This is a genomic window from Nocardioides bruguierae, assembly GCF_023554635.1.
Taxonomy (GTDB): Bacteria; Actinomycetota; Actinomycetes; order Propionibacteriales; family Nocardioidaceae; genus Nocardioides; species Nocardioides bruguierae.
On the sequence record NZ_JAMJPH010000038.1, the window covers coordinates 1 to 57,671 of the forward strand.

Genomic DNA, 57,671 nt, shown 5'->3' on the forward strand with positions numbered 1-57,671 from the left:
CGACTCCGCAACCGCGGCATCGACTCACTTCCCAGCGTTCGCACGCAGAAGACGGCAGACTGACACCACGCACCGGTGGCCCCATTTTCGACCGCCGGAACGGCTCCACTTTCGAGCGTCGTCGACAAGAGGGTTGGGCTCTGATCCGGGGGTTTATCGCGGACGGTGTCCCACAGCGGCAGGTCGCTCGGCAGTTGTCGATCCGACGCGGGAACGCGGCCCGATCTGCTCCGCGATCTCACCGACTCCGACCGCGCCTTCGGGTTCAGCGACGTTCTCGTCGAGGTCTGCGGTGACGGCTAGAAGGCGGCGTGACGACGAGGGCGAACATCGACGCAACCCTTCGCTCGTCCGGTGCTTGAGGAGGGACCTGTAGCCGAACCCCTGATCTGGCTCGGCGTCGTCAACGTGAGCGTTGATCCGCTGGTTGGCCTTGCGCAGCTCGGCGGCCTGGTCCGAGTGATGCCGGGCTTGATGCCGTCCTCGACACCGGCCTGGCGTAGCCACTTCGACAACGTCACTGGATGCACGCCGAAGTCGTGCGCGATCTGCTCGAGAGTCTCACCGAACCGCGACCCCCGGGCGACCCGGGTCACGCCCTTCTTGAACTCCTTGCGATACTTGCCAGCCACGGGAAAATGCTTTCGGCCGGGATCCTCGTCCTAGGCGATCCGGAAGTCCCCTCTTCGTTCAGCAGATCCGACCTATCATGGCGCCTACTCTCGCGTCAGTATGCGCCGCGGCTCGCTAAGACGGCTCCAAGCGTGCGGCAGAGGATGGCGATATCTTGGATCATCGACCAGTTGTCTACGTAGTAGAGGTCGAGGCGCATGGCCTCCTCTGCGGTTAGATCGTTGCGGCCAGACACCTGCCAGAGCCCGGTCATCCCTGGCCGCACGTGCAGCCGGCGGCTCATGGCACTGTCGTACAGGTCCACTTCTTTGCGGACCTGAGGTCGTGGCCCCACGAGGCTCATGTCCCCGAGGATGACGTTGAAAAGTTGAGGAAGCTCGTCAACTGAAAAGCGGCGCATCCAACTGCCTGGCTTGGTGATGCGGGGGTCGTCCTTCATCTTGAACAACAGGGCCGACTGGCCCATCTGCTTCTGCAGGTCAGCGACCAAAGCTTCCGCATTCACCACCATCGTGCGGAACTTGAAGCATTTGAACTCTTCGCCGTCCTTGCCGATGCGTGTTTGGCGGAACAGGACGGGCCCTCGGTCGAACAGCCAGATCTGCAGAGATGCGAATGCGATCAGTGGAAGGAACGCCAGGATGAGGGCGGCGGAGCCGACGATGTCGAAGGTGCGCTTGCCCCAACGAGAAGCATCCGACCACGTGGGAGGGTCGATGTGCATGAGCGGCAGGCCGCCCACGGGGCGGATGCGAACCCGTTCGTTGGAGATGTCGGAGACGCTCGGCGCGACCACCACATCGATGTGATGCTTCTCCAACTCCCAGACGGTGCGTCGTAGCTGGGACGACGACCCCACCGACCCACCGGCGAAGAAAAGGGCGTCTGCCTGCGCGTCCATCGCCATGGCGGCGGCTTCGTTGGCGTTCCCGACGATCGGAAGCCCCATCGGCGTCTCCTCCGACAGGTCCCATTCCGGGGTGAGGGCGCCGACCACTTGGTAGCCGAGCCACTTCTCTCGTCGGAGAACCGAGAAGGTCTCATCGACGTGGGCTCGCGTGCCTACGAGGAGGACACGTTGTCTTAGCGCTCCTCGGACGCGTGCGGCGTGGAGGGCGCGGCGCAGTGACCATCGCCCCATGAGAAGCAGTGGCACACCGAGGGCGAAAGCCAGGACAAAGAAGCCCCGCGAGAGATCGAACTTCGCGAGGTAGGACACCACACCGGTGAGGCCAGCGGCGATGAGGCTGCCGTTGAGCACGCGCTTGAACTCGTCCAGGCCAGCGCCGAAAACATCCTTGCGGTAGCCGCCGTTCAATGCCACCGCGAGGAGCCAACCGAACAAGATCAGAGGGCCGGCGATCACCAGCGACATCTCGACCGATGCGGGCTCGCCGAAGAGCGGAAGCTCGCGGCGCCCGGTTACGGCCAACGCCCCGATCAGCACGATGATCGTTGCGTCGATGATCAACGCCGAGGTCGGCAGGTAGCGGAGCATCCGGCTCGGAGCAGAGACGGAACTCAGACGTCGGTTGTCCGACAGGATGGTCATGCAGTCGATCCCCATGTGTGGCAGGTGGCTGCTCGGCTGAGTGATGCGACGGTGCAGACCTGTCCCGAGCCCACGGTTCCTTCGTGTCCGAGGACATCAGGCTCCGCTAAGGCGGACTTTACGTCCGTGGCGGCGTCCTGCGCATCCTGGGACGTGACAGTCAGGTTAAGAGGCTGTGTGCGGTGGTGGGGGGTATTCAGCGGAATCGGTGCCAAGAGGTGGTCGCGCACCCCGACGCGGTGGTCTCGACGTGCGTTCCTTGCTGGCGCTCGTCGCTGCTCGACCATCGGTTGCCGACTCGCGACTGAATGAGTTCTGGCTCGAAGCCCTTAGACCGGTGCGGGGGTCTCGAGGCTCGGCCGGGGACGGCCTCGCACCTCGACCACCGACGGGCCTGGATCTCGCGACGGCCGTAACCGGCCTCCTCGATCAACGGCCACCGCGGGACAGGCCCGCTCCCACCGGATTGGGTGGGGTGGGGAGCGGTGCCCCCACGGCAGGCTGGCCGCGTGCAGCACTACGAGTACCTGATCCTCATGGGGCTGTGTCTGGCGATTACGCTGCCGCTCGAGTTCGTGCTCAGCGCCCGCGTCTGGCGCCGGCCGAAGCTGTTGCTTATGGCCCTGATTCCGCTGGTCATCGCGTACTCCGTGTGGGACGTCGTCATGATCGCGCTCGGGTCGTGGGGGTACTCGGAGCAGCACACCACCGGCGTCCTGCTGCCCTTCGAGATGCCCCTGGAGGAGCTCGCTTTCTTCGTCGTCGTACCGATCTGCGGGCTGCTGACCTACGAGGCCGTCGGCAACGTGTTGCGGATGCTGCCGCGGCGGGCCGACCGCTGATGGGGGTCTACACAGCCACCGCGCTGGCATCGCTGGCGATCGTCGTCGGCCTGGAGCTGCTGGTGCTGCGGACCGGGATCTTCCGAACTACTCAGTACTGGGTGGCGATGGCGATCGTGATGGCGTTCCAGGTGCCCGTGGACGGGTGGCTGACGAAGCTCTCCGACCCGATCGTGCTCTACAACCCCGACCACATGACCGGGTGGCGGGTGCCGTGGGACATCCCCGTCGAGGACTTCGTCTTCGGGTTCGCGATGGTCACCCTCGCGCTGATGCTGTGGGTTCGTTTCGGCCGCGACCAGACCAGAAACAAGGAGCACGCATGAGCACCGACACGCGGCCGACGATCAACGCAGGCACCGTGCCCGATGCCTTCGACGACGTCGCGGAGACCTACGACCTGATGGTTGGGCTCAGCCCCGGCTACCACGCGCAGGTGCGGGCGTCGGCTCGCGCCGTGGTCGAGGCGCTGCCGACCACGCCCGGTCGCCGGTCGCGAGTGCTCGACCTCGGCTGCGGGTCCGGCGCCTCGACACTGGCCCTGGTGTCCGCCCTCGACGAGGCGGGCATCGACGCCGAGGTCGTCGGCGTGGATGGCTCTGCCGGGATGCTCCGCTCCGCCTCGTCCAAGCCTGCCCTGCGCCGCGTCGCCTTCGCACAGGCGGACGCCGAGCTCCTGACCTCCTCTGAGCTCGGGTCCTTCGACGGAGTGCTGACCGCCTACCTGTTCCGCAACGTGGCCGCGCGCGACCGCCTGATCGGGGAGATCCGCGAGGTGCTCGCGCCGGGTGGCGTGCTCGTCGTGCACGACTACTCCGTGCGCGACAGCCTGGCTTCCCGATGGGCCTGGCACGCGACGTGCTGGGGCGTGATCATCCCGCTGGGGATGGCGACGGCGCCGCGGTCGCCGATCTACCGCTACCTGTGGCGCAGCGTGCTGGCGTTCGACGGGGTCCGCGGGTTCGCCGACCGGCTGTGGCGTGGCGGCCTGACCGAGGTCGAGATCCGGACCGTCAGCGGCTGGCAGGCCGGGCAGGTGCACGCGTGGCGTGCGCGGAGGGCGTCGGCGTGAGGTCGCCGTTCTCGTCTTCGTCGTCGTGGCTTCCGGGGCGGGACTCGCGGGCTGAGTTCATCCCGGGGCATCCGGGGGCGCCGTCAGACGAGGGGCGGCACCACGTGGCCGTGGTGGGCGGTGGGATCGCGGGGCTGTCGGCTGCGTGCGTCCTGGCGGAGAAGGGTGTGCGGGTCACGCTGCTCGAGGCGACCGACCGGCTCGGTGGCCGCGTGGCGTCGTGGCCGGTGACCGTGGACGGGCAGGAGACCGCGATGAGCCGCGGGTTCCACGCGTTCTTCCGGCAGTACTACAACCTGCGGGCGCTGTTGCGGCGGACTGACCCGGACCTGTCGCGACTGAAGCCGGTCGAGGACTACCCCCTGCTGGCGGCGTCGGGGGCACGGGACTCGTTCACGCACGTGCCGCGGACTCCGCCGTGGAGCATCCTCGGGTTCGTGGCGCAGTCGCCGTCGTTCACGCTGCGAGATCTCGCGAAGGTGAACGTGCGCGAGGCGATGGGGCTGCTGCGGGTGTCGTTCCCGCAAACCTTCTCCGACCTCGATGGAGTATCGGCCTCGTCGTTCCTGGATTCCCTGAACTTCCCAGAGTCTGCGCGGCACCTGGCGCTGGAGGTGTTCGCGCGGTCGTTCTTCGCCGACCCCGACGACTTCTCGGCCGGCGAGCTGGTCGCGATGTTCCACACCTACTTCCTCGGGTCGGCCGAGGGGCTGTTGTTCGACGTGGCAGTCGATGACTTCGATACGGCGTTGTGGCAGCCGCTGGGTGCCTACCTTTCTTCGCTCGGGGTGGATATCCAGGTGTCGTCACCGGTGGATGCTTTGTCCGAGCTACCTTCTGGCGGCTTGCGTGTCGAGGGCGTTGCTTCTGTTGACGTGGATGCTGTCGTGCTCGCGACGGATCGGGCTCCGCTGCAGCGCTTGGTGACTGCGTCGCCGTGGTTGGGGGATGCCGCCTGGCGTTCGCGGCTGCTCGGGCTCGAGACCGCGCCGCCATTCGTCGTGTGGCGGCGGTGGTTGTCGTGCCCGGCGCCGGCTGATGCTGCGGCGTTCCTCGGCACGTCCGGGTTCGGGCCGCTCGACAACGTGTCGTTCTTGGAGCAGCTGGAGTCCGGGGCGGCTGAGTGGGCCTCGTCGACCGGTGGGTGCGTCGTGGAGATGCACGCGTACGCAGTGCCGGCTGCGGATGTCGCTGATTCTGGGCAGCTGCAGAAGGTCCTCTGGGAGGAGCTGCTGCGGATTCATCCCTCCCTCGGTGCCGGTGAGGTGCTGGGGGAGGAGTGGCTCGTTCAAGACGACTGCCCGCTCGTGGGGCTGGATGAGTGGGCTTCGCGGCCTGGGGTGGTGACACCGGATGAGCGGGTGGTGCTTGCCGGCGATGGGGTGCGGTGTGAGCTGCCGGTTGCGCTGATGGAGCGCGCGGCGACTACTGGCGGGCAAGCGGCCAATGCCCTGCTTAAGGTCTTCTTCGTTGCAGGGAATCTGATTCAATCCGTGCCAGTCAGAAATTCTGCACTTTAAGCGACGAGCAGTATTTTATGGCAATGAAATGCGTTAGGAGAAGGATGTTTAACTGTATCCCCATATTAGTCGAAAGTTGTGGGGCTTTGAGTGGCGGTTCGGCCTTCCTCGTGAAGGACGGCGAGACGGTCGCTTTGGTGACGGCTGCCCACGTTGCTCCGCGCGCTCAGCCGACGGATGCATGGGCGAGCTGGCCCAAGTCCGTTACTGCCCGTCTGCCGAGTGGCGGTCAGGTAGAACTAATTCTTTTTGAAGATCGGAATCTTTCCTCGGGTGGGACCGCTTGGTCTCCGGCATTTCTTTGGCGGCCGACTGGCCGGGGGGATGGGTCTATAGAAGATATTTTAATCCTCAATGGAGGGGTGAATTTTGAGGCAATAGAATCACTGGCATCCGAATATCCAGTATTTGAGCTGCCCGAGAATCTAGTCCTGAACAGCTCCTCCCCGTTGAGAATTTTTGGCTATCCGGTGGACGTGGATATGTGGCCGGAGGAGGTCGAGGTTGAAGGACGTTTTATTCGGGTCAACGGTCGGATGATTGAGGCTGACCTGATCTCACGCGAGGGGCATTCGGGTGGCCCTTGCCTCGATGATCGAGGGAACTTGGTGGGAATGATCATCGGGTCGAATCAGGATCATGAGGCGGCCGCTCGGATCGTTCCCGCTACCGAGATCACGTCGTTGCTTAAGCCTTGAGTCTCAGGAGAAGCCGGAGCTGACCGTTTCCTGGCCTCGCGATCGGAGGAGGTAGGAACGCTCGGCGTAGGTCATGTCGTCGACCCAGAGCTTGCGGGCGGTGTGGCGCATGCCGGGCTGGACGAAGCGGCTGAGTCTGGTGGCGAGGCGGAAGCCGTTGCGGTCGGAGTGGGCGATGGTGGCCTCGACCATCATGGTGCGGGGGTGGCCGTCGGGGCCGGGTCCGAGCGGGGTCGCGTGGGTCTCCACCACGCTGCCGGCGCCCTCGCCCTCGATGATCGTCATGACGATCGTGCGGGCGTCCGGGCAGGTGAACTCCGCGCGGACCGGGACGCCCCAGCGGCGGGACAGCCGGAAGGTGACGTCGACGGTGAGGGTCTCGTCGTCGCTGGCGGCGTCGTCGACCTCGAGGTGGCTGAAGGCGTAGGGGTGGAACCAGCTGCCGTGCCAGGGGTCCAGTCGGTTGGCGATGATGTCGCGGGGTTCGCAGGTGCCCGGGACCTCGATGACTGCGCTGATGGAGCCGGTGAGTGCTGGGCGCGGGGTGATGGTGGGGGCGCTCGCGGTCTGCTCGCCGGCGGTCGGGATCTGGACCCACAGGAGCACGCCGTCGTCCAGGGCCTTGAAGGGTGTCCAGCCGGGCTGGCCCTCGGGCTGGAGGCTGAGTCCGTGCCACTTGCAGTAGAGCTTCTCGCCCATGACCTCGCAGTCGGTGAGCAAGGCCCCGAGGTGGGGGCAGGCGCCGGGGCCGGCGACCACGCCGTCCTGGGTGCGCCACAGCACGACCTCCGTGCCGCCGATCGTGCGCGTGATGCTCTTCTGCTTGAGGTCCGTCGAGGCGCCTGCGACGTACCAGCCGCCGGGGTCCTTCGCGAGCGCTGCATCGAGGGCGGCCTTGATGCGGCTTGGCTTGGCCTCGCGCCAGCTGGGCTGGAGGTCGCGGCGTGCCGGCATGGGCTTCAGCGCGAGCGGGATCTTTCTCGCTAGGAGTGGGGGGAGGGCGTTGTCCCTCGATGTTGCGTGGGTGCGGGGGTCTCGTGGCTCGTCGCTGGCGCTCCTCGCACCTCGACCACCGGTGGGGTCGCTGGCGCTCCTCGTACCTCGACCGCCGGTGGGGTCGGGGGCTCTCCTCGCACCTCGACCACCGTCTTCGGCCTTGGTCTCGCGACGGCCGTGGACGGCCTCCTCGACCAGCGGCGTCCGGCCGTCGGTGGGTGCCTGGGTGCGGGGGTCTCGTGGCTCGTCGCTGGCGCTCCTCGCACCTCGACCACCGGTGGGGTCGCTGGCGCTCCTCGCACCTCGACCACCGGTGGGGGCGGCCTCCTCGACCAGCGGTCGGCGGCGGCGTCCTGCGGGGGTCATGGTGGCGGCGGAGGCGGCGATGGCCACGCCGCCCAGGGCGGCTCCCGCGACTGCGGCCTTGCGCCAGGTGGGGACGCGGGCGCGGCGGGCGAAGACGTCGTAGTCGGCCATCTCGATCCGCTCGAGGATGCCGGCGTAGAGGGTCTTGGCGGTGGCGACGCAGCGGCGGGAGGCGTCGGGGAGGAAGGCCAGGCCCGGCTCCGCCTGCGCGTACAGCTCGCGGTTGCGGGCGATCTCGAAGCGCATCAGCGCCCGCCAGGCGGGGTCGGCGGTGCGGTTGAACGGGTCCGCGCCGAAGCGGTCGATGTCTTCCTGGGGCAGGTAGACGCGGCCGCGGTCGAGGTCCTCGTCCACGTCACGCAGGAAGTTCGTGAGCTGGAACGCGTGCCCCAGCGCCCGGGCCGGCGCCAGCGCGCGCTCGGAGGTGGGCCGCAGCACCGGGAGCATCATCTCGCCGATCACCGCGGCCGAGCCCTCCATGTAGCCCATGAGGTCGTCCCAGGTGCGGTACCGGGTGGTGGTGAGGTCCTGCGCCATCGCGCGGAAGAAGCGGTCGAAGCACTCCAGGTCGATGCCGGTGGCGCGGACGCTGTCTCCTACTGCGAGGAGCACCGGGTCGTCGGACTCGCCAGTGGCCACCGACGCGGCGAAGCGGTCGCGGAAGTCGGCCAGGCGTGCCTCGATCTCGGCGGCCTGCTCGGGCGTGGTGGCCTGGGCGGCGGGGGAGGAGTCCTCCGCCACGTCCACGATGTCGTCCGCCAGCCGGCACAGGGCGTAGACCGCGTGCACGTGGCGGCGCTGGGGTCGCGGGAGGATCGCCGCGCCCCAGAAGTACGTCGTGCCGTACTCCCTCGTGAGCTCGGCGCAGCGGCGGTAGCCGTCGGTGAGGCGGAGCTCGCGGGTGCGGGGGTCTCGACCAGCGGTGGGGCCTTGGTCTCGCGACAGGACTTCGTCCTTCCTCGACCAGCGGCCCGGCAGGACTTCGTCCTTCCTCGACCAGCGGCCCGGCAGGACTTCGTCCTTCCTCGACCAGCGGCCCGGCAGGACTTCGTCCTTCCTCGACCTGCGGTGGGGGAGGGCGGGGACGGTGCGGGGGTCTCGTGGCTCGTCGCTGGCGCTCCTCGCACCTCGACCACCGGTGGGGTCCAGCGGGAACAGGCTCATCAGGCCGCGCCTTCCGTGGTGGTGATGCGGGGTTGGCGGCGGGGGACCGTCGGGAGGTAGGAGGTGACCCGCTCCGCGGCCAGGCGGCCGGAGACGAGGACCATGGGGACGCCGACACCGGGCACGGTGCCGGAGCCGGCGAAGAAGAAGCCGGGCAGTCGCTTCTCCACGTTGGAGGGGCGGAAGGGGCCGGTCTGGGCGAAGGTGTGGGCCAGCGCGAACGGGGTGCCGCGCTCCATGCCCTGCGCCTGCCAGTCGAGCGGGTCGACGAGCTCCTCGGTGACGATGTCGGTCGGGTAGCCCTCCCGCTCGAGGAAGGCCAGCAGCTCCTCGCGGGTGCGGCCGCGCTGGGAGCGCCAGTCGACCACCCCGTCCAGGTTCGGCGCCGGCTCCAGCACGTAGAGGGTGTGCGCGCCGTCGGGGGCGGCCGTGGGGTCGGTGAGGCTCGGGATCGTCACCAGGCGCGAGGGGTCCGGCATCATCCGGCCCTGCTTGATGAGGGCGTCGAAGGAGGAGTCCCAGGCGTCGGCGAAGTGGATGTTGTGGTGCCGCGCCCCGGCGGGCAGGTCACCGCGGGCGCCGACGTGCCACACCACGGCCGAGGGGGAGTAGTCGCCCGTGCGGACGACGCGGGGCGGCGCGAGGTCGGGCAGCAGGTGCCGGTAGGCGACCGGGAGGTCGAGGGTGCAGACGACCGCGTCGGCCATGAGCTTCTCGCTGCCCTTGATCGGCCCGGCGTCGATCTCCACACCGGCCACGGGGCCGTCGGGGCGGCGCAGGACCCGGGTGACCTTCTGGCCCAGGCGCAGGTCGACGCCGTTGTCGGTGGCCGCCTTCGCGAGCGCGTGGGGGACGGCCGCCATGCCGCCGTCCGGGAAGTAGACCCCCTCGATGCAGTCCATGTACGTGATCACCGCGTAGATGGCGAGCGCGGAGGACGGCGGGAGGCCGGCGTACATGGCCTGGAAGGTGAAGAGGCGACGCAGCCGGTCGTCGGTGAACCGGCGCTTCACGGCCGGCCCGAGGCGGCCGAAGCCACCCATCGTCACCAGGCTGGCGGCGGCGCGGGGGTTGCGGACGAGGTCGAGCGGGGTGTCGAAGTTGGCGTCGATGAAGTGCGGCATCTCGACCTCGTAGAGCCGCTTGAGCCACGGCACGAACCGGTCGAAGGCGGCGGCGTCGGCGGCGCCGGACTTCTCCGCGATCTCGGCGCGCATCGCCTCGTGGCCGTGCCGCACGAGGATCTCCGAGCCGTCGGAGTAGGTGGCTCGGTAGGCGGGGTCCAGCCGCTGCATCGGCAGCAGCGCGTCGAGGTCGCCGCCGGCGGCGCCCACGACGTCCTCGAGGAGGCTGCGCATGGTGAGCACGGTGGGTCCGGTGTCGAAGCGGAACCCGTCGCGCACGATCTGGCCGGCGCGGCCGCCGGGGGCGTCCTCGGCCTCGACGAGGGTCACGTCGTGGCCCGAGCCCGAGAGGTGGCAGGCGGTGGCGAGACCGGCGAGCCCGGCTCCGATGACGACGACGCGGCTCACGGGTGCTCCTCGATGACTGTCTTGTTCATGGTTCTCACTGCGCTGGTCACTTCTGTCGCCAGGCCACCGCGTCGGCGGCCCACCGCAGCCCCTGGACGCCGGCGGCGTCGAGGTGCTCGCAGCCCTCCACGGCCGCCAGGGCAGCGGCGTGGCTGGCGCGGACCTGCTCCTCGGCGCCCGCCCGCACCCCGAGCCGGTCCATCGCGGCCGCGGCGGCTTCGACGTCGCCGGGCTCGTGCTGCTGGGCGCGCACCCGCGTGAGCACGCGCTGCGCCGCCTCGTCCTGCTGGGCGCGGGCGTGTGCCTCCGCGCGGGCGAGCAGCACCGTGGCCTTGCCGGAGCGCAGGTCGTCGTGGGCGGGCTTGCCGGTGACGGCCGGGTCGCCCCACACCCCGAGCAGGTCGTCGCGCAGCGCGAACGCCTCGCCGAGGTGGCGGCCGTAGGTGCCCAGGGCACGCAGGACGCCGGCGTCGGCCCCGGCCGCGGTGGCGCCCAGCTCGAGGGGGCGCTGCACCGTGTACCCGCCGGACTTGGCGCGGGCGACCTCCCAGGCGCGGGCCTCCGCGTCGGGCCCGCCACCGGCGGCGGCCTCGGAGAGGTCGTGGGCCTGGCCGCGGACCAGCTCCAGGCTGGTGCGCCACCACAGGTGCCGCACCGCCTGCGGTAGCTCGGCGACGATCGCGTCGGCCTCCGCGTGGGCGAGGTCGCCGACGAGGGTGGCCACGGACTCGCCGTAGCGCTGGGAGTCGTCCCGGCCGCCGGCGTCCGCGTGGTGGGTGCGGGCCGTGACGTGCACGGCGGGGGCGCCGCGGCGGGTCTCGGAGCCGTCCATCACGTCGTCCTGCGCGAGGCCGAAGGCGTGCAGCAGCTCCAGGGCGGCGCCGAGGCGGACGGGGACGCTGGGGTCCTCGCCGCGCTGCGGCCCGCCGGCGGCCACCCAGCCCCAGTGGCACAGCAGCGGCCGGAACCGCTTGCCGCCGCCCAGCACCAGCGACTCCAGGAGGCCGGGCAGGTCGGCGTCGCCGAGCACGGGATCGGTGGTGCCGTCGGCCTCGCCGTGGTGCCACTCCGCCTGGAGGCGCTCGAGCCGCAGGCGGAGGAGGTCCTCCACGTCGGCGAGCACCGCGGCGGCGGGGCGCACGGGGCGCAGGGAGGGGGCTCGGCTGGGTGCCCCTGGATTGGACCGGGCTGGTGTGCCGGACTGCGGCTCGGGGCTCTGTGGCTCGGGGAGGGGCTGGGCGCTCATGCGGACTCCGGGAGGCTCGTACCTGCGCTGTCTGCGGTGGGTGCGACGCCGGTACCCGCGGGGGCGTCACCCGCGCGGGTGAGGGCGCCCAGCGTGGTGGCGCCGCGCGCCTCGAGCGCGGCGACCAGGCCCGGCACCTGGAGCGCCATCCACGGGCTCACGAGCGGGCGCGCGTGCGCGACGAGGTGCTGGGCTGTGGCCCACGGCACCCAGGCCAGCTCGGCGACCTCGGCGGGGTCGGGGGAGAGGGTGGCGCCGGCGGGCAGCCGCACCACGTGCACGGGGCAGACCTCGTTCTCCACCACGCCGCTCACGTCGACGGCGCGGTAGCGGAAGTCGGGCAGGACGGTGGTGAGCGGCTGCGCGCCGAGGTCGAGGCCGAGCTCCTCGTGGACGCGGCGGCGCGCCGCGTCCTGGGAGGACTCGCCGGGGCGCGGGTGGCCGCAGCAGGAGTTGGTCCAGACGCCCGGCCAGGCCGTCTTGCCCAGCGCGCGGCGGGTGAGCAGCAGCCGGTCCTCGGCGTCGACCACGTAGAGGGAGAACGCCAGGTGCAGGGGGGTGCCCGTCGTGTGGACCGTGGTGCGGTCGGTGGTGCCGATCGGCTGCCCCGCCTCGTCCAGGAGCACGACGGCGTCGCGCGGCTCGGGCATGGGTCACCTCGTGGCTGCTCTGGCTCTGGCCTGCTCGGAGAGTGGTGGGCCCGGACGACGCTGGCCGGACCCGAGGTGCTGCGCGTCGAACCTAGGCAGCGTGGCCGGGGCGGCTGCACACCCCGAGGGCTGTGCCGGAAAGGGTGGGCGCCAGGGCCGGACGACCCTGCTCCTCGTGATCCGGGCCACGCCTGTTCCTGGCTCGACTGGACGGGCGTTCCCCCGTCTGGGGTAAGTGCCCCGCGTGCGGCTCCGCGTGGGCGCCGTCGTCAATACGTTCCGACGTGCGCGAGCGGGCCGGCTGGCCGTGAGACTCCGGGCGGCCCGCTGCGCGATTTCTGTCCATGCACTTGAGGGGGAGGCCTCGTCGTGTTCAAGTACCTGTACCGCTCCGCCCGCTGCCGCTGGCGTCACGACGACCGGTGCCCGCACGACCCGCGCTACCACGGTCAGCCCGCGCACCGCAGCGACGGCGCCCGTCGGGCCGTGCCGGCTGGTCGACCCACGCCGCGTGCGGCCGAGCCGGCGCTGAGCCGGCAGTCGTCGGCGGCCTGAGGCCGGTTCATCCCGCCCTCCCCTCGCGGAGGGCTCCCTGGGGTCTGGACCGAGGTGGTCCGGACACCTTGGTAGTGCTGGCACTACCTCTGTTGGCGCCGTTGGTCCGCTTACCTCAGGTTCGCCTTGTCGTGGCCACCCTTGCGCGTACGTTCGTACAGGGCGCGAGCGGCGGTGTGGTCGAGACTCCGGCCGCCGCTCCGCCGTCAGCCACGACCCGGGCCCCAACCCGGAGCTGCATGGGGGGACACGATGCTCAAGCACGTCTACAGGAAGATCCGCTGCCTGCGGAAGTACGGGCGTGCCTGCCCGCACGACCCGAAGTACCACGGTCGGGAGCGGAGCTACCAGGTCGCTGGGCGGGACTGACCTTTCCTGCCCTGTCTGGCTCACCTCGGCCCGTCGATCGACCGTGATCGGCGGGCCGTGGTGCGTCTGGAGGCTCCTCCCCGTCAGGGGGAGGTGGCGCTGGCGCGAGTCTTTGCGTTCAGGTCTCGTGAAGACGCCCACTGTGTGACGACGTTCTCCTAGTCTGAGGAACGAGCGGAGGACGCGGCCCCGGGCACGGGGCCATGCCGCTCACGGGGGGAACGCGAGCCGAGGACGGGCCGAGGCGCCGGAGCTGTGCCACTGCGCGGGATCGTCAGCTCCTCCCGGTCGTCCGCGAACCGGTCGTCGCTCTGCAGCACGTATCCACGCCGGGGTCGACGGCGGCAGCCCGCTCACCGTCGAGCGCCAGGTCTGGACCTGCCCGACGACCTCGTCGGCACGCCTGCCAGGCCCCTCATGACTGACCTACGGTCGGGCCCTGCGGTGGGGCAGCCGCACTTCGACCTTGGAGGACCCGTGCACGTCTTCTCTCTTCGTCACTCGCTCGTCCTTGGACTGCTGGCCGTCGGGCTGCTGGTGGGTGGGCTGCTGGCTGCGCCCGCGCAGGCGGCCGACCCCACCACCGACGCGACCCAGAGCATCGACGTCGGGGACGTGCCCGACCCCGGGCTCGTCGGGCGGACGTGGGTGCCGAACCCGACGGCGACGTCGGGGTTGCCGGTCGTCGTCGGCCTGTTGAGCGACCCTGCCGGCCCGTGCGTCTCTCAGGACGGCGTCTACCGATTCGTCGGTACCGGGGAGTGCGCGTTCATCTTCCAGCAGAGCGGCAACGTCGATTGGGCATCCGCGCCCTTGGTGATCGCGACGTTCGACGTCGTGGCGGCGCCCACCAGGACCGTCGTGCAGATCCTCCCCGAGGAGATCCGCGTCAGTGTCCTGGACACCGGTGCCGGCAGCCCGCTCACCCCGGAGGGAACGGTCGACCTGGTCGTGAACGGGATCGACTCGGGCGCGCAGATCCTGACCGACGGAAGCGTGCACTTGGAGACCGCGCTGGATGCCGGGATGGAGCACACCGTCAGCGCCACCTACGTGCCGGCCGGGACCGACGATGACGAGGTCGACGTGACCCACCTCGCCTCGACCGGCAGCGACCACCGCAGCGACCCGGGCCTGCGGCTGCGCGTGCGCAGCACCCGCAAGCCCACCGCGTCGGGCTGGTACCGGTCCGTGGTGAAGGTCGTGCCGGTCTGCTGGCCGACCACCGCCGCGATTATCGGCGGCTGCCCCGCCGCCGTCCGCCTGGACGAGGACACCCGCGGCACCAAGGTCACCCAACGCATCGTCGCCAAGGACGGCGGCAAGGCTGTCGCGACCACGAAGGTGATCCGCATCGACACCACCGCGCCGAGCGTGCGGTTCAAGGGCCGTCGCTGCCGCGCCGGCGACGCGACGTCCGGCCTGCGCCGCTGCGTGGTGAAGAAGGTGCGCCGCGGCGGCAGCACCGTGCTCGTCGCCACGGCCGTGGACGAGGCGGGCAACAAGGCGGTCGCGCGCAAGCGCCTGGGCTGATCGAGGGTGGCCTGACCTCCCACCATCGAGGTGTCTCCCGCCGCTCGACGGTGACTGTCGGTGGTCTCTGGTGTCATGTCTTCTATGACGACGAGCAGGGCCGAGACGTGGACGACACCGGGTGACGCGCACCCGGTGTCGGCCGTGCTCGCCCAGCTGGACACGCTGGTGGCCGAGGGCCTCGCCACGTCGCTGCTGGGGCTCGACGAGGCGGCCGCGGCGGAGGCGCTGCAGGCCGTGACCGCCGTCGAGGCGCGTCTGGTGGCGCTGCGCTCGCGCATCACTGCCCAGGCCGAGGCGGTCGGCGTCGGCACCGAGAGCGGCACGCGGGACGCCGGCGCCTGGCTGGCCCACACGTCGCGACTGTCCGTGCGTGAGGCCCGGCGCCGGTCGCGGTTCGCGGCCTCGCTGGGGCGCTGGCACGGCGTGGCCGGGGCGCTGGCCGACGGCCACGTCAACGCCGAGCAGGCCGAGGTCGTCATGCGCGCCCTCGACCGCCTGCCGGGCGACCTCGACGAGGGCCTCGTGCGCCGGGCCGAGCGCCACCTCCTGGACGAGGCGCAGGACTTCGGCCCCCGCGAGCTGCGGGTCCTCGGCGACCGGCTGCTGCACGTGGTCGCACCCGAGATCGCCGAGGCCCACGACGCCAAGCTGCTCTCCGACCAGGAGCGCGCCGCGTGGGAGCGGGCCGACCTCTGGCTGGCCGACGACGGGCAGGGCTCCACCTACGGACGCTTCCGCATACCCTCCGCGCAGGGAGCCGCGCTGCGCAAGGCCCTGCACGCGCTCGCCGCGCCCGGGCAGAAGCTGCACGGCGACGAGCCCGCTGTTCGGGAGCCGGGCGCGTCCCAGCCGTACCGCTTCCGCATGGGGCAGGCGTTCTGCGAGCTGCTCGACCGTATCCCGGCCGACGCCCTGCCCGACGCCGGCGGCGCCAGCGCGACCGTGGTCGTCACCATGACTCTCGAGCAGCTGCTCGACCGCGACGGTGGCGCCGCCGCCACGCTCGACACCGGCGAGCGGCTCTCCGCCTCCGACGCCCGCCGCACCGCCTGCGAGGCCGGACTCGTGCCCGCCGTGCTCGGCGGCCACGGCCAGGTGCTCGACCTCGGACGCCAGCGGCGGCTCTTCTCCAAGGCCCAGCGGCTCGTCCTCCAGCGGCGCGACCGCGGCTGCACCGCCGACGGGTGCGACGCCCCGGCCGGGTTCTGCCACGCCCACCACGACCGACCGTGGTCACGCGGTGGACCCACCGACCTCGGCAACGGTCGGTTGCTGTGCGGGCACCACCACCGGCGCATCCACGACCCGGCCTACGACTCCGAGGTGGTCGCCGGGAACCAGGTGCGGTTCCACCGGAGGACGTAGGGGTGCCGTGCGTCCTCGACCTGCGGCGGCGGCTCCGGTGCGTGCTGGACCAGGGTGGGGAAAGGGTGCCCTGCCGAGCGCGGGTGAAGACAGACCTGCTTTCCTAGTCACGTACGACCGATGAGGCGGCAGGCCTCGTCCGACCTCCTGGGAACGGAGACCACGATGCGAGTCCTCACCGGAGCAGAGCCGAACGAGAACGTCACCGACGAGGACCTGCGCGGTCTGTACGCGGTGCCCACCGGGTCCCCGTTCCTGCGGGTCAACATGGTCAGCACCGTGGACGGGTCCGCCACCGGCGACGACGCCCTCTCCGGCTCGATCAACACCGCCCCCGACCAGCGGGTCTTCGCCACCCTGCGCGACCTGGCCGACGTGGTCGTGGTCGGCGCCGGCACCGCCAAGGTCGAGGGCTACGAGCCGCTGGACAAGCCGACCGTCCTGGTCAGCCGCAAGGCCCAGGTGCCGGAGAAGCTGCGCGACGCCCCGCAGGGCTCGGTCTACCTGGCCACCTGCTCGCGCTCCGACGGCCTGGCCGAGGCCACCGAGATCCTCGGTGAGGACCACATCATCATCCTGGGCTCGCACCGCGTGGACCTGCCGATGCTCAAGTCCGAGCTCGCCGGTCGCGGCTGGTTCTCCCAGCTCTGCGAGGGCGGCCCTCACCTGCTGCGCGACATGGTCTTCCAGGGCTGCGTCGACGAGCTGACGATGACCACCGTGCCCCGCCTGGTCGCCGGCGCCTACCCGCGCATCACCGAGGGCGCCCCCGTCGACATGACTCTCGACCTGCGCCTGCTGCTGGAGGACTCCGGCACGCTGCTCGGCCGCTGGGCCTTCCAGCAGGGCTGAGCTCCCCCCCTGCGCGTGCGGTGAGGTCGGACGGTGCGGAGGTCACGACCTCCTCACGGTCCGCGACCAGGACTCTCCCGCTGTCGGTATAGACCGCTACCGTGAGCGAGCCGCCGGTACCCGGTGGCCCTCCAGCAGTCGACGAAGCAGGGGAGACGCGTGCATCTGCACCGCGGCCGGTTCCGCCGGCCACTGACGTGGTTCGTGCCGATGGTGACGGCGGCCCTCGTGCTGGCCGGCGCCCCGCTGGCCACCGCCACCGACGACACCAGCGGCAGCCCGGAGACCGAGGGCCGCAGCGCGAGCAGCGACCTCTTCACCCCCCTCGAGGGCTACACCCCGGGCGCGCGCACCGCGAAGACCCTCGGCCTCGACCTCGAGCAGGACGCGGCCGAGGTGACCGGCGTGCAGGTCGACCTCGACGCCGTGGACGCCGCGCTGGCGCCCGCGACCACGCCCGACCCCGCCGACGTCCGCACGAGCGTGCGCGGGCAGGCCGCCGCACCCACCGCCACCGTCGACCTGCCCACTCCCGACGGCGGCAGCCAGACGTTCGTGGTCACCGAGACCAGCGTCATGCAGAAGAAGCTGGCCGCCCGGCACCCCGAGCTGCGCACCTACGCCGGCCACGCGCTGGGGGACGTCTCCACCACCGTCGCCCTCGACGTCACGCCCCTCGGCCTGCACGCCTCGGTGCGCGGCACCCCCGAGGACGACAGCGACACCGGCCAGACCACGTGGCTGGTGGACCCGGTGACCGTCAGCCGCGGCGAGACCCGGCACGTCGCCTACTCCGCGGCCGCCCTGGCCGAGAGCACCCCGCTGGAGGAGTCGGTCGACGAGCCCGTGCTCGCCCGCACGGCCACCACCTCCGCGGACACCGAGGACGGCACGGAGAGCACGGGCCAGAGCGGCACCCGGGGCAGGTCCGCCGGCGGCGGGGGCAGCAGCACCGACACCCGCACGCAGGACAAGCTGGCCGGCACCCGCGTCGTCCGCCGCACCTACCGGCTCGCGCTGCTCAACGACCCCTCCTACCGCAAGGCCGTCGGCGGTCGGGCCAACGTGCTGCCCGCCAAGGTCACGATGATCAACCGGGTCAACCAGGTCTACAACGACGACTTCGCGATCCGCCTCGTCCTCGTCAACGGCACCGGCAAGCTGAACCTCGGCACGGCCGCCCAGGCCACCGGCGCGGACGGTCCCTGCGGCGCCCACGCCTGCTTCGACAAGGCCAGCGACACCAACGGCTACACGCCCGCCCAGCTCGGCACCTGCGGCCTCGGCACCATCGGCCGCTCCCGCACCGTGCTGGGCCAGCTCATCGGGGCGGGCTCCTACGACGTCGGGCACGTCGTGCTCGGCAAGAACGGCGGCGGGCTGGCCTACCTCGGCGTCGTGGGCCGCGACTACGCCGCCGGCGGTTGCACCGGCCTGCCCGACCCCACCGGCGACGTCTTCTACATCGACTACGTCGCCCACGAGCTGGGCCACCAGTTCGCCGCCACGCACACCTTCAACGGCGTGGGCGGCGCCTGCTACGGCGGCAACCGCACGGCGGCCGCCTCGGTCGAGCCCGGGTCGGGCTCCTCGGTGATGGCCTACGCCGGCATCTGCGGCGCCGACGACCTCCAGAACCACACCGACCCCTACTTCTCCCAGCGCTCCCAGACCCAGGTGCGCCGCTACATCGGCTCCGACCAGCGCCGCGCCGTCGAGGTGCAGACCGTCAGCCTGCGCGACTTCGACCCCTCCTCCGACACGCTCTCGATCCTCGCGGGCAACGCCGCCGAGGGGGACGAGGCCGTGCCGGTGAGCGAGTACAGCCGGGCGGGCCTGAAGGCCGCCGTCGAGGAGGCCACCGGCCGCACCGTCACGATCACGCCGTGGGGCTACGACCCCTACGGCACCGGCTCCTCGCGGCTGACCACCGTCACCGCACCCGACGAGACCGGCTTCCAGGTGGTCTTCGCCGACTCCGTCGACCCCGACGCCCGCGGCCGCCACGTCGGCGCACCGGCCCTCGTCGTGGACGTCGACAGCACCGCGTCCGGCTCCGGGGCCACCGCCGAGGTCGGCGAGACGACCCAGGGGGGACCCGTCGACAACCAGGGCACCCGCCGCCGCACCGGCAACCGCCGCCCGGTGGTCACGGTGCCGGCGAGCCGCACCATCCCGACCCGCACCCCGTTCGTGGTCCGTGGTGACGCCACCGACGCCGACGGCGACCCGCTGAGCCTGCTGTGGGAGCAGAACGACCGCGGTGCCTCGTCCGGGTACGAGCTGGTCGACAACCACCGCCGCGAGAACGCCTGGTGGGGCCCGCTGTTCCGGGTCTTCGGCACGGCAGCGGAGGTCGACGGTGCGGCGGCGCACGAGTCCCCGTCCCCGGGGCAGAACGTGGCCACGCGCAGGTCGGCACGCTGGTTCCCCGACCTCGACCAGGTGCTCGCCGGAAACACCAACGCCGACTCCGGCGGCTGCCGCCGCTCGGGGGAGTACTACCCGACGGCCCGCGAGGCGGCCTGCTTCTCCGAGTTCCTGCCCACCGCCTCGTGGCGCGGCTCGCAGGGCACCGGCGGGCGCCAGATGCACCTGCGGCTGACCGCCCGCGACGCGGTCGCCGACGGTGGCGGCACCTCGTGGGCGCAGACCGTCCTGACGGTCGACCCCGACGCCGGGCCGTTCCGCGTCTACTCCCAGGCCAACGGCGCCGCCAAGCAGGCCGGCCAGCGGCTCGTGGTGAAGTGGCGGGTCAACGGCACCCGCAAGCTGGCCCGGTACGTGCGGATCAAGCTCTCCCTCGACGGCGGGGACTCGTGGCGGATGATGCGCCGCAAGACCCTCAACGACGGGCGCGCCGCCATCCGCCTGCCGAACCGACGCTCCTCGGCGGCGCGCGTGATCGTGCTGGCCAACAAGAACTACTTCTACGACGTCAACGACGAGCCGTTCCGCATCCGCCGGTGAGCCTGTCCGGCGTGACCTGGCACCCAGCTGCCCGGCCCTCGCCGAGTCGGCAGAAAGTTGCTGCCGACTCGGGGAGGATGGGCGCGTGAGCACGGACGCCGGGACGACGACGGGCGCGGCGCACCCCCGCGAGGTGCTGAGCCGCGCGGAGGTGGAGCGCGCGGTCGCGCTGGCCGGTGCGGTCGACGCCCGGGTCGGGGCGAGCGTCGTGGGGCAGGAGTCGCTGCGCCGCAGCCTGCTCGTGGCGCTCACGACCGGCGGCCACCTGCTGGTGGAGTCGGTGCCCGGCCTGGCCAAGACGCTGGCCGCCAGCACGCTGGCCCACGCGGTGGGGGCGCGGTTCAGCCGCATCCAGTGCACCCCGGACCTGCTGCCCTCCGACATCATCGGCACCCAGGTCTACGACCCGCGCGACCACACGTTCTCCACCCAGCTCGGCCCGGTGCACGCCAACGTGGTGCTGCTCGACGAGGTCAACCGCGCCTCGGCCAAGACCCAGTCGGCGCTGCTGGAGGCGATGGGCGAGGGGCACACCTCGATCGCCGGGCAGACGCACGCCCTGCCGCGTCCGTTCCTCGTGCTCGCCACCCAGAACCCCCTCGACGAGGAGGGCACCTACCTGCTGCCGCAGGCCCAGCTCGACCGGTTCATGCTCAAGGAGGTGCTCGACTACCCCTCGCACGCCGAGGAGGTGGCCGTGCTCGACCGGGTCGAGTCCGGGGCGCTCTCCGGGGGCGCGCACGGTGAGGCCGGTGACCCGGCCCATCGGGCGCCGGCCATCGACCTGGCCGCCGTCACCGAGCTCCAGCGGCTGGTCACCCGCGTGCACGTGGAGCCGTCCGTCAAGGACTACGTCGTGCGCCTGGTGACCGCCACCCGCAGCACCGGCACCCTGCTCGACGGCGCGCTCGCCGAGGCCGTCGAGACCGGCGCCAGCCCCCGCGCCAGCATCGCCTTCTTCTCCGTGGCCCGCGCCGTCGCGCTGCTGGCCGGCCGCGACCACGTGCGACCCGACGACGTCGTCGCGCTCGCCCACCAGGTGCTCCGCCACCGGCTCGTGCTCACCTTCGACGCCCAGGCCGACCGCGTGCGCCCCGAGGACGTCGTGGACGCGGTGCTCGCCGCCGTCCCGTCGCCCTGACCCGCGCCGGCGACGGGCAGCCGACACGCATGGGTCACGTCCAGCGGGTGCGCAGCCACCTCGCGCTGCCGGCGCACCGCCGGGTGCGCGGGCTGCTGGACGGCGAGTACGCCTCGGTGGCCACCGGCCGCGGGCCCGAGCTGGCCGACCTGCGCGAGTACGTGCCGGGTGACGACGTCGCCGACCTCGACTGGCGCGCGTCTGCCCGCTCGGGCCAGCTGCTGGTCAAGCGGTACGTCGCCCAGCGGCGCCACACCGTGCTGCTCGCCGTCGCCACCGGCAGCGACCTCGACGCGCACGCGGGCCTCGGCCCCACCGGCCCGGTCACCCGCCGCGAGGTCGCCGTGCTCGCCGCGGGCACCGTGGGCTGGCTCGCCGTGCGGCACGGGGACGCGGTGGGGCTGGTGCACGGCGACGCCGCCGGGATCTCCGGGCTGCCGGCCCGCCCCGGCGAGCTGCACCTGGAGCGGTGCCTGGCCGCCGTCCACGACGCACCGTCGACCGCGCCGGCCGACGTGCCCGGGCTGCTCGACCACGTGCGGCGCACGGTCCGGCGCCGCACGCTCCTCCTGCTCGTCGTCGACGCGCCCGCCGACCCGGCCGGGGCCGCGGCGCTGGCGCCCGCGATCCGGCGGCTCCAGGCGCAGCACGAGGTGCTGGTGCTCTCGGTCGGGGACGCGGACCCGACCCTGGCCGGGACGGCCGCGCCTGCTGGTGCTCGGGCCGGTTCTCGTGCCGGTTCTCGTGCCGGTTCTCGGGGGCGGGGCGGGGCGCGGCTCCTGCCCCGCTGGACCCGCACGGACGCGCGACTGGCCCGCGAGTCCGCCGAGGCCGAGGCCGCCTGCGTCGCCGCGCTGGCCGCCGTCTGCACCCGCGCCGGCGCCGCGCACGCCCACCTCGACCTCGCCGCCGGCGTCGACGTGCCGCGCGCCGTGCTCGCCGTGATCGAGCGGAGCCGCCGTGCGCGTCGCTGACCTGCCCGCCGAGCTGCGCGGCCCGATCGGCCACGACCCCCGCTGGCTGTGGCTGGCAGCGGCGCTGGTCGTGCTCGCGGTCGGCTACGTCCTCGTGGTGCTCCTGGCCACCCGCCGCCGCGGGTCCGAGGACGACGGCCGCCCGCCCCGGCGTCGGCGCGCCGACCATGGTCGGCTGGTGGAGACCAGTCGCTTCGCGGCGCTGGCCGGGCTCGCGACGATCGAGCCCGGCGCCGACCCGCGCGGGGCGGCGCACCGGGCCAGCGGCATCGTCCGCGCCTTCGCGGCCACCGTGACCGGGCTGCCGGTCGAGGCGATGACGGCCGAGCGGCTGGCCGCCGCGGCCGCCGACGACCCCCGGCTGGCCGAGGCCGCCGCCCTCGTCGCGGACCTCCAGGACCCCGAGTTCGCGCCCGCCGCCGCCGAGTCCGCCACCGCCGAGTCCGCCACCGCCGAGTCCGCCACCGCCGAGTCCGCCACCGCCGGGGTCGCGGCCGCCGACGTCCGCGCCCGGGCCGAGCGTGTCGTGCGGGGGCTGCACCCGTGAGCGCCGGACCCATGACCGCGGGTGCTGGTCCCGGCGGCGGCCCCGTCACCCGTGCCGTCGACGGGGACGCCCTGCTGACCCGCCTCGACGGCTGGCTGGCGCCGGTCACGGGTCCGCTGCTGCCCGACGCCCTCGAGCGTTGGGCGGGCCGGTGGTTGCTCTGGCCGCACCTGGCCGCCGGCGTCCTGCTGCTCGCGGTGCTGGCCGTGCTGGTGGCCGTGGTGCTCGGGCTGCGCGGCGCGGCCCGCCGCGCCCCCGAGGGCGCGCTGGTCTCGCGGCGGGCCGCGCGGCTGCGGACGCTGCCGCGGTACCGGTCGCTGCGCCGGCGGCGCCGGGCCGTGGGTGCGGTGACGGCCGTGCTGGCGCTGGTCACGGTGCTCGCGGCGGGCTGGGTCGCCGGCCGCCCGGGCGTCACGGAGACCGAGCCGGGCGAGGCGATCGGCCGCGACCTGATGATCTGCCTGGACTCCTCGGGGTCGATGTGGGACGACAACGTGCTCGTGCTGGACGCGATCCGCGAGGTGGTGGCCGGGCTGCGCCCGGGCGACCGGGTGGGCCTCACACTGTGGTCGGGCGCCGCGGTGCACGTGCTGCCGCTGACCGACGACCTCACCGCCGTCACCGACGAGCTCGCCCGCGCGCAGGAGGCGTTCGACAAGGGCAGCTACCGCTACGTGGCCGGCATCGACCTGCCGCAGCGGGTCGCCTCGCTCATCGGCGACGGCCTCGTCTCGTGCGCCCGCTCCTTCGACCGGCTCGACGAGCGCCGCTCCCGCGCCGTGCTGCTGGCCAGCGACAACGACCCGCTCGGCACCGGCGTCTACACGCTGCCGGCGGCGGCCCAGGTCGCGGCGGACGACGGCCTGGTGGTCTACGGCGTCGGGGCGCCGTCCCTCGAGCGACCGCGGAACGCCGCCGCGCTCGCGGAGATGGACGCAGCCGTGCGGGCGACCGGCGGGTTCCTCGCCGTCACGGGCGCCCCGGGCACCGACGGTGCTGCGCGGACCGCCGAGATCGTCGAGCGGGTCGACGCCCTGGAGGCCTCCCGCTCACCGGGCCTGACCCAGCAGGTGCGCCGCGACGAGCCCGGGCCGGGCCGCGCCGTGGCGGTCGGGGCCGGGGGCGCGCTGCTGCTCCTCGTCCTGGTGCAGGCGGTGGTGAGTGGGCTGCGTGGCAGGCCCGGCGCTCCCGAGGACGGCGGGAGCGGTCGATGAGGACGGCGATGCTGATCGTGCGGCGGCTGCTGCTGGCCGCGGCGGTGCTGGGGCTCGCGCTCGGCCTCGGGCAGCGTGACGCCGTGCCGCCCGCGGACCCGCTGGAGCTGGACGTCGTGGTGGTGCTCGACCGCACGACCTCGATGGCGGCCGCGGACGCCGCCCCTTCCGACGACAGTGCCGACGGCCAGACACGCGTGGCCGCCGCGCTCGCCGACGTCGAGGCGCTGGCCGCCGCGCTGCCCGGCGTGCGGGTGGCCGTGGTGACCGTGGGGGAGGAGGCGACCCTGCGGGCGCCGTTCACCACCGACGCCGAGGGCCTGCAGCGCCAGCTCGACCAGGTGCTCGTCGAGGAGCCGTTCTCCGGCACCGGCTCCACCCTCGCCACCGGCACCGACCTCGTGGCCGACCTGCTCGCCCGCGCCCCCGCCACCGGCGAGGAGCCCGCCCGCACGGCCGTGGTGCTGCTCAGCGACGGCGAGCAGACCGCCCCCGCGGCCACCGCCCGCGGCACCGGGGAGGCCTGGGCGGCGCTCGCCGACGACGTCGACGCCGCGCTCGTGCTGGGCTACGGCACCCGCGAGGGCGCCACCATGCCCGCGGACGCCGGCCGCGTGCCGCCGCTCGGCTCCAGCCCCGACGCCGGCACCGACGCGGGCACCGACGCCACCACCGACCGGGCGGCACCCGCCGCCCCGCTGATCGACCCGGCCACCGGTCAGGCCGCCGTCACCCGCTACGACCCGGACGTCCTCGACGCCGTGGCCGACGCCCTCGACGGCACCGTCGAGCACCGCACCACCCTCGCCGGCATGCCCGACCTGGCCACCGCGCTGGCCGCCGAGGCGATCGGCGACCCCGACGCCGGCACGCCCGGCCGCGGCACGCTGTGGTGGTGGGCGCTGGCCGTCGCGCTGCTCGCCCTGCCCGAGGTCCTGCGCGGCACCCGCCGCGCGCTCGACCGGACGGGGGACGCGCCATGACGTCCGCCCCGACACCCGCCCGCACCCGGTCCCGAGCCCGCACCCGCCGCCGGCTGCTCCTGCTCGGCGCGCTGCCGGTGCTGCTGGCCCTGCTGCTCGCCGGTCGGCTGGTGCTCGTGGCCTGGGCCGACCACCGGGCGGCCGAGGCGTTCGCCGACGGCCGCTACGCCGACGCGCGGGCCGCGGCCGCGCTGAACGACACCCCGCTGGAGCAGGCGCTGTCCTCGGTGCTGGCCCGGGCGGGCGTCGAGGGTGCGGTCGGCTGGGTGGCGCCCCACGACACGGGCGTCGCGGCCCTCGCCTCGGGGGACGCCGGCGCGGCGGTGCGGCTGCTGCAGCGCTCGCTGGCCGCCGGTCCGCCGACGCGGTACGCGTGCCGCGTCCGCCTGGACCTGGCGCTGGCCCAGGAGGCGGTCGCGACCCGCGAGGCGTGGACCGCCGGCCTCGCCGCGCTCGCCCCCTGCCTCGAGGACGACGACCCGCGCCGGGCCGCGACCGCGGCGGTGCGCGCCGACGTCGACGCCGTGGCCGCCCGGCTGACCTCCCTGCTCGCCGACTCCGACACCGAGACCGACGGGGACGACGAGGGCGAGGAGGACGACGAGACCGAGCCCGACGAGCGCGAGCGCAGCGACCAGCGGCTGCGCGTCGAGCTGGACGAGCGGGTCGAACAGGGCGAACGCATCCGGCAGCAGTACGTGCAGCGCGGCGAGCGGAACCCCGGGCAGACGACGCCCGCCTGGTAGCGCCGCTAGGTTGCGGGCATGACCGAGCGCCCCGATGAGCCCCGGCCCGACATGACGGTGGAGCGCCGCGGCTCCGCCCTGCACGTGACCTTCGACCGGCCGCACCGCCGCAACGCGTTCACCCGGGAGATGTACGCCGGGCTGCGCACGCTGTGCGAGGGGCTCGCGGCCGACGCCGACGGGGTGCGGGCGCTGGTGCTGCGCGGGGCGGGCGGCAAGGCGTTCGCGGCCGGCAACGACATCGCCGACTTCCTCGGCCGCACCGGCGAGCACGGCGACGAGGCCGTGGCCTACGAGGAGGAGATCCGGGCGATGCTCGAGGCCCTCCTGGCCGCCCCCGTGGTGACGGTCGCGGCCGTCGACGGGGTCTGCGTGGGCGGCGGGCTCGCCGTGGCCACCCACTGCGACCTGCGGCTGGCCACCGCCGGCTCCCGGTTCGGCTACCCGATCGCCCGCACGCTCGGCAACGCGCTGGCCGCGCCGGTGGTGCACCGCTGCGCCGGCGTGTTCGGCGAGCCGCTGACCCGCGAGATGCTGCTGGCCTCCCGGCTCGTCGACGCCGCCCGCGCGCACGCGGTGGGCGCGGTGATGGAGGTGGTGGACGACGGCCCCGCCCTGGACGTGGCCCTCGACTCCCTCCTCGCCGGGCTGGAGACGGCGAGCATGGTGACGGTCCGGGCGACCAAGGAGCAGCTGCTCGACCGGGCCCATCGCCTCGAGGCCGCGCCCGCCGACGACCACGAGCGGCTGCTGGCCGTCTACACCGGCCCCGACTTCGCCGAGGGCGTCGAGGCGTTCACGGGCCGTCGTCCGCCGGTGTTCGGGGCCTGAACCGCCTGCCCCGGCGCCGGGTGACGGCTCAGCCGAGCGACCAGCCGGTCGCCAGCGGCAGCCGCACCTCGAACGCGTTGCGCTCGGGCACGTAGGCCACGGTGCCGTGGTGGGCCTCGACGATGTCGTGCACCACGGAGAGCCCCAGGCCGGTGCCGGGTGCCTGGACGCCGGGCGCGCGCGAGTAGCGGTCGAAGAGCAGCGGCACGAACGAGTCGGGCACGCCGGGGCCGGCGTCGCTGACGCTGACCAGCGCCTCGCCGGCGTCCGCGTCGACCAGGACCCGCACGGGCGCATCGCCGTACTTGGCGGCGTTGCCCAGCAGGTTGGCGAGCACCTGCTGCACCCGCAGCGGGTCGGCGGTGACGGTGGGCTGCGCGCGGGTGTCGACGCGCACCTCGAGGTCGGGGAACCCGGCGACGGCGGCGTAGACCTCGTCGGCGAGGTCGAGCGGGGCGGTGGTCACCGGCAGCCGGCCCGCGCCCGAGGCGGTGGCGGTGCCGAGGTCGTCGGCGAGCAGGGTGATCCGGGTGACGAGGTCGCGGGCGGCGCGGACGGCGCGGTGGGCGTCCGGCTCCAGCCTCCCCAGCTCACCGGAGTCGAGCAGCTCCAGGTAGCCGATCACGCCGCTGAGCGGGGAGCGCAGGTCGTGGCTGATGACGGCGACCACGTGGTCGCGCTCCTCCTGCACCTCCTTGAGCGCGGCGTTGCGCTCGACCAGCCGCTCGGCGTAGGCGCGGACGCGGCGGGCGGCCCGGATGGCCTCGGCGCCCAGCGCGACCAGCACCACGAAGGACGCGGTCAGCGCCATGATCCGGGCGCCGTACCAGCCGACCGTCCAGCGGCCCTGGGCGATCAGCACCACGAACGCGTCGGCCGCCGAGCCCGCGAGCGCGACGAGGGCCCACCGCTCGACACCGGCCCGGTGGGCGCTGAGCACGCTGACGAACGCCGCGACGAGCGCCACGGCCTGCACGCCGAGGATACAGGGGCCGTAGACGGTGGTCAGGCGCGCGTAGCTGCCGTCCTCGAGGATCGGCGGCAGCACCCGCGCGGCGCCGACGGTGGTGGCCAGCCCCACGAGCAGCACCAGGACGAGGACGACGCCGTGGCTGACGAGCGCGGCCCGCACCCGGTGCCGCCCGCCCAGGGCCCGCGTGACCCGCGCCGGCCAGGGCAGCAGGCCGGGCACCAGGAGCACCGCGAAGCCGACGTGCCAGGCGACCCACAGCCACGGGGCGCTGTCGGGGGTGGAGCCGGCGAACCCGGCCGGGGTGAACACGTCGGGGAAGACGAGGGCGTGCAGGGTGACGATCGCGCTGGTCCACACGTAGGCCCAGGACAGGGCCAGGAACCGCGGGCTGTCGCCGGTGACGTACAGGGCGAGGAGGACGAGGCCCGTCATCGCGTCGCTGACCACGACCGCCACCAGGAAGCCGGGCAGGAAGCCCGTGTTCACCGGCAGCGGGGTCTGGGCCTGCACGAGGACGACCACCGTGATGACGGCGAGCGCGGCCACCACGCACCAGGGCGCGAGCGCGCTCACGGAGCGTGCCGGGGGAGCCGTCGTGGGGAGGGCGACGGCTCCGGACGCGCGGGGGGAGGTGTGTGCAGCGGGGGGACGCACGCGAGCATCATGGCGTGCCGCGGGCCCGCGTGCACGCGGTTCAGTCCTCGACGAGGGCTGCTTCCACTCCCGGGACGACGGTGGGCGTTGCCGCCGGTGTTGCCGCCGGTGTTGCCGCCGGTGTCGCTGTGGGTGCTGCCACCGGGACGCTCACCGTGCGCGGCTCGACCGTGGCGCCGGCCGGCACGGACGGCACCGACGCCTCCGTGGCAGGCGAGGCGGGCGCCCCCAGCAGCGGCTGCGCCAGCGGCAGCCGGATCGCGAACGCCTTGCGCTCCAGCACGTAGCCGACGCTGCCGTGGTGGGCGGCGACGATGTCCGCGACGACCGAGAGGCCGAGGCCCGAGCCGTTGGCCGTGACGCCGGTGGCGCGGCTGTAGCGGTCGAAGAGGCGCGGCACGAACTCCTCCGGGACGCCGGGGCCGTGGTCGGCGACCTCGATGACGCCGTCGTCGCCCTCCGCGCGCACCGTGATCACCACCGGCGGCTCGCCGTACTTGAACGCGTTGATCAGCAGGTTCTCGAGCACCTGCTGGAGGCGGAGCGGGTCGGCGCGCACGCGGACGGGCCGCTCTCCCGTGACCAGGGCCGGCGGCTCGGTCACACGGATGTCGCGGTCGGGGAACCCGGCCGCGGCCGCGCGGGCCTCGGCCAGCAGGTCGACCTCGCGGGGGTCGATGCTCAGGTTCGCGCCGGCCCCGGTGGCGACCATGAGCAGGTCCTCGGTGAGCAGCGAGAGCCGGCGGGCGAGCACCTGGCTGCGGTGCACCGCCTTCTCGGCCGCCCGTGGGAGGTCGCCGAGGTCGCCGTCGTCCATGAGCTCGAGGTAGCCGGTGAGGCCGCCGATGGGGGTGCGCATGTCGTGGGTGACGACCGCGATCATGTGGTCGCGCAGGCCCTGCGCCTCGCGCAGCTCGGCGTTGTGGGCGCGCAGGCGCTCGGTGTCGGTGCGGATGCGCTGCTGGGCGCGGATGGCCTCGGTGAGCAGGGAGACGAGGACGACGACGGCGGCCAGCAGCGTCAGGGCCCGGGCGCCGTACCAGCCGAGCGTCCAGCGGCCCTCGGCGAGGATCACCAGCGAGGCGTCGCAGGCGCTGGCCACGACCGCGACGAGGGCCCACGTCTCCAGGCCCGAGCCGACCCGGGCGCGCTGGAGGGCGGCGATCACGGCGCCCACCTGGAGCGCCAGGATCGCCGGGCCGTAGACGTGGGTGAGCGTGGCGTAGCTGCCGTCGACCATGATCGTCGGCAGGTGGTGGGAGAACAGCGTGGCGGCCGCGGCCACGGCGAGGGCGCCGCCCAGGACGAGCAGGTGCGAGGTGACCGCGGTGGTGCGGCGGTGGCCCGACATGAGCCGCGCGAACCCGTCGGGCCACGGCACGAGGCCGATGGTGAGCAGGGCCGGGAAGCCGACGTGCCAGGCGGTCCACAGCCACGGCGCCGAGCTGGCGACCGCGCCGAGCAGGTCGCCGTCGGTGAACACGCCGGGGAAGACCAGCGCGTGCACGGTCACGACGGTGCTGGAGTACGCGTACGCCCACGACAGCGCCAGCAGCCGCGGGCTGCCGCCGGTGGCGTAGAGGGCCACGAGGACGACGCCGGTCAGCGCGTCGCAGAGCACGATCGCGGCCAGGAACGCCGGCAGGAAGCCGCGGTTCTCGCCAATGACCAGCTGCGGCTCGATCGAGATCAGCCAGGTCGCCAGCGCCACGAGACCGATGACGATCCACGGGGCACGCCTCGCGAGCTGCGAGGTGAGTCGGGCGACGGCTGGCACGGCCGCATCATCTCCCGCGCCCGACCCCTGCGCTGCCGAAGTCACGGATCGGTGGACAAGGGTGCACCGTCTTCCGTACCGGTCTGGTCCGGCTCGTCCGACCCGGGCGTGGACGTCCGGGAGGGTGTGACGCTCCCGCCTGTTGCTGGGCTCAGCCCACGTCCTGGTTCGAGTACCTCCCGGTCGGGGGACGCAGCCGTCAGGACTTCTGTGTCACGGTGGGCCGGTGAGCGATGCACCGCCCCCTCCCACGACGACCGCCGGCCCGGATGCGCCCGCCGACGTCCCGGACGACGTGCCTGCCGACCTGCTCGCCGAGCTGGGCGCCGCGCGGGAGCAGGTCGCCGAGGGCGTGCGGCAGGAGGAGCGGCGGCGCCGCGCGGTGCGACAGCTGGACGCGGCCCTGCGTCGCACCGAGGAGGCCACGGCCGTGCTCGCCGCCGAGACGGCGGACGTGGCAGTGCTGGAGGGTCTCAGCGCCGGCCGCCTGTGGTCCCAGCTGCGCGGCACGCACGACGACGACCTGCGGCGGGAGCGGGCCGAGCAGCAGCGTGCGGAGGTGGCGGCCGCCCGGGCGCTGGCCGACCAGCGCGCCGTCGAGGCCGAGCTCGAGGCCGTGCGGACCCGGCTGGACCGGCTGCGCGGTGGCCCGGCCCGGCTGGAGCGGGCGCGGGTCGCGGTGGAGCAGTGGCTGGTGGAGCGCGGCGACGAGACCGGGCGAGCCCTGGCCACGCTGGCCGAGGAGGTCGGCACGCTCCAGGACCGCCAGCGCGAGCTCGCCGAGGCCGCCGAGGCCGCCGGCCACGCCGCCGGCGCGCTGGCCCACGCCCACGACCGGCTCGACTCCGCCCACGGCTGGTCGAGCTACGACACCTTCTTCGGCGGCGGGATGATCGGCGACGCGATGAAGTACAACCGCCTGGACGACGCGCAGCGGGCCATCGTCGAGGCCGACGCGGCGCTGGCCCACCTGGCCCGCGAGCTCGCGGACGTCGACCGCGTCGGGGTCGGCCACATCGGCGTGAGTCCCGGGCAGCAGGTCTTCGACGTCTTCTTCGACAACATCATCAGCGACTGGAACGTGCGCCGGCGCATCCAGGACTCCCTCGAGCGGGTCCGGCGCGGCCGTCACCAGGTGGACGAGGTGCGCCGCGACCTGGATGCCGCACGCCGCGACGCGGACGCCGAGCTGCTCGGCCTGGCGCAGCGGCGCGACACCCTGCTGGGCCGCGCGGGCGCCTGATCGGCCGGGTGCCCTGGACCACCGGGCGCGACCGTCCGCCTCACGACCAGGAGACGTGCGTCACCTGGGAGCCATGTTGCCCGTGAGGCACGGTCGCAGCCTAGGTTGGGCGCCATGCATCTCCTCGACTGCCCCTCGCAGGACTACGCCTGGGGGACGGCCTACGACATCCCCTCGTTCCTGGGCCGTGCCGCGACCGGTCACCCCATGGCGGAGGTCTGGATGGGCACCCACCCGCTGGGGCCCGCCATGGTCCAGGTCGAGGACGAGCGGCGCCCGCTGAGCGACGTCTCCGGCGACATCCCGTTCATGATGAAGATCCTCTCGGCGGCTCGGCCCCTGTCCATCCAGGTGCACCCGAACGCCGACCTCGCCCGCCAGGGCTACAAGGAGGAGGAGGCGCGGGGCATCCCGATCGACTCCCCCGAGCGCCTCTACAAGGACGCCAACCCCAAGCCGGAGATGGTCTACGCGCTGACCACCTTCGACACCCTCGTGGGGTTCCGGCCGACCGCCGAGATCCTGCGCATCCTCGGTCCGCTGGACCACCCGGTGGTGCAGGGGATGCGCGAGCAGCTCATGGAGCGGCCCGGCTTCCGCGGCATCGTCCGCATGCTCGAGCGGCTGCTGACCTCGCCGCCGAGCGTGCACGAGGTGCACGAGATCGTCGCCCTGTGCCACGGGCGCCTGGCGCTGGGCCTCGACATCAAGCGGGCCTACGCCTCGGCCACCGAGATCGCGCCCCACTACCCGGGCGACGTCGGCGTCATCGTCTCGCTGCTGCTCAACCGGCTCACGCTCCAGCCCGGCGAGGCCGCCTACCTGGGGGCGGGCATCCTGCACGCGCACCTGTCCGGCATGTGCGTGGAGGTCATGGTCAACTCCGACAACGTGCTGCGGGCCGGCCTCACGCCCAAGCACCTCGCGCCCGAGGCCGTGGTCGCCAGTGTGGACGCCGAGATGTCGCGCCTGGCCCGGGTCTCGCCCGAGCTGGTGGGGGCCAGCACCGACGTGTTCGAGCCCGGCGACGGCGAGTTCGGCCTGGCCGTCACGCAGACCTCCCCGGCCGACGTCGACGGCGTGCTGCTGCCCGTCACCGGCCGCAGCATCCTCGTGTGCACCGGTGGCGAGGTCGAGGCCGTCAGCCAGCGCGGCCAGGTCATCCGGCTGAGCCGCGGCGCGGTGATGTACGCGGGCTACGAGGACGGCGAGGTGCGGCTGCGCGGCACCGGCGAGGTCGCCCAGGCCTACGAGCCGACCGCCGAGGGCCGTCGCCGCCGCATGCTCGACCTCGTCTGAGCCCACCTGCCGACTCGGCGGAAAATCGCCGGACGCCGGCGGGGCAGCCTCCCTCGAGGGGGAGCGCCCCGCCGGCGTCCGGCGTTGGTGCGTGGTGCTTGGTGCGTGAGGTGAGCCGCAGGCTCAGCGACCGGCGGCCGCGCGACGGGCGCGGGCAGCGGTCTTGGCGCGGTCGTTGGCGTCGAGCACGACCTTGCGGATGCGGATCATCTCCGGGGTGACCTCGACGCACTCGTCGTCGCGGCAGAACTCCAGGCACTGCTCCAGCGAGAGGTCGCGCGGGGGCGTCAGCTTCTCGAAGTTGTCGGCCGTGGCGGAGCGGATGTTGGTCTGCTGCTTCTCCTTGGTGATGTTGACGTCCATGTCGTCGGCGCGGGAGTTCTCGCCGACGATCATGCCCTCGTACACCTCGGTGCCGGGCTTGACGAACATCGTGCCGCGCTCCTGGAGCGAGGTCATCGCGTGCGCGGTGGCGGCACCGGAGCGGTCGGCGACCAGGGAGCCGTTGTTGCGGGCGCGGATCTCGCCGGCCCACGGAGTGAAGCCGTCGGAGATCGAGGACGACATGCCGGTGCCGCGGGTCTCGGTGAGGAAGTCGGTGCGGAAGCCGATGAGGCCGCGCGCCGGCACCACGAACTCCATCCGGATCCAGCCGGTGCCGTGGTTGGTCATGTTCTCCATGCGGCCCTTGCGGGTGGCGAGGAGCTCGGTGATGGTGCCGAGGAACTCCTCGGGGGCGTCCACCGTGAGGCGCTCGAGCGGCTCGTGCACCTTGCCGTCGATCTCCTGGGTGACCACCTGCGGCTTGCCGACGGTCAGCTCGTAGCCCTCGCGGCGCATCTGCTCGACCAGGATGGCCAGCGCCAGCTCGCCACGGCCCTGGACCTCCCAGGCGTCGGGGCGCTCGGTGGGCAGGACGCGGAGCGAGACGTTGCCGATGAGCTCGGTGTCGAGGCGGTCCTTGACCATGCGGGCGGTGACCTTGGCGCCCTTGACCTTGCCGACCAGCGGCGAGGTGTTGGTGCCGATGGTCATCGAGATGGCCGGCTCGTCGACGGTGATCCGGGGCAGGGCCACCGGGTTCTCGGCGTCGGCGATGGTCTCGCCGATCATGATGTCGGGGATGCCCGCGATCGCGACGATGTCGCCGGGGCCGGCGTACTCACCGGGCACGCGGGTCAGGCCCTCGGTGATCAGCAGCTCGGTGATCTTGACGTTCTTCACGGTGCCGTCGGTCTTCATCCACGCGACCTGCTGGCCCTTGCGCAGCTCGCCCTGGTGGATGCGCAGCAGCGCGAGGCGGCCGAGGAACGGGGAGGCGTCCAGGTTCGTGACGTGGGCCTGGAGCGGGGCGCCCTCGGTGTACTTCGGCGCGGGGATGGTCTCGAGGATCGTCTTGAACAGCGGCTCGAGGTTGTCGCCGTCGGGCAGCGTCGCGTTCTCGGGCTTCTCGGTCGAGGCGATGCCGGCCTTGCCGGAGGCGTACACGACGGGGAAGTCGAGCGCGTCCTGGCTGTGGGAGTCGTCGAGCAGGTCCATGAACAGCTCGTAGACCTCGTCGGTGACCTCGTCGATGCGGGCGTCGCCGCGGTCGACCTTGTTGATCACCAGCACGACGGGCATGTCGGCGTTGAGCGCCTTGCGCAGCACGAAGCGGGTCTGGGGGAGCGGGCCCTCGGAGGCGTCGACCAGCAGCACGATGCCGTCCACCATCGACAGGCCGCGCTCGACCTCGCCACCGAAGTCGGCGTGGCCGGGGGTGTCGATGATGTTGATCGTCATGCCCTCGGGGGCGGACGCACCGTTGTAGTGGATGGCGGTGTTCTTCGCGAGGATGGTGATGCCCTTCTCGCGCTCGAGGTCACCGGAGTCCATGACGCGGTCCGCGACGGACTCGGCCTGGTGCTCGCTGAACGCGCCGCCCTGCCGCAGCATGGCGTCGACGAGGGTGGTCTTGCCGTGGTCGACGTGCGCGACGATGGCGACGTTGCGCAGGTTGGCGGACTTGATCTCGGACATGGCTCTCAGGCGTCGCTTCCAGGCTCGTGGCGGCCCGCCGCTCGAACGCGTGGGCCTCGGGGAGTGGCCGGCGCGCACGCCTGGCCCCGGCCATCTTAGTGTCGCGACCCCCAGGCGCCGATTCGTGCCGATCGGGCGCGCGTGGGCCTCAGGCGGACGGGGCGGGGCGACCGCCCCGCGCGAGCAGCCAGACCATCAGCACCAGCTCGCCGACGAACGTGACGAGGCTGATCGTCGGCGCGCCTGCGGGGCCGCCGAGCAGGGCCACGACGTCGGCCACCGCGTCCACGGCGTACCCCGCGCCGGCGAGCGCGACGAGCCACCCGACCCAGGCCGGGGCGGGCCCGGAGCGGGCCAGCAGCCACCCGAGCGCCAGCAGGTGCACGCCGAAGACCAGCAGCGAGACGTCCCAGACGTCCTGGAACGTCGCCACCCGTCCCGCGACGGCGAAGCCCGCCGCCACGAGCAGGGCCAGCCCGGCCAGGACGCGGGCCAGCGCCGCGACCAGCGCGAGCCGACGCCCGGCGGGCAGCGTGAGGGGGAGCAGCGCCAGGCCGATCGTCACGTCGAGGCAGGCGACCAGGGCGAACAGCAGGCCGCCGGGCACGGCCTGCCCGCGGTCCAGCAGCAGGACGCCGACGGGCGCCAGCACCGTCATCACGAGCAGGGCGGTGCCGGCGACGAGGGCGCCGACCCGGGCCGACGGCAGTGCGGTGGCACGGCGGGTGCCGGGCCCGGGGTTGGCGGGCACGGGGTTGGCGGGCACGGGGTTGGCGGTGGTGGTCATGGCGGTCTCCTGCTCCGATCCGAACCTTACTAAGTAAGACTTACGTTGTAAGGTACGGTTGCGCCATGGCAGCGTCAACGGGGCACGGTGCGGGGTCGGCGGGTGGTCCAGGCCGGCGGCGCCCGGCGCTGACGCGGGAGCGGGTGGTGGACGAGGCGCTCGCGCTGGCCGACGCCGAGGGGGTCGAGGCGCTGACGATGCGCTCCCTGGCCGCCCGGGTCGGCGTCCAGCCGATGTCGCTCTACCACCACGTGGCCAACAAGGAGGCCGTGCTCGACGCCCTGGTGGAGCGGGTGGTCGCCGAGATCGCGCTGCCCTCGGCCGAGGCCGTCGCCGCCGGGGCCGACTGGCGCACCGAGCTGGCCGGGCGCTGCTCGTCCACGCGCCTGGCGATGACCCGCCACCCGTGGTGCCTGCACCTGATCGAGACCCGCACCTCGCCCGGGCCGGTGCTGCTCGGCCACCACGAGGCGGTGCTCGCGACCCTGGCCGCGGCCGGCTTCGACACCGCCACCGCCGGGCTGGCCTTCGCGGTGCTCGACGCGTTCACGTTCGGCTTCGCGCTCCAGCAGGCCACGCTCCCGATGCCGACGGAGGCGGGGCCGGGGTCCGCCGCGGAGATCGCGGCCGTGGCCGAGCCGATGCTGGCGGCGATGGGGGAGGCCTACCCGCACGTCGCGGGGCTGGCCCGCGAGCAGGTGCTGGTGCCCGGCTACGACTTCGCCGCGCACTTCGACGTCGGCCTGGCCGTGCTGCTCGACGGCCTGGAGGCGCGTCGCGCGGCGGGTGCCTGAGCCCGGCTGCCGACCGGCGCGGTCCGTCCACACCCGTGCCGCCCGCCGCTGTCGTCCGCCCGCCCGGACGAGGCGCGCGGCCGCCGCCGTGCGTACGGTGGCGTCATGGCCTCGATCGCGACGACCACCCGCGTGGACCTGACCGACCTCCTCGACTTCGTGCGGGACAAGCACGACTGGACGCTGGTGACCCGCAAGCGGGACGGCGGGCTGCAGATGTCCCCGGTCTCCGGCGGCGTCTCCGGCGAGCACCTCGTCGTCTCCACCTACCCGGACCGGGCCAAGGCGGTGAACCTGCGGCGCGACGCCCGGGTCAGCGTCATGGTGCACGGGGCGGAGTGGAACGACGCGTACGTGCAGGTCGACGGCACCGCGGAGGTGCTGGACATGCCGTCGCGGGAGGCCGAGGACGGCCTGGTGGAGTACTTCCGCTGCATCGCCGGGGAGCACTCCGACTGGGACGAGTACCGCGAGGCCATGCGACGCCAGGGCAAGACCTTGCTGCGGATCTCGCCGACCTCCTGGGGCCCGGTCTCCACCGGCGGTTTCCCGCCGGACCGGGCGCCGGCGCAGTAGGCCCCGTCACGCCGTCCCTCACGCCGTCGCTCACGTCTGGCGCGGCGCCGGCTGCGGGCGCGATGCTGCCGCGAATGCCCAGGTGGTGAAACGGGGCGGGGTATTTCTGGGTGCCGCCCCCAGGTTTGGCCGATTCGGCGCACGGGCGCGCTCGGGAGTCCCTAGCCTGACCGCGTGCTCTGGGGAGGGAACGACCACGATCTCGGCGCGACGCGGGCCACGGCCCCCGTCCGGCGCCCCGCGCTCAGGCGAGTCCTGGGCCTCACGCTGACCACGGCCCTGGCGCTCGCGCTCGGGTCCGCGCCGCTCGCCGGCGCCTCCGCCGATCCCGTGGCTGCCCCCGTGGCCGGCACCGATGCCGCCAGGACCTCGTTCCTCGCCGGCGCGGACAAGCCGACCGCGGTGGCGGTGGCTTCCGACGGCACCACGTTCGTGGGCTTCCGCAACGGCGGCACGCTCGCGCGGCTCTCGAGCCAGGGCGACGCCCTGACGCCGCTCGTGCTCGACCAGCCCGACCCGGTGACCGACCTCGAGGTCTCCGGGAAGAGCCTCTGGATCTATTACGGCCGCAGCGTCACCCAGATGACCTTCGACGGCGTGGTGAAGAAGCGCTGGCTCCTGCGCCCCGAGGTCTGGTGCCCGGCGTCCGTTCGCGACCCCGGCCTCTACGGCGGCATCGCGGTGCAGGGCCGGACCGTCTACGTCGCCCAGCGCTGCGGCACCAAGCTGCAGGCCTACACCACCGGCGGCATCCTGCTGGCCAGCACCGACCTGCCCGGCAAGAAGCCGGGAGGCGGCCTGGCCTACGTGCCCGGCTCGAAGGGCGTCCCGGCGCGGGTCGTCGTCGCGCTGCCCGGCCAGGGCACCCTGGCCGCCTACGACGCGGCCACCCTGAGCGACGGCGACAAGCCCCGCACCCAGGTGCGGCTGCCGAAGGTCGCCGACGGCTTCTCCCCGATGCCCACCGACCTGTCCGCCGACAAGCTCGGCCAGCTCGCCGTGCTCGACGCCGCCAACAACGCGGTGTTCATGATGGACGGCGGCAACGACTACACCTCGTACCGCACCCTCGGCCACCCGGCGCAGGCCTCGGCCAAGATGGGCTGGCTCAACCTGCCCACCGCCATCGCCCAGCACCCGCAGGACGGCACCAAGCGGGCGGGCAACCTCTACGTCGCCGACACCCGCAACGGCCGCGTCCAGCGGTGGAGCAACGGCGGCTACTCGTTCTGGGCCAGCACCGTCGAGCCGGGCTCGGACAACCCGGCGGCCGACGAGCCCTGGGCCTGCGGAACCGACGACCTGCTGATCAACCGCGGCGCCAAGTACACCGTCACCCGCCGCGTCATGCTCCAGGTCGCCACGCCCGAGGGCGCCGACACCATCGAGATCGCCAACAACAAGGCGTTCGAGGACTCCTGGACCACCGACGTGAAGGACTCCTGCATCTACGACTGGTACACGTCCTTCTCCGGCCGGGTCTTCGTCCGCTTCCCCGGCAGCGGCACGGACGCGGTCTGGCGCGACGCGATCGTCGTCGACACCGTGGCGCCGCGGATCACCTCGGCCAAGGCCCGCTGGGTCCGTGCCGAGAAGACGTGGCGGCTCGACGTCGCGGGCAGCGACAAGAAGTCCGGCCTCGGCACGATCGAGGTCAGCAGGACCCGCTCCAAGGTCGCGGTCAGCCAGAAGTGGCAGAACGTGCTGAAGAACGCCGACGGCCGGGTCTTCACCTGGGTGCGCGCGGTCGACAAGGCCGGCAACACCGGCCCCTGGCGCGCGGTCAAGCAGCCCGACTACTCCTGAGCGGCACCCTCTCCGCCCGTCCTCGGGTCGGGCCCTCCGGCGTGGGAGGCCCGGCCCAGGGTGGGCGGGGCGGTGGGCCGTGCCCGGGTCAGGCCAGCGCGTGGTCCAGGGCGGCCCCGACGTGCAGGCTGGTGCAGCCCAGCACCGGGATCTGCGCGTCCGCCTGGGAGATCAGCAGCTCGAGCTCGGTGCACCCGAGGATGACGCCGCCCGCGCCGGCGTCCCACAGGTCGTCGATCAGGCCGGTGACCGTGCGCCGCGACCGCGTGACCACGCGGCCGTGCACGAGCTCGTCGTAGATGATCCGGTTCACCGTGTCGTGGTGGTCGGGGTCAGGCACGTGCACCTTGAGGCCGTGCGAGGCGAGCCGGTCGACGAAGAAGTCGCGCTCCATCGCGAACGTCGTGCCCAGCAGGCCGACCTCGCTCAGCCCCGCGTCCTTGGCTGCCTGCGCGACCACGTCGGCCAGGTGCAGCAGCGGGATGCCGATCGCCGCCTCCACCTGGTCCGCGACCTGGTGGAAGGTCGTCGTGCACAGCAGCAGCACGTCGGCCCCGGCGCGCTCGACGCCCTGGGCGGCCTCGACCAGCAGCGCGGCCACGGCGTCCCAGTCCTCGGCCTCCTGCAGCCGCGTCACCTCGGCGAAGTCCACCGACGCCATCACCAGGCGGGCGGACGACAGCGGCCCGACCCGCTCCTCGACGCCGCTGTTGAGCTGCTCGTAGTACACCGCGCTGGATTCCCAGCTCATGCCACCGACAAGTCCGATCGTCTTCACGAGCACCGAGCCTGCCGTGTCGTGCGTCACTCCGCCAGGGGCATTCGTGGGGCGCAGGTCATACCGCCAGGGTCGTCGAGGTGCGACGAGCTCCGGCGAGGAGCCACGAGACGCCCGCACCCGACGAAGGCGCGCGCCCCGGCTCGGGTGCGGGGATCTCGTGGCTCGGCCGCGGCCGGCCTCGCACCTCGATCACCGAGGCAGGGCCTCGCTCGACCTCGACCGCATCGCCCAGTCGCAGGCTCAGGGGCGGCGGTCCTAGGTTTCGAGCCGGCCGTCGCGGCTTCGTCCCTCAGCCGCGGGCCTCCCTCAACCTCCACCGGCTCAGGCGCTCGCTGCGCTCACGCCTGACGGTGGACCTTGTGCTGGGCGGCCTGGGCGCGGGGGCGGATGGTGAGGGTGTCGACGTTGACGTGGAACGGGCGGGTGACCATCCAGACGATCGCGTCCGCCACGTCCTCGGCGACCAGCGGCTCCGCGACGCCGGCGTAGACCTTGGCGGCCTTCTCCTCGTCCCCGTCGAAGCGGTTGAGGGCGAACTCGTCGGTGCGCACCATCCCCGGCTCGATGGTGAGCACACGGACGGGCTGGTCGAACAGCTCCAGGCGCAGCGTCTCGGTCATCACCTGCGTGCCGTGCTTGGCCGCGGTGTACCCGCCACCGCCCTCGTAGGCGATCCGACCAGCGGTGGAGCCGACGTTGAGCACGGCGCCGGCCCCGGAGGCGACGAGCGCGGGCAGCAGCGCCTTCGTCACGGCGAGGGTGCCCAGCACGTTCACCTCGTACATCGCGCGCCAGTCGTCCAGGCCGGCCGAGGCGACCGGGTCGCTGCCGATCGCGCCGCCGGCGTTGTTGACCAGCACGTCGAGCCGGCCCTCGCCCAGCTCACCGACCCGCTCGGCCAGGGTGGCGACCTGCGCCTCGTCCGTGACGTCGCACGCCACGGCCACGCCGCCGACCTCGGCGGCCAGCGCCTCGATCCGGTCGGTGCGGCGCGCGGCCAGCACGACCCGGTAGCCGGCCGAGGCGAGCCCGCGGACCGTGGCCGCGCCGATGCCGCTGCTCGCCCCGGTCACCACGGCCAGCGGGGTCGAGCCCGACGGCGGGACGGGGGCGGAGTACACGGAGGTGGCGGGGCCGGTGACGGCGTCGGCGGGGAGGCTCATGTGCCACATGCAACCACCGGCGCCGGAGCCCCGCCTGGTCCGGGTGGGCGGCGTCCCACCGTCACAAGGGTGATCTCGGGAACACGGGGCGCGGTGGCATGGTTGTGCGCTGGGCCGGGAGTCCGTGCCGCACCGCCACAGGTGCCGCGACGACCCGGGCCGAGTCGAGGAGGAGGCAGGGTGAGCAACGCCGAGCGGGTGCGTCGGGCCGCGATGATCAGCCTCCACACCTCCCCGTTGGACCAGCCCGGCACCGGCGACGCCGGCGGCATGAACGTCTACGTCATCGAGCTCGCGCGTCGCCTAGCCGCGACCGGCTGCGAGGTCGACGTGTTCACCCGCGCCACCTCGTCCGCCCAGCCGCCCGTGGTCGAGGTGGACGACGGCATCCTGGTGCGCCACGTCGCCGCCGGCCCGTTCGAGGGGCTGACGAAGTCGGAGCTGCCCGGCCAGCTGTGCACCTTCGCCCGCGAGGTGCTGCGCACCGAGGCCGCCCAGCCGCTGGGCCACTACGACGTCGTGCACTCCCACTACTGGCTCTCCGGCCAGGTCGGGGCGCTGGCCCGCGACCGCTGGGGCGTGCCGCTGGTGCACTCCATGCACACCATGGCGAAGGTGAAGAACGAGTCGCTGGCCGAGGGCGACACCCCCGAGCCCGCCGCCCGGGTCATCGGGGAGGAGCAGGTCGTCGGCGCCTCCGACCTCCTCATCGCCAACACCGACCTCGAGGCCCGCCAGCTCGTGCGGCACTACGGCGCCGACCCGTCACGGGTCGAGGTCGTCCACCCCGGCGTCGACCTGGACCGGTTCGCCCCGCTCAGCGCCGCCGAGGTCGCGCGGGCGCGCGCCCGGGCCGGGATCGCGCCCGACGCGCTCGTGGTGATGTTCGCCGGACGCATCCAGCCGCTGAAGGCCCCCGACGTGCTGCTGCGCGCGGTGGCCGTGCTGCTCGAGCGCGAGCCGCGGCTGCGCGACCGGCTGGTCGTGCCCGTGGTCGGCGGGCCCTCCGGCAGCGGCCTCGACCACCCCGAGTCGCTCGCCGAGCTGGCCTCGACGCTCGGCCTGGTCGGGCGTCCCGGCCACCCCGACGTCGTCCGCTTCGTGCCGCCCTGCGCCCAGTCCGACCTCGCCCGCTGGTACGGCCTGTCCGACGTGGTGGCGGTGCCCTCCTACAACGAGTCGTTCGGGCTGGTCGCCGCCGAGGCGCAGGCCTCGGGCACGCCCGTGGTCGCCGCCGCGGTCGGCGGGCTCACGACGGTCGTGCGGGACGGACGCAGCGGCCTGCTGGTCGACGGCCACGAGCCGGGCGACTGGGCCGACGTGCTCGGCCGGGTGCTCGGCGACGACGACCTGCGTGCCCGGCTCACGGCCGGGGCCCGTCCGCAGGCCTCCGGGTTCGCCTGGGAGGCGACCGCCGAGGCCACCGTGCGCGCCTACGAGCGGGCCCGCGCGCTCCTGCGCCGCGACAGCCCGGCCCCGTCGGTGCCGGCCGCCGGCCTCGAGCACCTGCAGGTGCTCGGCCGATGAGCGGCGCGGAGCACGGCGCCCTGCTCGGCGGCGCGCTGCCGCCCGAGCGCGCGGCCGTGGCCGCCGTCGTCCGCGACCACCTCGCCTCGCTCGACCTCGAGGTCGACGAGTCCAGCCCCGGGGTGTTCTCCTTCGCGCTGCCCGGCGAGAAGAAGCTCTCGACGGCCGTGCGCCTCGACGTCGGCACCCACGCGCTCGGCGTGCACGCCTTCGTCTGCCGCGCCCCCGACGAGAACCACGCCGGTGTCTACCGCTGGCTGCTGGAGCGCAACCTGCGGATGTACGGCGTCGCGTTCGCCCTCGACCGGCTCGGTGACATCTACCTCGACGGCCGCCTGCCGCTGTCCGCGGCGCAGCCCGACGAGCTCGACCGGGTGCTCGGGTCGGTGCTCACCTACGCCGACGACTCGTTCAACACGATCCTCGAGCTCGGCTTCGCCTCCTCCATCCGCAAGGAGTGGGAGTGGCGGAGGCTGCGCGGGGAGTCCACTGCGAACCTCGAGGCGTTCCGCGGGTGGCTGGAGGCCGAGGAGCCGGACCCGGGCGACTAGGAGCGCGCGCCCCGCGTCCGCCAGAACACCACGAGCGCGGCGAGCACGCCGATGCCGAGGTAGGCGAAGGACAGGTCGGCCAGGCCCACGACGTGGGTGAGCCGGCCGGCGACCAGGCTGGGGAACGCCGCGCCGGCGTAGGAGAACAGGTACACCGATGCCATGACGCCGGAGCGCTGCGCGGGGGCCACGTGCGGCAGCAGCGTCTGCACCGAGCCGGTGAAGCCGGTGCCCATGCCGGTGCCCGCGACGACGCCGGCGGCCAGCACGAGCGCCACGCTGCCCAGGTGCAGGCCCAGGACGATGCCGGCGACCCCGACCGCGAAGAGGGTGATACCCAGGCGCTGGGCCCCCACCGGCGTCATCCGCGCCGTGATCGGGATGCCCAGGCCGTAGGTGATCATGAACGAGGCGAAGACCAGCGAGCCGATGAACGGGTCCTCGGTGCCCAGGTAGGTGGCCGAGATCGTGGGGCTGAAGGACTGGTAGAAGCCGCCCAGCGACCAGGTGCCGCAGAAGACCGCGACGGCGGCCGGCAGCAGCGGGCGCACGGACGACGGCAGGGCGACCTGCGGTCGCAGCGAGCGCAGCAGTCCGGGACGCACGTCGCTGCTCGGTGCCAGCGCGAGCAGGGCCAGGCACACGAGGAGCAGCGCCAGCACCACGACGTAGGAGCCGGTGGTCGGCCACGGCGAGAAGCTGGCGAACAGGCCGGTCAGCAGCGCGCCGGTGGTGATGCCGACCTGCGGGCCGCCGGCCACGAGGGCCGGGGCGATCCACGCGCGCCGCGGCGGGGAGAGGTCGAGCAGGTAGGCGGCCACGGCGGAGGTGGCGAAGCCGCACGCGAGCCCCTGGAGGACGCGGGCCGCGGCGAGCGCGCCGAGCGAGCCGACGTCCAGGAGGACGAGGGAGCCGACGATCGCGAGCACCACCGACGTCATGGCCACCCGGCGTCGCCCGAGGTGGTCGGAGACGCGGCCCAGCACGAGCAGCGCCGCGAGGACGGAGGCCAGGTAGGCGACCGTGGCCAGCGCCAGGTCGGCCGTGGTGAGCCCGTCGGTGACGCGGTAGGTCTCGTACAGCGGGATCGGGGACCCGGAGGAGATGAAGACCGCCACCAGCGAGACCGCCGCCGCCACGAACCCGAGCGTCGGACGGTGCCGGCGGGTGCGGCGGGCACGTGGGCCGCCGCGGGGGTCGGGCTCGACGACGTCGGCCACGCCCGCCCGCGGCACCGGACCGGTGACCTCGTGCTGGGGCGCGGTGGCCTGGTGAGCGGTCGACTGCTCGGTCACGGGGTCCTCTCGGGGGACGGGGAGGGCGGCTCGTTGCCGAGGTCCACCTTCTCCCGCCCGGGTCACCGCTGACCAGGGTCGACGACGGCGAGAGTGATCACAGCGAGCGTGGGAATGCGCCCGCGCCCGTCCTCCGCGGAGCAGCCGCTACAGGCCCACGAGCCCGGCGTACGCCTCCGCGAGCGGCACGCCGCAGGGCACTGCGAGCAGCGCGCCGCCCACGAGGAACGGCCCGAACGGCAGGACGCGGCGGCGCGAGCGGTCCGCCAGGAGCAGACCGCCGCCCACGAGGGCGCCGCCCACGAAGGCGAGGGCGAGGCCGACCAGCGCGGCCCCGGGCACGAGACCGGTGACCGTCAGCGACCCGGTGGCCGCGCCGAGCACCGGCGCCAGCGCCACGTCGCCCAGGCCCATGCCGCGCCCGGCGGTGAGCACGTGCAGGCCGCCGATGACGGCGAGCCACACCAGCGCGCCGACCAGCGGCGGCAGGAGCAGGCCCGGGTCGCCGACCGCGACGGCACCGCCGGCCAGGCCCGCGAGCACGAAGCCGCCGGTCCAGGCCGTGACGGCGAAGGGCAGGCGGTGCAGCGCGAGGTCGACCGCCACCAGCGGCACGCCGCCGGCGACCACGGCCAGCCAGGCGACGAGGCGGCCGGCGTCCCAGGCCGTCCACGACCCGACGGAGGCCGGCAGGAGCAGCACCGCGAGCAGCACGAACAGCACGGCGGTGGCGGCCTCGACGGCCGGGTAGCGCCACGGGATGGTGGTGGCGCAGTCGCGGCACCGACCGCGCAGCAGCACCCAGGAGAGCACCGGCACGTTGTCGCGCTCGCGCACCGCGTGCCCGCAGGCGGGGCAGGCGGAGCGCGGACTGACCACCGACAGCCCGGCCGGCACGCGGTGCGCGACCACGGTCCCGAAGGAGCCCAGCGCCAGCCCGAGCAGCCCGAGGACGACGCAGACGGCGAGCAGGACGCTCACCGGACGGCCCCGCCCACCGCGTCGGGGCAGGTCTCGGCCGACGCCGACGCCGACGCCGACGCCGACGCCGACCCCGACTCCGGTGCCGATGCCGTGGTCGCGGACGATGCCTGCCCGCCGCGACCGCACTGGACCGCGTCGCAGCCCAGCGACAGCAGCCGCTCGGCCACGTCCTGGTCCGCGACGCCCTGGGCGACGACCCGCACCCCGAGGGTGTGCGCGGCCCCGGTCAGCCGGCGGACGCGCTCGGCCTCGCCGGCGTCCTGCGCGGCGCGGGCCACGAAGGACGGCTGGAGCCGGACCTCGCCGACCAGCGGGTTGGCCCACACCAGGGCCAGCGCCGGTCGGGTGCCGCCGTGCTCGGGGATGCTGAGCCGGGCGCCGGTGGAGGTGAGGGCGTCGAGCGAGGCCGCGTCCCCCAGCAGCGAGCCCGCGGACTCGCTGACCTGGAGCAGCAGCCGGGCCGCGGGGTGGTCGGGGTCGTGGTCGGCATGGCCGGCCTGCCGGGCGGCGCGGGTGATGATGCCGGGCAGCGCGGGGTCGAGCAGGGTGCGGGCGGACACGTCGACGGCCACCGTCGTGCGCGGCGAGCCCACGCGGGGCACGGTGCCGGTGGTGGCACCGGGCGTCCCGACGAGCGCGGCGAGGCCCTCCAGGGCGCGGCCGACGGCCCAGGCGTCCAGGCAGCGGGCCAGCCCGTGCCGCTCGGCCAGCGCGCGGGTGCGTGCCGCGGGGATCGACCCGTGCCGCAGGTCGCGCCACCGGAGCACCGCCTCGACGCCGTACAGCTCGCCGTCGGGCCCGGTCCGCGGGTGCAGGCGCACCCCGAGCCCGGCGCCGTCCGGGTCGGCGACGGCCGAGGCGAGGGAGGGGAGGAGCACCTCGTCGGAGGGTCCGGTCACGACCTCGGTCTCGGCGGCGCCGCGGGCGCGCTGCTTGTCCCGGTACATCCGCTGGTCGGCACCGGCGACCAGGTCGGGCAGGGTGGTGCCGTCCTGGCCGGCGACGGCCACGCCGACGGAGGCCTGGAGCAGGTTGCCCGGGGCCCCGTCGGGCCCGAGCGTCGGGGTGCGCGAGCCGCCCAGCTGCTCCCGCAGCCGCTCCTCGAAGGACGCGGCGACGGCGGTGTGGTGCAGCGGCTTGACCAGCACGAACTCGTCCCCGCCCCAGCGGGCCACGAGCGCGCGGGGGCCGGCCACGGCCCGCAGCCGCTGCGCGGTCTCGACGAGCAGGTGGTCGCCGGCGCTGTGGCCGAGCGCGTCGTTGACCTGCTTGAGCCGGTCGACGTCGACCAGCGCGACCGCGACGGACGCGCCCTGCTCCAGCGCCTGGGTGACCAGGCCGGGCGCGGTGCGCTCCATCTCGTCGCGGGTGAGGAGACCGGTGAGCCGGTCGGTCTGCCACGACGCGGGCGCCCCGGCCCCGCTGGGGGCAGGGCCGGGGTTCCGCGCCGGGTCCGGGACGGGGACCGGTCGGGGGGTGGGGTGGTGGTCGTGGGCGCGCGCCGGCTCGAGCGGGCTCAGGCGGGCCGGGGGGAGGACCTCGGGGAAGGGGCCGGGCGTGACGGCACGGGGGGAGTGCTGCACGTCAGGCGCCCGGGACGGAGGCCGGCTCGGCGATCTCGGGGGCGAGGAAGGTGCTGCTCTCGACGAGGAGCACCCACTGGTCGCTCTCGGACTGCGACAGGGAGACCGAGGAGACGAGCATCGCCCGGTCCAGCTTGCCGATCTCGGCGAGCATCGTGCGGCAGGCGTCGTAGTCGGCCTCGACGCTGATCGTCACGGTCTGCACGGCCAGCTCGGCGCCGGTCGGCACGCCCGCGGCGGCGACGCCGGAGGCCGAGGCCCACTCGACGGGCGTGCTGGGGGAGAGCGCGGTGACGTCGTCCAGCGGGATGCCGGCCTTCTTCGCGGCCTTGTCGACCAGCTCGAACAGGCCGGGCTGGTCGGCGGTGGTGGGCACGAGGACGTCGAGGTCGGCGGCGAGCGAGCGGACGTCGCCGAGCTCGTCGCGCAGCTTCTCCAGGCCGGCCAGCTTCACCTGGAGCAGGTTGTTCGCGTCCTGGGCGGCGACCGTGGCGTCTCGGGTCTCGCCCAGGGCACCGAGGTAGCGGCCGACGACGCCGAACCAGCCGGCCAGGAGCACGAGGAGGACGACGAGCGACCCGACGACGACCGTGGCGAGGGGGGTGCGGAGGTTCACGGGGTGGTCTCCTCGTCCTCGGTGGTGGTGGCGGCGGTGGCGTCGGTGGTCTCGGTGTCCTCGGCCGTCGCCAGCGGCGGCAGCAGGGCCGAGGCCAGGTCGTCGTAGGTGCCGGTGAAGGCCACCGACGTGACGCCGACCGTGCCCGCGAAGGTGACGCCGTCCTCGCCGGCCGTGGTGGTGGTGATGAAGGGCTCCGAGAACATCTCGTCGGACTCGAGCCGCTCGACGAGGCGGGCCACGGCCTGGCGGTCGGGTGCGGTGCCGGCGATCGAGACGCAGGTGAGCACCGGGTTGGCGCCGAACGGGTCCGGGCCGGCGCAGGTGGCGCCGATGCCGCGGTCGGGGTCGACGGCCGCCGTGGCGTCGGTGGCGGCGCCGTCCGTGGTGCCGTCGGTGGTGGTGCCGTCCGTGGTCGTGGCGGCGTCGGTGGTCGCGTCGGCCGCGGGGGCGAGCGTGAACGTCAGGCTCGCCAGCTCCGCCCCGTCCGGGAGAGCCTTGTCGAGGCCCTTCACGACGGCGGCGGTGTCGACCTGGGTGCTCATGAGCGTGCGGGTGACGAGACCGCGGCCGCGCACGGAGCTGACGTAGGCGGAGACGTCGTCGAGCGCCGAGATGCGCAGCTGGAGGCCGTCGGTGACGGCCTGCTCGCCGCTGAGCTCGGCCTCGGCCTGGGCGAGGGCGAAGTGCATGCCGGTGCCGACGAGGCCCAGGACGAGCACGAGGCTGCCCACGCCGTAGACGAAGCGGCGGCGCAGGTGCCGCACCCGGTGCTGCTCGAGCACCCAGGGGGAGACGAGGTTGACGCCGTGCCGGGGCGGCGGGGCGACCGGAGCCTTGCCCGCCTTGCCGCCCTTCGGCGCCTTGCCGGGCTTGCCCCCCTTCGAGCGGCCGCCCTTGCGCGAGGTGAGCGCGGCCGGGCTGTCCGGGACGGGCACGGTGGGGTCGAGCGGGGCGTCGGCCGCGCGGCGGCCGGCCTTGCGGGTGCCGGTGGTGGCGGCGCGGCTCATCGGCGGCCTCCCGTGGTGGTGGCGGGCAGGCCGGGGCTGCACAGCCCGAGCGGGACGACGAGGTCGCTGCTGGGCAGCAGCGGGCCGTGCGGGCCGTCGCCGAGGACCTCGACGGGCAGCCCGACGACGGCGCGGCAGTGCTCGGCCAGGCCGGGCAGCAGGGAGCCGCCGCCGGTCAGCAGCATGTGCGTGGGGGAGTGCCGGGGGTCGTGGGAGACCTGGAAGTCCAGGGTCGCGCGCACCTCGGCGAGCATCCGGGAGACGGCCTCCTGGGCGAGGGCCTGGTCGCGGTCGACCGGCTGGGCGCCGGGCACCGGCAGCAGCCGCGTGCGGCGCTTGAGGTCCTCGGCCTCGTCGCGGGTGCGTCCCGTCTGCTCCACGAGCATCCGGGTGAGCAGCTCACCGCCGAGGCCGGCGGCCACGCGCACGGAGCGCGGCCCGTCCGGGCCCTCCACGGTGACGCCGACGGTGTCGGCGCCGACGTCCAGCACCGCGCGGGCGGGCAGCGGAGCAGCGGCCACGGCGGACGCGGGGAGCCGCTCGCCCTCCTCGCCCGGGGCGCCCACCAGCGTCGGCACGGGCGTGACCGCGGGCTGTGGCGCGGGAGCGGGGCCGAGGCCCGCCGCGCCGAGGCCGCGCAGGGCTGCGAAGGCGGTGAGGTCCGCCGAGAGCACCCGCAGCTTGGCGGACTGCGCGGCGCGGACGAGGCCGTCCACCGCCTCGCGGGCGGAGGCGACGAGCAGGATGCGGGTGATCCGGCGGGTGCGGCCGTCCTCGTCGACGATCGTGTCCTCGCCGAGCGGCAGGTGGTCGATGTTGGCGTCGTCGATCGGCACCGGCAGCAGGTCGGCCACCTGGTAGCGCAGCGAGCGGCGCAGGTCCTCGTCGCTCATCCAGTCCAGCTCGAGCTGGCGCACGAGCACCGAGGCCGAGCCGACCGCCAGACGGACGTCGCGGGCCTTGGGCTGCAGCGTGCCCACCAGCTCGCGCAGGGCGTGCGCGACCGCGTCGTCGTCGCGCACCACGCCAGCCTCCACCGCACGGGGAGGAAGGGGGACGCGGGCGTGCCGGCGCAACGTCGGTGCACCGCGTCTGGTGCGTACCTCGACGGCGCGCACGCTGCTGGTCCCGATCTCGAGACCCACGAGGTTCGCCATGGATGATCTCCGTCCTGCTCGAGGAGGTCATCGGCCGCGCGGAGCGGCGACTTGACGATCGGGACGGAAATCCTGGGATGAAAATTTTACGACGTTCTTGGTCAAGTCCGGAGTGTCGGAGCCCGATCACTCTCACGATACGTCAAGTCGGAATGGACCGGTCCGCCTGCGCCCCCAGCGCTGCGACCCCCGTTCCGAGGGACGGAGGACGACCCCCAGTGAGCACGCACGCCCACCACCTGACCGACGGGACGGCCGGCCAGGACGCCGCCCACGCGGCGCCCCTCGGCGCGCCCTCGAGCGCGCCCGCAGCCACCCCCACGCACGCCGCCGGACACGCAGCCGGACACGCAGCCGGACAGGCCGCCGCGCCGTCCGCCGGCGGCCTCGACGCCGGTCAGGTCCTGGAGGCCCTGCTCGCCGAGACCGTCCGCCGCGGCGGCTCCGACCTGCACCTGCGCGCGGGCGTGCCGCCCCGCGTCCGGGTCGACGGCGACCTGCTGCCCCTGGGCCGCGCCCTGCCGGGTGCCCTGCTCACGCAGATGCTGCGGGGCGCCATGCCCGCGGACGCGCTCGAGGTCTACGACCGCGACCTGGAGGCCGACCTGGCCATCACCATGACCGGCATCGGCCGGTTCCGCGTCAACGCCTTCCGCACCCGCGGCGAGGACGCGGCCGTGCTGCGTCGCGTGGCCGAGGAGCCGCAGAAGCTCTCCTCGCTCGGCATGCCCCCCGTCATCCGGGACCTGGCGCTGCGCCGCCGCGGGCTGGTGCTCGTCACCGGCCCCACGGGCTCGGGGAAGACCACCACGCTCGCCGCGATGATCGACGCGATCAACGACGAGCGCGCCGTGCACGTGCTCACGCTCGAGGACCCCATCGAGGTCGTGCACTCCAGCCGCGCCGCCACCGTCACCCAGCGCGAGCTCGGCTCGGACTCCCGCTCCTGGTCGGGTGCCCTGCGCGCCGCGATGCGCCAGGACCCCGACGTCATCCTCATCGGCGAGATGCGTGACGCCGACACGGTGCACGCCGCCCTCTCGGCCGCCGAGACCGGCCACCTGGTCATGTCCACGCTGCACACCACCGACGCGCTCGAGACCGTCCAGCGCGTCATCGACTTCTTCCCGCCGCACGAGCAGCCGCGCGTGCGCGCCGCGCTCGCCGCCTGCCTCCAGGGGGTCGTGTGCCAGCGCCTCGTCCCCACCGTGGACGGCGGCCGGGCACCCGTCCTGGAGATCGCGGTCGGCGACGTCCGGCTGTCCGAGGCCGTGGCCGACCCCGAGCGGACCGGCGAGATCCCCGACGTGCTCGCCGAGAGCGGCTACTCGGGCATGCAGACCTTCGACCAGCACCTCGTGCGCCTCGTGGTCGAGGGCGTGCTCAGCGAGGACGACGCGCGTGGCGCGGCCAGCAAGCCGCACGACTTCGGCGTGATGCTGCGGCGCACCGGCTGGCGCCCGGACGCACCGACCCCGGCTGCCGGCGCGCTCGCGGGAGGTGCCCGATGACCGCCCTCGCCCGCCGCCCGGAGCACACTGCCCCGCGCACGGCTTCCCCCACCGCTCCCCACGCCGGCCACACCGGCCACCCTGCTCCCGCCGACGCCCCGCTCGACCTGCACCGCCTCCGCACGCTGCGCACCGCGCTGCGCGAGGAGGAGGAGCGGATCAGCTACTGGCGCCGGTTGCTGCACGCCCGCATCGACCTGGTGCGCGCCGGCGCCGGCACCGACGGCCACCTCACCCTCGAGCAGGTCGAGCGCGCCCTGGGCGACACCGGCCGCGGCCACGGTCGCGAGGTGTTCCTCCGCGTCCGCGCGTTCGACCCGCTGCCCGGCCTGCCCGTGCTGCGGACGCTGTGGAGCAGCGAGGACGTGGCCGAGCTCGAGGTCGCCGCCGAGGAGCTCTCTGTCTACCGCACCGCCCTGCACGAGCGGATCGACGCGCTCACCGACGCGCTCGTCGAGCACTACCGGGAGGACCCGAGCCGGGCCCTGACGGTGCTCGGGTGAACAGCCTCGCCTGGGACAGCCTCGAGCCGGTCGAGCCCCGCCCGGAGGTGGACGCGGTCGCCCGCCGCCGCGCCGACCGCTGGCAGACCGAGGACTCCCGCATCCACACCACCGCGGAGACGACCACGGCCGCGCTCGTGGCGCACGGCCTGGTCACGGCCGAGCAGCTCGCGCAGGCGCAGGCGGCCGTCGCCTCGACCCACGGGTCGGTGATCGAGGCGCTGCTCGTGCTCGACGTCGACCGCGCCGCCGTCCTCGAGCTCGTGGCGGGCGTCGCGGGCGTGGGCTTCGTGGACCTCGGGGAGAACGGCGTGGACGGCGGGGCCGCGGCCCGGCTCTCCGGCGACGTGGCCCGCCGCTCCGGCGTCCTGCCCTACGCGTGGCTGGGCGACGCGCTGCTGGTGGCCGTGCCGGTGCGTCGTCTCGGCGACCTGGAGCTGAAGGACGACCTGGTCCGGCTGACCCGCTCGGCGGTCACGTTCGTGCTCGCCGGCCGCGCCGACATCGAGGCGCGGCTGAACGAGACCTACCGCGCCGAGGCCGAGCTGCAGGGCCTCACCACCGGCCTGGTCGAGGAGACCCCCGAGCAGGGGCTGGACTCGCTCACCGAGGTCGTCGACGACGCCCCCGTCGTCCGCTTCGTGAACCTGCTGGTCAGCCAGGCCATCGCCGACCGCGCCTCCGACATCCACCTGGAGCCCACGCAGGACGACCTGCGCGTGCGCTACCGCATCGACGGCGTGCTCGTCGACGCCCACCGTGCGCCCCGCGCGATCACCGGCGGCGTGGTCTCCCGCTTCAAGATCATGGCCGGCATGGACATCGCCGAGCGGCGTATCCCGCAGGACGGCCGCATCAGCATCAACCACGACGGCAAGACCGTCGACCTCCGCGTCGCGACCCTGCCGACCGTGTGGGGCGAGAAGATCGTCGCGCGTGTGCTCGACAACTCCACCGCCCGCCTCGACCTCGACGACCTCGGTTTCGAGCCCGGCAACCGGGAGCGCTTCGCCCGCTCCTACCGCAAGCCGTACGGGATGATCCTGGTGACCGGGCCGACCGGCTCGGGCAAGTCCACGACGCTCTACGCGACGCTGAACATCCTCAACAACGCCGACGTCAACGTCATCACCGTCGAGGACCCGGTGGAGTACCGGCTGCCCGGCATCAACCAGGTGCAGACCAACCCCAAGGCGGGCCTCACGTTCGCCTCGGCACTGCGCTCGATCCTGCGCTCGGACCCCGACATCGTCCTCGTCGGCGAGATCCGCGACCACGAGACCGCCTCGATCGCGATCGAGGCCTCGCTCACCGGTCACCTCGTGCTCTCCACCCTGCACACCAACGACGCCCCGTCCGCGGTGACCCGCCTGGTGGAGATGGGGATCGAGCCGTTCCTGGTGGGCTCCGCGCTCGACTGCGTGCTGGCCCAGCGGCTGTGCCGGGCGCTGTGCGAGCGCTGCCGGCGCCCCTACCGCGCCGACCCCGCCGAGCTGGACCGGCTCGGCTTCCGGCTCCCCGCCGAGCACGACGGCGTCCTCTTCGAGGCCGTCGGCTGCTCGGCGTGCTCCCGCACCGGCTACCGGGGACGCACCGCGCTGCACGAGGTGATGCCGGTGAGCGAGGAGATCGAGCGGCTGACCGTCAGCCGCGCCCCGACCGACGAGGTGGCTCGGACCGCCCGCGAGCAGGGGATGACGACGTTGCGCTACGACGGCTGGGCGAAGGTGCTCTCCGGTCGTACGACCGTGCAGGAGGTGCTCCGTGTCGCAGGATGACCAGCAGACCGGTTCGACGGGGTCCTGGGACACGTCCTGGGCCCAGTGGGACACGCCGGCGGAGACGCCGGCGGCCGCCCCCGCCCCCGCTGCCGGGGCGCGCCGGCGGGCCGACGTGCCGGAGGACTCCGCGCCGAGCACCGGCTCGACGTCCCTGTGGGACCAGGTGATGGCCGGCTCCGACGCCGACCCCACCGAGGACGTGTCGCGCGTCGCGCCCGGGGGTGGACGACGGGTCGCCGCCGCGCCCGCGGACGCGTACGAGCCGCCCACCTACCAGCCGCCGACCTACGAGGCGCCCTCGTACGAGCCGCCGACCTACGAGGCGCCCTCGTACGAGGCCCCGGCCTACGAGCCGCCCACGTACGAGACCCCCACGCCCGTCTACCGGGAGCCCGAGCCGGTCGTCCCTGCTGTGGCCCCGGTGACCGCCGCGGCTCCGGTCGCGGCTGCGCCGGTCGTCGCGGCTGCGTCGGTGCCCGAGCACGTCGAGCCCGAGCACGTCGAGCCCCTGGGCCTGGACGAGCTGCTGACCCAGGTGGTCGAGCTGAGCGGCTCCGACCTGCACCTCACCGTGGGTGTGCCGCCGACGGTCCGCGTGCGCGGCGAGATGCGCGCGGTCGAGGGCCAGCCGGCGCTGGAGGCGCGGTCGCTGCAGGAGGCGGTCTACGCGATCCTCACCGAGAAGCAGCGCAAGACGCTGGAGGAGACCCGCGAGCTCGACTTCGCCTACACGGTGCCGGGCGTGGCCCGCTTCCGTGCCAACGTCTTCTGGCAGCGCAGCGCGCTCGGCGCGGTGCTCCGCCTCATCCCGTGGGAGATCAAGACCGTCGGCGACCTGGGCCTGCCCGCCGTCGTCTCCGGCTTCGCCGAGCTCAAGCGCGGGCTGGTGCTCGTCACCGGGCCGACCGGCTCGGGCAAGTCCACGACGCTCGCGGCCGTCATCGACCAGGTCAACCGCACCCGGCGCGGGCACATCATGACCATCGAGGACCCGATCGAGTTCCTCCACGACCACAAGGGCTGCATCGTCAACCAGCGCGAGGTCGGCGGCGACACCCTCGGCTTCCGCAACGCGCTGCGCCAGGTGCTGCGCCAGGACCCCGACGTCGTCCTCGTCGGCGAGCTCCGCGACCTGGAGACCATCTCGGTGGCGCTGACCGCCGCCGAGACCGGTCACCTCGTGCTCGCCACGCTGCACACGCAGTCGGCACAGGACACCGTCTCCCGCGTCGTCGACGTCTTCCCCGCCGAGCAGCAGCAGCAGATCCGCACCCAGCTGGCCGCGACCCTCCAGGGCGTCGTCTGCCAGACCCTCGTGCCCACCGCCGACGGGCGCTCGCGCACCGCCGCGCTGGAGATCATGGTGTGCACCACCGGCGTGCGCGCGATGATCCGCGAGAACAAGCTGCCGCAGATCCCCGGCGCGCTCCAGGCGGGCGTGGACGTCGGCATGCAGACCCTGGACGGCCACCTGGCCGACCTGGTCAAGCAGGGCCGGGTCACCCGAGCCGTCGCGCTGGAGCACTGCGCGGACAAGGAGAGCCTGCTGGCCCTCATCACCAGCACCGGCCTGCGCGGCCCGGGCCAGGGCGGCCAGGGCGCGGCCTCCGCGCACGGTGAGCTGCTCACCGGCTGGAGCGCCCCGCTGGCCACCGACGAGGAGAGTGCGTCGTGACCGCGCAGAGCTTCGAGTACAAGGTTCGCGACGCCGACGGCAAGTTCCGCGAGGGCAAGGTCAAGGCCGCCTCGGCCGAGGCCGTCGCCGACCGGCTGCGCTCGCTCGGCTACGTGCCGCTGCAGATCAGCAAGGCCGGCCAGGGCCTGCAGACGGAGATCCGGCTGCCCGGCTCCAAGCGGGTGCCGCCCAAGGAGCTGGCGATCGCCACCCGGCAGCTGGCCACCATGGTGCAGTCCGGCCTGCCGCTCCTGCGCTGCCTGGCGATCCTCTCCGACCAGGTCGAGCACCCCGAGCTGGCCCGGGTGCTGGGTGAGGTCCGGGCCGGCGTCGAGGCCGGCCACAGCCTCTCCTCCTCGCTCCAGGGCGAGCCGCGCACCTTCCCGCCGCTGATGATCAACATGGTCCGCGCCGGCGAGCTCGGCGGCTTCCTCGACACCGCGCTCGCCCAGGTCGCCGAGACCCTCGAGGCCGAGGTGCGGCTGCGCGCCAAGGTGAAGTCCGCGATGACCTACCCGGTGGTCGTGCTGGTGATGGCCGCCCTCATGTGCATCGGCATGCTGCTGTTCATCGTCCCGGTCTTCGAGAAGATGTTCACCGACCTCGGCGGCGTCCTGCCGCTGCCCACCCGCATCCTGGTGTTCCTCTCCGACGCGATGGTCTTCATCCTGCCCGCGCTCGCCATCGGCACGTTCGTCTGCGTCGTCTGGTGGCGCCGCAACGGCCACGAGCGGCGGGTGCGCGAGGTCGTGGACCCGCTCAAGCTCAAGATGCCGGTCTTCGGCGACCTCGCGGCCAAGATCGCGCTGGCCCGGTTCAGCCGCAACCTCGGCACGCTGCTCGGCGCGGGCGTGCCGATCCTCCAGGCGCTCGACATCGTCGGCGACACCTCCGGCTCCACCGTCATCGCCCACGCCACGGAGGACGTGCGCCGCTCGGTGGCCGGCGGCCAGTCGATCGCCGGCCCGCTGGGCCGCCACGAGATCTTCCCGTCGATGGTGGTGCAGATGATCGCCTCGGGCGAGGAGTCCGGCGCCGTCGACGTCATGCTCGGCCGCATCGCCACGTTCTACGACGAGGAGGTCGAGGCCACCACCGAGGCACTCACCTCGCTCATCGAGCCGCTGCTCATCGCCGGCCTCGGCATCGTCGTCGGCGGCATGATCGTCGCCCTCTACATGCCGATCTTCTCGGTCTTCGAGCTGATCCAGTAGGGCACGGCGAGCCTCGTCCCCGGCAGTCGCGGAGGCGGGTCACCCAGCACAGCAACACCAGGACGCCGGCGGGGCGATGCCCCGCCGGCGTCCTGCTGCCTCCGGGTCTGGCGTCCCCGGGTCGTGCGTGGTCCTGGGTGGGGCGGGGTGCCGCCCCCCCGCAGCGGGCGCCCTCGAGGTAGCGACCCACGCCCTGGCGCAGGAGGCTGGGGGAGAGGTTCGCCAGGAAGCACTCGTCGAGGGAGAGGTTGGCCGTGCCGGTGAGGTCCACGGCGTCGGCGAACAGCGTGCCGATCAGGTCCGCGGTGCCGTTGTTCTTCGACACCTTGCCGTAGGGCGAGCGGGAGGTGAGCACGATGCTCGCGGCCATGCTCGTGTTGCTGTTGAGCCGCACGTCGCCGTTGACGATGACGATGAGCAGGCTCTGGTCCGGGCACTGCGCCGAGTCGGCGACCACCTCGCCGGTGTCCTCGCGACCCCAGTCGTCGAAGTCGGCCTGGGAGAGGTTCACCAGCGCGCTGCTGGAGTTCGTGGGGCTGAGGTCGAAGAACATCACCGCGTGCGGCGTCACCGACGGCGAGGGGACGCTCCAGCCGCTGTTGGTCGTCCAGTAGAGACCCTGCGACTGGGCCACGGCCCGGAGGTCGTCCAGCTCGTCGGCGCTGAAGGGGTCCTCGCCGATGCCGAACAGGGTGCGCAGCGCGTCCTCGGAGCCGATGCGGGAGCCGTCCACGTCGGTGGTGCCGTCGCCGTCGAGGTCCTGCGCGCCGTAGTAGGCGGGGTACGCGGCGGCCACCGACGCGCACGCGGTGCCGGCCAGCGGGCCGCCGTAGGCGTCCTGGTCGTAGGGGAACTCCACGTTGCAGGCGCCCGCGGCGTTGCTCGCGCTCCAGGAGTGGATGGGGCCGTTCTTGCCGCTGCCCTTGGCGTCCGAGCAGTACTGGTTGTTGCCGTTGGCGTTGGTGATCACCTGCGAGGAGTGCACGGCGGCGGGGATGCCGTAGGCGGCGTCGATGGTGTCGGCGACGTCGATCTTGTCGCGGCGGTAGACGCAGCCGGTGGAGAAGACGCTGACCCGGGTCGTGGAGTAGTTGCCGCCGCCGGAGATCTCGCGGCCGAAGAGGCCGAGCGGGAGGCTGGCGATGGGGCTGAGCGAGACGTCGACCTCGACGGCGCGCACGCCGGAGCCGGAGCGTCCGGTGCTGTGGATGCGGTACGTGGCCGGGTCGTTGTCGGGCCAGGGGGCGATCGGCTCGATCCAGGCGGTGTAGGACTGGCCGGCCGAGCCGGGCAGGTCGTCGCCGAACGGGGCGCTGCTGCTGCCCCAGGCGTTCGTCGTGCAGTCCGGCGAGCAGCGCAGTGAGCGGGAGCCGCTGCTGCGCAGGTAGGCCAGGGCCTGGGCGACGCCGGCGTCGGCGGCGTCCAGGGCGGCGGCCGAGGCACGCGAGGCCGAGGAGGCCTGCATGCCGTTGACGGTGACCCGCAGGATCGTGGTGCCGAGCACCAGCACGAGAGCCACCACCATCATGGTGATGACCAGGGCGGAGCCGGTGTCGGCGGGCCGGTCCGGCCTGGGACGGGGGCCACCGGTGGCTCGGCGGGCGGCACGGTGCCGGTGGGCGCGCAGGGCGATCATCCGGCGCCTCCTTCCTGGTTGCGCAGGTCGACGCGGAGGGTGAAGTCGCGGCTGACGTCGCCGTCGCGCACGGTCATCGAGACCTCCACGAGGTCGAGGTGGGCCAGCTCGGCGCCGTCGGGGCGGCCGTTGCCGTTGCCGCCGAGGGCGGGGTAGGCGTCCAGCTCCTGCCAGGTCGTGCGCCCGTCGCCGTCGGCGTCGGGCTCGAAGGCGGAGGAGAGCAGGCGCAGGTCGAAGCGGCTGACGACCTCGGCCAGCACGGGCCGGGTGATCGCGGCGCCGTCGGCGTCGTTGGCGGTCAGCGTGAGGCGGCCGGCGGTCGGGTCCCACCGGTAGGTGAGCACCTCGGGGTCGGAGATGCCGGTGTCGCGCAGGCCGTCGCCGTCGAAGTCGGTCCACACC

At 73.7% G+C, this 57,671-nt stretch carries 48 protein-coding genes (1 of these 48 running past the window's edge); 29 read left to right on the top strand and 19 right to left on the bottom strand.

Features of this window, described 5'->3' with window-relative positions:
• Nucleotides 1-727 precede the first annotated feature (727 nt).
• A complete protein-coding gene (locus tag M8316_RS19540; RefSeq protein ID WP_250057512.1) occupies nt 728-2,185 on the bottom strand; it encodes a sugar transferase in 1,458 nt (485 codons plus the stop codon).
• A gap of 509 nt (nt 2,186-2,694) precedes the next feature.
• Between M8316_RS19540 and M8316_RS19545 the strand changes: the two genes are divergently transcribed.
• The 5 genes from M8316_RS19545 (at nt 2,695) to M8316_RS19565 (ending at nt 6,317) form a co-directional block, all read left to right on the top strand.
• Nucleotides 2,695-3,027, top strand: a complete 333-nt coding sequence (locus M8316_RS19545) for a lycopene cyclase domain-containing protein (protein ID WP_250057514.1) — start codon at nt 2,695-2,697, stop codon at nt 3,025-3,027.
• Nucleotides 3,027-3,353 (top strand): lycopene cyclase domain-containing protein, encoded by a 327-nt coding sequence (locus tag M8316_RS19550; RefSeq protein WP_250057516.1) that lies wholly within the window; start codon nt 3,027-3,029, stop codon nt 3,351-3,353. Before M8316_RS19545 ends, M8316_RS19550 begins: the two co-directional genes overlap by 1 nt.
• On the top strand, nt 3,350-4,099 hold the full coding sequence (locus M8316_RS19555) for a class I SAM-dependent methyltransferase (protein WP_250057518.1): 750 nt from the start codon (nt 3,350-3,352) through the stop codon (nt 4,097-4,099). Before M8316_RS19550 ends, M8316_RS19555 begins: the two co-directional genes overlap by 4 nt.
• A gap of 104 nt (nt 4,100-4,203) precedes the next feature.
• A complete protein-coding gene (locus M8316_RS19560) occupies nt 4,204-5,619 on the top strand; it encodes an FAD-dependent oxidoreductase (RefSeq protein ID WP_308196059.1) in 1,416 nt (471 codons plus the stop codon).
• 44 nt (nt 5,620-5,663) lie between these two features.
• Nucleotides 5,664-6,317 (top strand): S1 family peptidase, encoded by a 654-nt coding sequence (locus M8316_RS19565; protein ID WP_272495582.1) that lies wholly within the window; start codon nt 5,664-5,666, stop codon nt 6,315-6,317.
• Between the two features lie 3 nt (nt 6,318-6,320).
• Here the strand turns inward: M8316_RS19565 and M8316_RS19570 are convergent, their stop codons facing one another.
• The 4 genes from M8316_RS19570 to idi all read right to left on the bottom strand — a co-directional run bounded on the left by M8316_RS19570 (nt 6,321) and on the right by idi (nt 12,271).
• Nucleotides 6,321-8,843 carry a DUF5914 domain-containing protein gene (locus M8316_RS19570; protein WP_250057522.1) on the bottom strand — a complete coding sequence of 841 codons (2,523 nt, stop codon included), beginning with the start codon at nt 8,841-8,843 and terminating at the stop codon, nt 6,321-6,323.
• Nucleotides 8,843-10,375: a phytoene desaturase family protein gene (locus tag M8316_RS19575; RefSeq protein ID WP_250057524.1), complete on the bottom strand. Its 1,533-nt coding sequence runs from the start codon at nt 10,373-10,375 to the stop codon at nt 8,843-8,845. The genes M8316_RS19570 and M8316_RS19575 overlap by 1 nt, the downstream gene beginning before the upstream one ends.
• Nucleotides 10,376-10,421: 46 nt before the next feature.
• Nucleotides 10,422-11,516: a polyprenyl synthetase family protein gene (locus M8316_RS19580; protein ID WP_250057526.1), complete on the bottom strand. Its 1,095-nt coding sequence runs from the start codon at nt 11,514-11,516 to the stop codon at nt 10,422-10,424.
• Nucleotides 11,517-11,617: 101 nt separating this feature from the next.
• Nucleotides 11,618-12,271, bottom strand: coding sequence for an isopentenyl-diphosphate Delta-isomerase (idi, locus tag M8316_RS19585; RefSeq protein WP_250057528.1), 654 nt, complete (start codon nt 12,269-12,271; stop codon nt 11,618-11,620).
• A 369-nt stretch (nt 12,272-12,640) separates the two neighbouring features.
• On the opposite strand from idi, the gene M8316_RS19590 reads away from it, so the two are divergent.
• From M8316_RS19590 to M8316_RS19645, 12 genes are all read left to right on the top strand, one after another.
• A complete protein-coding gene (locus tag M8316_RS19590) occupies nt 12,641-12,826 on the top strand; it encodes a hypothetical protein (RefSeq protein ID WP_250057530.1) in 186 nt (61 codons plus the stop codon).
• Between the two features lie 846 nt (nt 12,827-13,672).
• The gene (locus tag M8316_RS19595) at nt 13,673-14,728 is read left to right on the top strand and encodes a hypothetical protein (RefSeq protein ID WP_250057532.1); all 1,056 of its coding nucleotides are present in this window, start codon (nt 13,673-13,675) and stop codon (nt 14,726-14,728) included.
• An 84-nt stretch (nt 14,729-14,812) separates the two neighbouring features.
• Nucleotides 14,813-16,096, top strand: coding sequence for an HNH endonuclease signature motif containing protein (locus M8316_RS19600; RefSeq protein ID WP_250057534.1), 1,284 nt, complete (start codon nt 14,813-14,815; stop codon nt 16,094-16,096).
• 165 nt (nt 16,097-16,261) lie between these two features.
• Nucleotides 16,262-16,948, top strand: coding sequence for a dihydrofolate reductase family protein (locus tag M8316_RS19605; RefSeq protein ID WP_250057536.1), 687 nt, complete (start codon nt 16,262-16,264; stop codon nt 16,946-16,948).
• A 159-nt stretch (nt 16,949-17,107) separates the two neighbouring features.
• Nucleotides 17,108-19,918, top strand: coding sequence for a reprolysin-like metallopeptidase (locus tag M8316_RS19610; protein WP_250057538.1), 2,811 nt, complete (start codon nt 17,108-17,110; stop codon nt 19,916-19,918).
• 85 nt (nt 19,919-20,003) lie between these two features.
• Complete coding sequence (locus M8316_RS19615) at nt 20,004-21,059, top strand: AAA family ATPase (RefSeq protein WP_372490615.1); 1,056 nt, start codon at nt 20,004-20,006, stop codon at nt 21,057-21,059.
• 29 nt (nt 21,060-21,088) lie between these two features.
• Nucleotides 21,089-22,033, top strand: coding sequence for a DUF58 domain-containing protein (locus M8316_RS19620; RefSeq protein WP_250057540.1), 945 nt, complete (start codon nt 21,089-21,091; stop codon nt 22,031-22,033).
• Nucleotides 22,020-22,580 (top strand): hypothetical protein, encoded by a 561-nt coding sequence (locus M8316_RS19625; RefSeq protein WP_250057542.1) that lies wholly within the window; start codon nt 22,020-22,022, stop codon nt 22,578-22,580. The genes M8316_RS19620 and M8316_RS19625 overlap by 14 nt, the downstream gene beginning before the upstream one ends.
• The gene (locus tag M8316_RS21255) at nt 22,577-23,794 is read left to right on the top strand and encodes a VWA domain-containing protein (protein ID WP_250057543.1); all 1,218 of its coding nucleotides are present in this window, start codon (nt 22,577-22,579) and stop codon (nt 23,792-23,794) included. Before M8316_RS19625 ends, M8316_RS21255 begins: the two co-directional genes overlap by 4 nt.
• 8 nt (nt 23,795-23,802) lie before the next feature.
• Nucleotides 23,803-24,777 carry a vWA domain-containing protein gene (locus M8316_RS19635; protein WP_250057545.1) on the top strand — a complete coding sequence of 325 codons (975 nt, stop codon included), beginning with the start codon at nt 23,803-23,805 and terminating at the stop codon, nt 24,775-24,777.
• Nucleotides 24,774-25,523, top strand: coding sequence for a hypothetical protein (locus tag M8316_RS19640; protein ID WP_250057547.1), 750 nt, complete (start codon nt 24,774-24,776; stop codon nt 25,521-25,523). Before M8316_RS19635 ends, M8316_RS19640 begins: the two co-directional genes overlap by 4 nt.
• An 18-nt stretch (nt 25,524-25,541) precedes the next feature.
• Nucleotides 25,542-26,354, top strand: coding sequence for an enoyl-CoA hydratase-related protein (locus tag M8316_RS19645; protein WP_250057549.1), 813 nt, complete (start codon nt 25,542-25,544; stop codon nt 26,352-26,354).
• Between the two features lie 28 nt (nt 26,355-26,382).
• Here the strand turns inward: M8316_RS19645 and M8316_RS19650 are convergent, their stop codons facing one another.
• Nucleotides 26,383-27,900 carry a sensor histidine kinase gene (locus M8316_RS19650; protein ID WP_250057551.1) on the bottom strand — a complete coding sequence of 506 codons (1,518 nt, stop codon included), beginning with the start codon at nt 27,898-27,900 and terminating at the stop codon, nt 26,383-26,385.
• Between the two features lie 121 nt (nt 27,901-28,021).
• Nucleotides 28,022-29,758 carry a sensor histidine kinase gene (locus M8316_RS19655; RefSeq protein WP_250057553.1) on the bottom strand — a complete coding sequence of 579 codons (1,737 nt, stop codon included), beginning with the start codon at nt 29,756-29,758 and terminating at the stop codon, nt 28,022-28,024.
• A 226-nt stretch (nt 29,759-29,984) separates the two neighbouring features.
• On the opposite strand from M8316_RS19655, the gene M8316_RS19660 reads away from it, so the two are divergent.
• Nucleotides 29,985-31,001 (top strand): hypothetical protein, encoded by a 1,017-nt coding sequence (locus tag M8316_RS19660; RefSeq protein WP_250057555.1) that lies wholly within the window; start codon nt 29,985-29,987, stop codon nt 30,999-31,001.
• Between the two features lie 114 nt (nt 31,002-31,115).
• The gene (manA, locus tag M8316_RS19665) at nt 31,116-32,300 is read left to right on the top strand and encodes a mannose-6-phosphate isomerase, class I (RefSeq protein ID WP_250057557.1); all 1,185 of its coding nucleotides are present in this window, start codon (nt 31,116-31,118) and stop codon (nt 32,298-32,300) included.
• Between the two features lie 123 nt (nt 32,301-32,423).
• Here manA and typA read toward each other — a convergent pair whose 3' ends face one another.
• Together typA and M8316_RS19675 are read right to left on the bottom strand one after the other, a co-directional pair.
• Nucleotides 32,424-34,319, bottom strand: coding sequence for a translational GTPase TypA (gene typA, locus M8316_RS19670; protein ID WP_250057559.1), 1,896 nt, complete (start codon nt 34,317-34,319; stop codon nt 32,424-32,426).
• Between the two features lie 148 nt (nt 34,320-34,467).
• Entirely contained in the window at nt 34,468-35,106 is a 639-nt protein-coding gene (locus M8316_RS19675) for a DUF4386 family protein (RefSeq protein WP_250057561.1), read from the bottom strand.
• Nucleotides 35,107-35,252: 146 nt separating this feature from the next.
• On the opposite strand from M8316_RS19675, the gene M8316_RS19680 reads away from it, so the two are divergent.
• From M8316_RS19680 to M8316_RS19690, 3 genes are all read left to right on the top strand, one after another.
• Entirely contained in the window at nt 35,253-35,900 is a 648-nt protein-coding gene (locus M8316_RS19680) for a TetR/AcrR family transcriptional regulator (RefSeq protein ID WP_250057563.1), read from the top strand.
• Nucleotides 35,901-36,005: 105 nt separating this feature from the next.
• Nucleotides 36,006-36,476 (top strand): PPOX class F420-dependent oxidoreductase, encoded by a 471-nt coding sequence (locus M8316_RS19685; protein WP_250057565.1) that lies wholly within the window; start codon nt 36,006-36,008, stop codon nt 36,474-36,476.
• Nucleotides 36,477-36,650: 174 nt separating this feature from the next.
• On the top strand, nt 36,651-38,282 hold the full coding sequence (locus tag M8316_RS19690; protein WP_250057567.1) for a hypothetical protein: 1,632 nt from the start codon (nt 36,651-36,653) through the stop codon (nt 38,280-38,282).
• A gap of 88 nt (nt 38,283-38,370) precedes the next feature.
• Here M8316_RS19690 and M8316_RS19695 read toward each other — a convergent pair whose 3' ends face one another.
• Together M8316_RS19695 and M8316_RS19700 are read right to left on the bottom strand one after the other, a co-directional pair.
• The gene (locus M8316_RS19695) at nt 38,371-39,060 is read right to left on the bottom strand and encodes an aspartate/glutamate racemase family protein (RefSeq protein WP_250057569.1); all 690 of its coding nucleotides are present in this window, start codon (nt 39,058-39,060) and stop codon (nt 38,371-38,373) included.
• Between the two features lie 341 nt (nt 39,061-39,401).
• Entirely contained in the window at nt 39,402-40,226 is an 825-nt protein-coding gene (locus tag M8316_RS19700; RefSeq protein WP_250057571.1) for an SDR family oxidoreductase, read from the bottom strand.
• Nucleotides 40,227-40,406: 180 nt separating this feature from the next.
• Here M8316_RS19700 and mshA point away from each other — a divergent pair, with 180 nt between their 5' ends.
• Both mshA and M8316_RS19710 read left to right on the top strand, forming a co-directional pair.
• Complete coding sequence (gene mshA, locus M8316_RS19705) at nt 40,407-41,753, top strand: D-inositol-3-phosphate glycosyltransferase (RefSeq protein WP_443689938.1); 1,347 nt, start codon at nt 40,407-40,409, stop codon at nt 41,751-41,753.
• Nucleotides 41,750-42,304 (top strand): type III secretion system chaperone family protein, encoded by a 555-nt coding sequence (locus M8316_RS19710; RefSeq protein WP_250057573.1) that lies wholly within the window; start codon nt 41,750-41,752, stop codon nt 42,302-42,304. The genes mshA and M8316_RS19710 overlap by 4 nt, the downstream gene beginning before the upstream one ends.
• Here M8316_RS19710 and M8316_RS19715 read toward each other — a convergent pair.
• From M8316_RS19715 to pilM, 6 genes are all read right to left on the bottom strand, one after another.
• On the bottom strand, nt 42,301-43,599 hold the full coding sequence (locus tag M8316_RS19715; protein ID WP_250057589.1) for an MFS transporter: 1,299 nt from the start codon (nt 43,597-43,599) through the stop codon (nt 42,301-42,303). The two genes, M8316_RS19710 and M8316_RS19715, sit on opposite strands and share 4 nt — an antisense overlap.
• 147 nt (nt 43,600-43,746) lie before the next feature.
• Complete coding sequence (locus tag M8316_RS19720; RefSeq protein WP_250057591.1) at nt 43,747-44,580, bottom strand: prepilin peptidase; 834 nt, start codon at nt 44,578-44,580, stop codon at nt 43,747-43,749.
• Nucleotides 44,577-46,166: a diguanylate cyclase domain-containing protein gene (locus M8316_RS19725; protein ID WP_250057600.1), complete on the bottom strand. Its 1,590-nt coding sequence runs from the start codon at nt 46,164-46,166 to the stop codon at nt 44,577-44,579. Before M8316_RS19725 ends, M8316_RS19720 begins: the two co-directional genes overlap by 4 nt.
• A 1-nt stretch (nt 46,167) precedes the next feature.
• Complete coding sequence (locus M8316_RS19730) at nt 46,168-46,782, bottom strand: hypothetical protein (protein ID WP_250057616.1); 615 nt, start codon at nt 46,780-46,782, stop codon at nt 46,168-46,170.
• The gene (locus M8316_RS19735; protein WP_250057619.1) at nt 46,779-47,792 is read right to left on the bottom strand and encodes a PilN family protein; all 1,014 of its coding nucleotides are present in this window, start codon (nt 47,790-47,792) and stop codon (nt 46,779-46,781) included. The genes M8316_RS19730 and M8316_RS19735 overlap by 4 nt, the downstream gene beginning before the upstream one ends.
• Nucleotides 47,789-48,949 carry a pilus assembly protein PilM gene (gene pilM / locus M8316_RS19740; RefSeq protein ID WP_250057621.1) on the bottom strand — a complete coding sequence of 387 codons (1,161 nt, stop codon included), beginning with the start codon at nt 48,947-48,949 and terminating at the stop codon, nt 47,789-47,791. The genes M8316_RS19735 and pilM overlap by 4 nt, the downstream gene beginning before the upstream one ends.
• Before the next feature lie 218 nt (nt 48,950-49,167).
• Here pilM and M8316_RS19745 point away from each other — a divergent pair, with 218 nt between their 5' ends.
• The 5 genes from M8316_RS19745 to M8316_RS19765 are packed head-to-tail and all read left to right on the top strand — an operon-like array spanning nt 49,168 to nt 55,633.
• Nucleotides 49,168-50,460, top strand: coding sequence for a type IV pilus twitching motility protein PilT (locus M8316_RS19745; protein WP_250057623.1), 1,293 nt, complete (start codon nt 49,168-49,170; stop codon nt 50,458-50,460).
• Entirely contained in the window at nt 50,457-50,963 is a 507-nt protein-coding gene (locus tag M8316_RS19750; RefSeq protein WP_250057625.1) for an RsiG family protein, read from the top strand. Before M8316_RS19745 ends, M8316_RS19750 begins: the two co-directional genes overlap by 4 nt.
• Complete coding sequence (locus tag M8316_RS21260) at nt 50,960-52,741, top strand: GspE/PulE family protein (protein WP_250057627.1); 1,782 nt, start codon at nt 50,960-50,962, stop codon at nt 52,739-52,741. The genes M8316_RS19750 and M8316_RS21260 overlap by 4 nt, the downstream gene beginning before the upstream one ends.
• On the top strand, nt 52,728-54,419 hold the full coding sequence (locus tag M8316_RS19760; protein ID WP_308196060.1) for a type IV pilus twitching motility protein PilT: 1,692 nt from the start codon (nt 52,728-52,730) through the stop codon (nt 54,417-54,419). Before M8316_RS21260 ends, M8316_RS19760 begins: the two co-directional genes overlap by 14 nt.
• Complete coding sequence (locus tag M8316_RS19765) at nt 54,416-55,633, top strand: type II secretion system F family protein (protein WP_250057630.1); 1,218 nt, start codon at nt 54,416-54,418, stop codon at nt 55,631-55,633. Before M8316_RS19760 ends, M8316_RS19765 begins: the two co-directional genes overlap by 4 nt.
• Here M8316_RS19765 and M8316_RS19770 read toward each other — a convergent pair.
• Together M8316_RS19770 and M8316_RS19775 are read right to left on the bottom strand one after the other, a co-directional pair.
• On the bottom strand, nt 55,548-57,269 hold the full coding sequence (locus M8316_RS19770) for a hypothetical protein (RefSeq protein ID WP_250057632.1): 1,722 nt from the start codon (nt 57,267-57,269) through the stop codon (nt 55,548-55,550). The two genes, M8316_RS19765 and M8316_RS19770, sit on opposite strands and share 86 nt — an antisense overlap.
• Nucleotides 57,266-57,671, bottom strand: partial view of a PilW family protein gene (locus tag M8316_RS19775; RefSeq protein ID WP_250057634.1) — the 3' portion only. The gene runs 311 nt beyond the window's last position; the window shows 406 of its 717 coding nt (coding positions 312-717); the start codon falls outside the window, past its right edge — the gene reads right to left on this strand; its stop codon occupies nt 57,266-57,268. The genes M8316_RS19770 and M8316_RS19775 overlap by 4 nt, the downstream gene beginning before the upstream one ends.

Bases quoted from the DNA above. Each gene is read 5' to 3' on its own strand.
- M8316_RS19540 (WP_250057512.1), bottom strand. From the start codon at position 2,185: ATGACCATCCTGTCGGACAACCGACGTCTGAGTTCCGTCTCTGCTCCG.
- M8316_RS19550 (WP_250057516.1), top strand. From the start codon at position 3,027: ATGGGGGTCTACACAGCCACCGCGCTGGCATCGCTGGCGATCGTCGTC.
- M8316_RS19555 (WP_250057518.1), top strand. From the start codon at position 3,350: ATGAGCACCGACACGCGGCCGACGATCAACGCAGGCACCGTGCCCGAT.
- M8316_RS19565 (WP_272495582.1), top strand. From the start codon at position 5,664: ATGTTTAACTGTATCCCCATATTAGTCGAAAGTTGTGGGGCTTTGAGT.
- M8316_RS19570 (WP_250057522.1), bottom strand. From the start codon at position 8,843: ATGAGCCTGTTCCCGCTGGACCCCACCGGTGGTCGAGGTGCGAGGAGC.
- idi (WP_250057528.1), bottom strand. From the start codon at position 12,271: ATGCCCGAGCCGCGCGACGCCGTCGTGCTCCTGGACGAGGCGGGGCAG.
- M8316_RS19600 (WP_250057534.1), top strand. From the start codon at position 14,813: ATGACGACGAGCAGGGCCGAGACGTGGACGACACCGGGTGACGCGCAC.
- M8316_RS19605 (WP_250057536.1), top strand. From the start codon at position 16,262: ATGCGAGTCCTCACCGGAGCAGAGCCGAACGAGAACGTCACCGACGAG.
- M8316_RS19620 (WP_250057540.1), top strand. From the start codon at position 21,089: ATGGGTCACGTCCAGCGGGTGCGCAGCCACCTCGCGCTGCCGGCGCAC.
- M8316_RS19635 (WP_250057545.1), top strand. From the start codon at position 23,803: ATGCTGATCGTGCGGCGGCTGCTGCTGGCCGCGGCGGTGCTGGGGCTC.
- M8316_RS19640 (WP_250057547.1), top strand. From the start codon at position 24,774: ATGACGTCCGCCCCGACACCCGCCCGCACCCGGTCCCGAGCCCGCACC.
- M8316_RS19645 (WP_250057549.1), top strand. From the start codon at position 25,542: ATGACCGAGCGCCCCGATGAGCCCCGGCCCGACATGACGGTGGAGCGC.
- manA (WP_250057557.1), top strand. From the start codon at position 31,116: ATGCATCTCCTCGACTGCCCCTCGCAGGACTACGCCTGGGGGACGGCC.
- typA (WP_250057559.1), bottom strand. From the start codon at position 34,319: ATGTCCGAGATCAAGTCCGCCAACCTGCGCAACGTCGCCATCGTCGCG.
- M8316_RS19675 (WP_250057561.1), bottom strand. From the start codon at position 35,106: ATGACCACCACCGCCAACCCCGTGCCCGCCAACCCCGTGCCCGCCAAC.
- M8316_RS19685 (WP_250057565.1), top strand. From the start codon at position 36,006: ATGGCCTCGATCGCGACGACCACCCGCGTGGACCTGACCGACCTCCTC.
- M8316_RS19700 (WP_250057571.1), bottom strand. From the start codon at position 40,226: ATGAGCCTCCCCGCCGACGCCGTCACCGGCCCCGCCACCTCCGTGTAC.
- M8316_RS19710 (WP_250057573.1), top strand. From the start codon at position 41,750: ATGAGCGGCGCGGAGCACGGCGCCCTGCTCGGCGGCGCGCTGCCGCCC.
- M8316_RS19735 (WP_250057619.1), bottom strand. From the start codon at position 47,792: ATGAGCCGCGCCGCCACCACCGGCACCCGCAAGGCCGGCCGCCGCGCG.
- pilM (WP_250057621.1), bottom strand. From the start codon at position 48,949: ATGGCGAACCTCGTGGGTCTCGAGATCGGGACCAGCAGCGTGCGCGCC.
- M8316_RS19750 (WP_250057625.1), top strand. From the start codon at position 50,457: ATGACCGCCCTCGCCCGCCGCCCGGAGCACACTGCCCCGCGCACGGCT.
- M8316_RS19770 (WP_250057632.1), bottom strand. From the start codon at position 57,269: ATGATCGCCCTGCGCGCCCACCGGCACCGTGCCGCCCGCCGAGCCACC.